Origin of the sequence: Chromobacterium piscinae, from assembly GCF_021129175.1 — a bacterium.
Taxonomy (GTDB): Bacteria; Pseudomonadota; Gammaproteobacteria; order Burkholderiales; family Chromobacteriaceae; genus Chromobacterium; species Chromobacterium piscinae.
In genome coordinates this window covers 1-57,671 of sequence record NZ_JAJOHV010000013.1, presented here as the reverse complement: position 1 = coordinate 57,671, position 57,671 = coordinate 1, and the positions used below count along the sequence as shown (strand labels likewise).

General features: G+C 54.6%; 51 protein-coding genes (1 of these 51 running past the window's edge). 38 read left to right on the top strand and 13 right to left on the bottom strand.

Going from position 1 to position 57,671, the window contains the following annotated elements; translation table 11 throughout:
- The 3 genes from LQR33_RS03565 to LQR33_RS03555 all read left to right on the top strand — a co-directional run.
- On the top strand, positions 1 to 703 hold the 3' portion of the coding sequence (locus LQR33_RS03565) for a GNVR domain-containing protein (protein WP_166440030.1). 260 nt of this gene lie to the left of the window's left edge; the window shows 703 of its 963 coding nt (coding positions 261-963); its start codon lies off the left edge, out of view; it ends in the stop codon at positions 701 to 703.
- Between the two features lie 174 nt (positions 704 to 877).
- Complete coding sequence (locus tag LQR33_RS03560) at positions 878 to 1,663, top strand: transporter substrate-binding domain-containing protein (RefSeq protein WP_231467643.1); 786 nt, start codon at positions 878 to 880, stop codon at positions 1,661 to 1,663.
- A 72-nt stretch (positions 1,664 to 1,735) separates the two neighbouring features.
- Positions 1,736 to 2,398, top strand: a complete 663-nt coding sequence (locus LQR33_RS03555) for an amino acid ABC transporter permease (RefSeq protein ID WP_231467641.1) — start codon at positions 1,736 to 1,738, stop codon at positions 2,396 to 2,398.
- A 53-nt stretch (positions 2,399 to 2,451) separates the two neighbouring features.
- Here LQR33_RS03555 and LQR33_RS03550 read toward each other — a convergent pair whose 3' ends face one another.
- Positions 2,452 to 4,215, bottom strand: a complete 1,764-nt coding sequence (locus tag LQR33_RS03550; RefSeq protein ID WP_166440027.1) for an AMP-dependent synthetase/ligase — start codon at positions 4,213 to 4,215, stop codon at positions 2,452 to 2,454.
- A 233-nt stretch (positions 4,216 to 4,448) separates the two neighbouring features.
- On the opposite strand from LQR33_RS03550, the gene LQR33_RS03545 reads away from it, so the two are divergent.
- Together LQR33_RS03545 and LQR33_RS03540 are read left to right on the top strand one after the other, a co-directional pair.
- Complete coding sequence (locus LQR33_RS03545) at positions 4,449 to 5,594, top strand: trans-sulfuration enzyme family protein (protein ID WP_166440026.1); 1,146 nt, start codon at positions 4,449 to 4,451, stop codon at positions 5,592 to 5,594.
- 57 nt (positions 5,595 to 5,651) lie between these two features.
- Entirely contained in the window at positions 5,652 to 6,707 is a 1,056-nt protein-coding gene (locus LQR33_RS03540) for an NAD(P)H-dependent flavin oxidoreductase (protein ID WP_231467639.1), read from the top strand.
- On the opposite strand, the gene LQR33_RS03535 is transcribed toward LQR33_RS03540, so the two are convergent.
- On the bottom strand, positions 6,704 to 7,639 hold the full coding sequence (locus tag LQR33_RS03535; protein WP_221665801.1) for an isoaspartyl peptidase/L-asparaginase family protein: 936 nt from the start codon (positions 7,637 to 7,639) through the stop codon (positions 6,704 to 6,706). The genes LQR33_RS03540 and LQR33_RS03535 overlap by 4 nt on opposite strands.
- 64 nt (positions 7,640 to 7,703) lie before the next feature.
- On the opposite strand from LQR33_RS03535, the gene LQR33_RS03530 reads away from it, so the two are divergent.
- Together LQR33_RS03530 and LQR33_RS03525 are read left to right on the top strand one after the other, a co-directional pair.
- On the top strand, positions 7,704 to 8,102 hold the full coding sequence (locus LQR33_RS03530) for an NUDIX domain-containing protein (protein WP_166440023.1): 399 nt from the start codon (positions 7,704 to 7,706) through the stop codon (positions 8,100 to 8,102).
- 34 nt (positions 8,103 to 8,136) lie between these two features.
- Positions 8,137 to 8,928, top strand: a complete 792-nt coding sequence (locus tag LQR33_RS03525) for a ferredoxin--NADP reductase (protein WP_221665802.1) — start codon at positions 8,137 to 8,139, stop codon at positions 8,926 to 8,928.
- 209 nt (positions 8,929 to 9,137) lie between these two features.
- Here the strand turns inward: LQR33_RS03525 and LQR33_RS03520 are convergent, their stop codons facing one another.
- Together LQR33_RS03520 and LQR33_RS03515 are read right to left on the bottom strand one after the other, a co-directional pair.
- Positions 9,138 to 9,752, bottom strand: coding sequence for a LysE family translocator (locus tag LQR33_RS03520; protein WP_231467637.1), 615 nt, complete (start codon positions 9,750 to 9,752; stop codon positions 9,138 to 9,140).
- Between the two features lie 117 nt (positions 9,753 to 9,869).
- Positions 9,870 to 10,424 carry a GNAT family N-acetyltransferase gene (locus LQR33_RS03515; RefSeq protein WP_166440020.1) on the bottom strand — a complete coding sequence of 185 codons (555 nt, stop codon included), beginning with the start codon at positions 10,422 to 10,424 and terminating at the stop codon, positions 9,870 to 9,872.
- Positions 10,425 to 10,555: 131 nt separating this feature from the next.
- On the opposite strand from LQR33_RS03515, the gene LQR33_RS03510 reads away from it, so the two are divergent.
- On the top strand, positions 10,556 to 11,185 hold the full coding sequence (locus tag LQR33_RS03510; RefSeq protein ID WP_166440019.1) for a LysE family translocator: 630 nt from the start codon (positions 10,556 to 10,558) through the stop codon (positions 11,183 to 11,185).
- Positions 11,186 to 11,315: 130 nt separating this feature from the next.
- Complete coding sequence (locus LQR33_RS03505) at positions 11,316 to 12,239, top strand: GGDEF domain-containing protein (protein ID WP_166440018.1); 924 nt, start codon at positions 11,316 to 11,318, stop codon at positions 12,237 to 12,239.
- Between the two features lie 62 nt (positions 12,240 to 12,301).
- Here the strand turns inward: LQR33_RS03505 and LQR33_RS03500 are convergent, their stop codons facing one another.
- Positions 12,302 to 14,560 (bottom strand): arginine/lysine/ornithine decarboxylase, encoded by a 2,259-nt coding sequence (locus LQR33_RS03500; protein WP_231467635.1) that lies wholly within the window; start codon positions 14,558 to 14,560, stop codon positions 12,302 to 12,304.
- A 483-nt stretch (positions 14,561 to 15,043) separates the two neighbouring features.
- A complete protein-coding gene (locus LQR33_RS03495; protein ID WP_231179316.1) occupies positions 15,044 to 16,561 on the bottom strand; it encodes a phospholipase D-like domain-containing protein in 1,518 nt (505 codons plus the stop codon).
- A 282-nt stretch (positions 16,562 to 16,843) separates the two neighbouring features.
- Between LQR33_RS03495 and gltB the strand changes: the two genes are divergently transcribed.
- From gltB to LQR33_RS03400, 19 genes are all read left to right on the top strand, one after another.
- Entirely contained in the window at positions 16,844 to 21,292 is a 4,449-nt protein-coding gene (gltB, locus tag LQR33_RS03490; RefSeq protein WP_231179318.1) for a glutamate synthase large subunit, read from the top strand.
- A gap of 66 nt (positions 21,293 to 21,358) precedes the next feature.
- Positions 21,359 to 22,792 (top strand): FAD-dependent oxidoreductase, encoded by a 1,434-nt coding sequence (locus tag LQR33_RS03485; protein WP_221665808.1) that lies wholly within the window; start codon positions 21,359 to 21,361, stop codon positions 22,790 to 22,792.
- 228 nt (positions 22,793 to 23,020) lie between these two features.
- Complete coding sequence (gene pseB, locus LQR33_RS03480) at positions 23,021 to 24,019, top strand: UDP-N-acetylglucosamine 4,6-dehydratase (inverting) (protein WP_166440013.1); 999 nt, start codon at positions 23,021 to 23,023, stop codon at positions 24,017 to 24,019.
- The gene (gene pseC / locus LQR33_RS03475; protein WP_221665809.1) at positions 24,020 to 25,180 is read left to right on the top strand and encodes a UDP-4-amino-4,6-dideoxy-N-acetyl-beta-L-altrosamine transaminase; all 1,161 of its coding nucleotides are present in this window, start codon (positions 24,020 to 24,022) and stop codon (positions 25,178 to 25,180) included.
- Positions 25,168 to 26,061: an aldo/keto reductase gene (locus LQR33_RS03470; protein WP_166440011.1), complete on the top strand. Its 894-nt coding sequence runs from the start codon at positions 25,168 to 25,170 to the stop codon at positions 26,059 to 26,061. Before pseC ends, LQR33_RS03470 begins: the two co-directional genes overlap by 13 nt.
- Complete coding sequence (locus LQR33_RS03465) at positions 26,058 to 26,840, top strand: cytidylyltransferase domain-containing protein (protein WP_221665811.1); 783 nt, start codon at positions 26,058 to 26,060, stop codon at positions 26,838 to 26,840. Before LQR33_RS03470 ends, LQR33_RS03465 begins: the two co-directional genes overlap by 4 nt.
- The gene (locus LQR33_RS03460) at positions 26,833 to 28,122 is read left to right on the top strand and encodes an aminotransferase class III-fold pyridoxal phosphate-dependent enzyme (protein ID WP_231467633.1); all 1,290 of its coding nucleotides are present in this window, start codon (positions 26,833 to 26,835) and stop codon (positions 28,120 to 28,122) included. The genes LQR33_RS03465 and LQR33_RS03460 overlap by 8 nt, the downstream gene beginning before the upstream one ends.
- Positions 28,122 to 29,066, top strand: coding sequence for a hypothetical protein (locus LQR33_RS03455; protein ID WP_231467631.1), 945 nt, complete (start codon positions 28,122 to 28,124; stop codon positions 29,064 to 29,066). The genes LQR33_RS03460 and LQR33_RS03455 overlap by 1 nt, the downstream gene beginning before the upstream one ends.
- A gap of 390 nt (positions 29,067 to 29,456) precedes the next feature.
- The gene (locus LQR33_RS03450; protein WP_231467630.1) at positions 29,457 to 30,155 is read left to right on the top strand and encodes a metallophosphoesterase family protein; all 699 of its coding nucleotides are present in this window, start codon (positions 29,457 to 29,459) and stop codon (positions 30,153 to 30,155) included.
- The gene (locus LQR33_RS03445; RefSeq protein ID WP_231467628.1) at positions 30,155 to 31,099 is read left to right on the top strand and encodes an ATP-grasp domain-containing protein; all 945 of its coding nucleotides are present in this window, start codon (positions 30,155 to 30,157) and stop codon (positions 31,097 to 31,099) included. The genes LQR33_RS03450 and LQR33_RS03445 overlap by 1 nt, the downstream gene beginning before the upstream one ends.
- The gene (gene pseI, locus LQR33_RS03440) at positions 31,089 to 32,108 is read left to right on the top strand and encodes a pseudaminic acid synthase (protein ID WP_231467626.1); all 1,020 of its coding nucleotides are present in this window, start codon (positions 31,089 to 31,091) and stop codon (positions 32,106 to 32,108) included. The genes LQR33_RS03445 and pseI overlap by 11 nt, the downstream gene beginning before the upstream one ends.
- Before the next feature lie 70 nt (positions 32,109 to 32,178).
- Positions 32,179 to 33,366, top strand: coding sequence for an MATE family efflux transporter (locus LQR33_RS03435; RefSeq protein WP_231467624.1), 1,188 nt, complete (start codon positions 32,179 to 32,181; stop codon positions 33,364 to 33,366).
- On the top strand, positions 33,359 to 34,495 hold the full coding sequence (locus tag LQR33_RS03430; RefSeq protein ID WP_231467622.1) for a hypothetical protein: 1,137 nt from the start codon (positions 33,359 to 33,361) through the stop codon (positions 34,493 to 34,495). Before LQR33_RS03435 ends, LQR33_RS03430 begins: the two co-directional genes overlap by 8 nt.
- 56 nt (positions 34,496 to 34,551) lie before the next feature.
- On the top strand, positions 34,552 to 35,640 hold the full coding sequence (locus tag LQR33_RS03425) for a hypothetical protein (protein WP_231467620.1): 1,089 nt from the start codon (positions 34,552 to 34,554) through the stop codon (positions 35,638 to 35,640).
- A 672-nt stretch (positions 35,641 to 36,312) separates the two neighbouring features.
- Complete coding sequence (locus tag LQR33_RS03420; RefSeq protein ID WP_221665619.1) at positions 36,313 to 37,227, top strand: glycosyltransferase; 915 nt, start codon at positions 36,313 to 36,315, stop codon at positions 37,225 to 37,227.
- Between the two features lie 7 nt (positions 37,228 to 37,234).
- On the top strand, positions 37,235 to 38,197 hold the full coding sequence (locus LQR33_RS03415; RefSeq protein ID WP_231467618.1) for an NAD-dependent epimerase/dehydratase family protein: 963 nt from the start codon (positions 37,235 to 37,237) through the stop codon (positions 38,195 to 38,197).
- Positions 38,198 to 38,199: 2 nt separating this feature from the next.
- The gene (locus LQR33_RS03410) at positions 38,200 to 39,387 is read left to right on the top strand and encodes a UDP-N-acetylglucosamine 4,6-dehydratase (protein WP_166439999.1); all 1,188 of its coding nucleotides are present in this window, start codon (positions 38,200 to 38,202) and stop codon (positions 39,385 to 39,387) included.
- 11 nt (positions 39,388 to 39,398) lie between these two features.
- A complete protein-coding gene (locus tag LQR33_RS03405; RefSeq protein ID WP_166439998.1) occupies positions 39,399 to 40,079 on the top strand; it encodes a sugar transferase in 681 nt (226 codons plus the stop codon).
- A 969-nt stretch (positions 40,080 to 41,048) separates the two neighbouring features.
- Positions 41,049 to 42,194, top strand: coding sequence for an MraY family glycosyltransferase (locus LQR33_RS03400; RefSeq protein ID WP_231467616.1), 1,146 nt, complete (start codon positions 41,049 to 41,051; stop codon positions 42,192 to 42,194).
- Positions 42,195 to 42,239: 45 nt separating this feature from the next.
- Here the strand turns inward: LQR33_RS03400 and LQR33_RS03395 are convergent.
- Positions 42,240 to 43,360, bottom strand: a protein-coding gene (locus LQR33_RS03395) for an IS3 family transposase (RefSeq protein WP_231467614.1) whose coding sequence is annotated in 2 segments (ribosomal slippage) — positions 42,240 to 43,102 and positions 43,102 to 43,360 — 1,122 coding nt in all. Because the reading frame shifts where the segments join, the coding sequence is not laid out codon by codon here.
- A gap of 404 nt (positions 43,361 to 43,764) precedes the next feature.
- On the opposite strand from LQR33_RS03395, the gene groES reads away from it, so the two are divergent.
- Together groES and groL are read left to right on the top strand one after the other, a co-directional pair.
- Entirely contained in the window at positions 43,765 to 44,052 is a 288-nt protein-coding gene (gene groES / locus LQR33_RS03390) for a co-chaperone GroES (RefSeq protein ID WP_021478511.1), read from the top strand.
- A gap of 49 nt (positions 44,053 to 44,101) precedes the next feature.
- Complete coding sequence (gene groL, locus LQR33_RS03385; protein ID WP_166439996.1) at positions 44,102 to 45,742, top strand: chaperonin GroEL; 1,641 nt, start codon at positions 44,102 to 44,104, stop codon at positions 45,740 to 45,742.
- 93 nt (positions 45,743 to 45,835) lie between these two features.
- Here the strand turns inward: groL and rfbC are convergent, their stop codons facing one another.
- From rfbC to rfbB, 4 genes are read right to left on the bottom strand one after another with little or no spacing between them, the layout of a single operon-like run.
- Positions 45,836 to 46,378, bottom strand: a complete 543-nt coding sequence (gene rfbC, locus LQR33_RS03380) for a dTDP-4-dehydrorhamnose 3,5-epimerase (RefSeq protein WP_166439995.1) — start codon at positions 46,376 to 46,378, stop codon at positions 45,836 to 45,838.
- A 24-nt stretch (positions 46,379 to 46,402) separates the two neighbouring features.
- Positions 46,403 to 47,275, bottom strand: a complete 873-nt coding sequence (gene rfbA, locus LQR33_RS03375; protein ID WP_231467612.1) for a glucose-1-phosphate thymidylyltransferase RfbA — start codon at positions 47,273 to 47,275, stop codon at positions 46,403 to 46,405.
- A 16-nt stretch (positions 47,276 to 47,291) separates the two neighbouring features.
- Positions 47,292 to 48,227 (bottom strand): dTDP-4-dehydrorhamnose reductase, encoded by a 936-nt coding sequence (rfbD, locus tag LQR33_RS03370; RefSeq protein ID WP_231467610.1) that lies wholly within the window; start codon positions 48,225 to 48,227, stop codon positions 47,292 to 47,294.
- The gene (rfbB, locus tag LQR33_RS03365) at positions 48,224 to 49,282 is read right to left on the bottom strand and encodes a dTDP-glucose 4,6-dehydratase (protein ID WP_231179351.1); all 1,059 of its coding nucleotides are present in this window, start codon (positions 49,280 to 49,282) and stop codon (positions 48,224 to 48,226) included. The genes rfbD and rfbB overlap by 4 nt, the downstream gene beginning before the upstream one ends.
- A 341-nt stretch (positions 49,283 to 49,623) precedes the next feature.
- Between rfbB and LQR33_RS03360 the strand changes: the two genes are divergently transcribed.
- The 6 genes from LQR33_RS03360 to LQR33_RS03335 all read left to right on the top strand — a co-directional run bounded on the left by LQR33_RS03360 (position 49,624) and on the right by LQR33_RS03335 (position 54,407).
- Positions 49,624 to 50,370, top strand: a complete 747-nt coding sequence (locus LQR33_RS03360) for a Nif3-like dinuclear metal center hexameric protein (protein WP_231467658.1) — start codon at positions 49,624 to 49,626, stop codon at positions 50,368 to 50,370.
- A gap of 114 nt (positions 50,371 to 50,484) precedes the next feature.
- Complete coding sequence (gene petA / locus LQR33_RS03355) at positions 50,485 to 51,069, top strand: ubiquinol-cytochrome c reductase iron-sulfur subunit (protein ID WP_021478504.1); 585 nt, start codon at positions 50,485 to 50,487, stop codon at positions 51,067 to 51,069.
- Positions 51,070 to 51,083: 14 nt separating this feature from the next.
- Entirely contained in the window at positions 51,084 to 52,427 is a 1,344-nt protein-coding gene (locus tag LQR33_RS03350; protein WP_166439991.1) for a cytochrome b, read from the top strand.
- 17 nt (positions 52,428 to 52,444) lie between these two features.
- Complete coding sequence (locus LQR33_RS03345; RefSeq protein ID WP_166439990.1) at positions 52,445 to 53,209, top strand: cytochrome c1; 765 nt, start codon at positions 52,445 to 52,447, stop codon at positions 53,207 to 53,209.
- A gap of 153 nt (positions 53,210 to 53,362) precedes the next feature.
- A complete protein-coding gene (locus tag LQR33_RS03340) occupies positions 53,363 to 53,965 on the top strand; it encodes a glutathione S-transferase N-terminal domain-containing protein (protein ID WP_021478501.1) in 603 nt (200 codons plus the stop codon).
- A gap of 10 nt (positions 53,966 to 53,975) precedes the next feature.
- On the top strand, positions 53,976 to 54,407 hold the full coding sequence (locus LQR33_RS03335; RefSeq protein WP_021478500.1) for a ClpXP protease specificity-enhancing factor: 432 nt from the start codon (positions 53,976 to 53,978) through the stop codon (positions 54,405 to 54,407).
- 117 nt (positions 54,408 to 54,524) lie between these two features.
- Here LQR33_RS03335 and LQR33_RS03330 read toward each other — a convergent pair whose 3' ends face one another.
- Complete coding sequence (locus tag LQR33_RS03330) at positions 54,525 to 55,835, bottom strand: ammonium transporter (protein ID WP_031296817.1); 1,311 nt, start codon at positions 55,833 to 55,835, stop codon at positions 54,525 to 54,527.
- Positions 55,836 to 55,862: 27 nt separating this feature from the next.
- Positions 55,863 to 56,201, bottom strand: a complete 339-nt coding sequence (gene glnK, locus LQR33_RS03325) for a P-II family nitrogen regulator (RefSeq protein ID WP_021478498.1) — start codon at positions 56,199 to 56,201, stop codon at positions 55,863 to 55,865.
- A 310-nt stretch (positions 56,202 to 56,511) separates the two neighbouring features.
- Here glnK and LQR33_RS03320 point away from each other — a divergent pair, with 310 nt between their 5' ends.
- Together LQR33_RS03320 and LQR33_RS03315 are read left to right on the top strand one after the other, a co-directional pair.
- Complete coding sequence (locus LQR33_RS03320) at positions 56,512 to 56,799, top strand: accessory factor UbiK family protein (protein ID WP_021478497.1); 288 nt, start codon at positions 56,512 to 56,514, stop codon at positions 56,797 to 56,799.
- A 5-nt stretch (positions 56,800 to 56,804) separates the two neighbouring features.
- The coding region (locus LQR33_RS03315) for a YifB family Mg chelatase-like AAA ATPase (protein WP_231467608.1) at positions 56,805 to 57,671 on the top strand (867 nt) is incomplete at its 3' end.

The window sequence follows — 57,671 nt, the reverse complement described above, 5'->3', positions numbered from 1 at the left end:
ACGCGAGGGCGTCCGTGAAACCAAGCTTGAACTGTTAAACACATACCTGAAGGTAAATGTAGTTAAGGATCTGTCTCTGGAAATTGTGGTACTGGATAGCGATCCGGAGATGGCTGCGAAGATTGCGAACTTTCTGGCGGAGGTCGCACGCAAGCAAATCGTGAATGCCCGCATCACGGACGAGGGGCGCAAGCTTTACGTGTTGCAAGGCCGCTTGGCAGCGTCCAAAGAGCAGTTGCAGTTGGCGGAAAAGGACGTGCGTGGTGACATTCAGAGTGGCCGGCTGAGATTGGATTCGATCGCTGTGCAGATGGTGAGCGGCTTTGCGAGTCTTGAGGGCATGCTGGCAGCCGGCGGCACTAGTAATCTGGATAGTGCATTAATGCAGATTAAGATGGAACTTGCGCAGGCGAGTGGCGAGTCGGTATCGCTATCGCCGGATCTGTTTACCGAAGTTCGGAATGTATATTATCACCGCGCTTTGTCTAAGGAGTTGGCGCGGCAGGTGCAGCAGGCTGACCTCATGGCGTCCCAGGATGTCCAGGTGTTGGTCGAGGCCACGCCGCCTTTGGAGAAATCCTCCCCGAAAAGAGGCATTATCGTGGCCCTGTCATTGTTGATCGGCTTGGTGTTGTCCATCTTGTTGGCCTTGCTGCAACAGCTACGCAGGGATGGCCGCTTTGATTCGAGCCTTGGCAAGTGATCCACTTGATTCAGAGATTTCAGCCTCGCCTATTTTGGCGGGGTTTTTTTTTGTACGCCAAAGCATGTCATTGGCTTTGGATGAAACGATAGGTGATCTTGTCGTAAATCATATCTTTCTGATATTCTAACGGTTATATTTTGTGGATTTTATATATAAAAAGGTTATATGTATATGAAGAAATGGGTGACGGTTCTGTTGCTTGCGGTTTTGGGTAGTCAAGCCTATGCGGCAGACCTGCTGGAGACGGTGAAGCAGCGCGGCATACTGAAGATCGCGCTGGAAGGCACTTACCCGCCGTTCAACTTCAAAGACGCGAAACAGCAGCTGACCGGTTTCGACGTTGAGATCGCCACCGAGATCGCGCGCCGGATGAAGGTGAAGCCGGAGTTCGCCACTGCGGAATGGAGCGGTTTGCTCGCAGGTCTGCAGAGCGGCAAGTTCGACATCGTCGTCAACCAGGTGGGCGTGACCGCTCAGCGCCAGGCGGTGTTCGATTTCAGCCAGCCTTACACCTACTCCAGCGCCCAGCTGATCGTGCGCAAGAACGAAAGCCGCGTCTTCAAGAACCTGGCCGACCTGAAGGGCAAGAAGCTTGGCGTCGGCCAGGGCAGCAACTACGCCGACATGGCCAAGGCCGCGGCCGGCGTGCAGGTGAAGACTTACCCCGGCGCGCCGGAATATTTGCAAGATCTGGCCACCGGCCGTCTGGACGCGGCGCTGAACGACAGCTTGCTGATCCCGTTCGCGATCAAGCAGGCCAAGCTGCCGCTGAAGGCCGGCGCGCCGGTGGGCGACGTGGCGACGATGGCGATCCCGTTCGCCAAGGGCAATCCGCAATTCAAGTCCGAGATCGACAAGGCCCTGGCCGGCATGAAGGCGGATGGCACCTTCCGGAAGATTTCCGTGAAGTGGTTTGGCATCGACGTGTCCAAGGCGCCTGCCGCGGCGAAGAAATAAGCCGGTTTGTGATAGCATGAACCGCACGCCCCTGCTTTAGCGGGGGCGTCGGTTTTTCAGGGAAGGGATGGAATGAGCGATTGGATGGCTCTGTTCGAGGCGGCGCTGCCGGTGCTGCTGCAGGGCGCGGCGCATACGCTGCTGTTCGCGCTGGTGGCGATGGTGCTGGGCCTGGCGCTGGGTTTCGCGGTGGCGATGGTGCGGGTGGCGAAGCTGCCGGTCTTATCGCAGCTGGCGACGTTCTATGTCAGCGCGATGCGGGGCACGCCCCTTCTGGTGCAGATTTTCGTCATCTATTACGGCTTGCCCGGCGTCGGCCTGGAGCTGGACCCGGTGCCGGCCGGCGTGCTGGCCCTGACGCTGAATGTGGCGGCCTATCTGTCGGAAAGCCTGCGCGGCGGCATCGCGGGAGTGGCCAAGGGGCAGTGGGACGCGGCTTTCTCGCTGGGTTTCACCTGGTGGCAGACGATGCGACATATCATCGCGCCGCAGGCGCTGCGTTTGTCGGTGCCCAGCTTGTCCAACAGTCTAATCTCGCTGATCAAGGATACTTCGCTGGTATCGGTGATCACTGTGACCGAGCTGATGCTGGCGACGAAAGAAGTGATCGCCCAGACCTTCCAGCCTTTACCGCTGTATCTGGCCGCGGCCGCCATCTATTGGGCGCTGAGCGCGCTGTTCGAGCGCTTGCAGCGCCATGTGGAGAACCGGCTCAATCTGGCGCATCAGCGCTGAGCCGTTGTTGGTTTCCGCCATATGAAAAAGCCCCGCGTCGCGGGGCTTTTCGTTTACGCCGGCTCCGGCATGCCGTACATGCCGTCTATCAATATGCGGCAGCGTTCGGTGATCACCTTGCGGCGCAGCTTCAAGGTGGGCGCCAGCTCGCCGGCGTCCACGCACCACGGCTTGTCCAGCAGCGAAAACTTCTTGATGTGCTCCCAGCTGCCGAAGTAACGGTTGAAGCGCTTGACCTCGCGGTCGATCAGCTCCACCACCTTGGGGTGGCGGCTCATCTCGCAGTCGGTGGTGTAGGAGATGCCGTGCTCGGCGCACCATTCCTTCAGCTTCTCGAACAGCGGCACGATCAGCGCGGCCGCGTATTTCTGGCCGTCGCCCACCACCATGATCTGGTCGATGAAGGCCGACTCCTTCAGCTTGTTCTCCAGCGCTTGCGGCGCGATGTACTTGCCGTTGCTGGTCTTGAACATTTCCTTCTTGCGGTCGGTGATGCGCAGGTAGCCGTTCTCCAGCACGCCGATGTCGCCGGTGTGCAGCCAGCCGTCGCGCAGCGCGTCCGAGGTCTGTTCCGGCTCCTTGTAGTAGCCGGACATCACGTTGTCGCCGCGCACTAGAATCTCGCCATCGTCGGCCAGGCGCACTTCCACGCCGGGCAGAGGCAGGCCGACGCTGCCGATGCGCACGCCGCGGGCGGTGAACGGATTGGCGGAGATCACCGGCGAGCTCTCGGTCATGCCGTAGCCCTCGGCCACGGCGATGCCGGCGGCCCAGAACATCCGCGCCAACCGCGGCTGCAGCGCGGCGGAGCCGACATTGATGGAGATCAGCTCGCCGCCCATCGCCGCGCGCCACTTGCTGTACACCAGCTTGTCGGCCAGCGCGTGCTGGATCGCGTCCAGCGGCGAGCGGCGGCGGTTGGGGTCGAAGCTTTCGGCGCGGGCCAGCGCCCATTGGTAGATGCGGCGCTTGGCGCCGGTCAGGTCGCGCGCCTTGCCCACCAACTTCTCGTGCACCTTCTCAAGCACGCGCGGCACGGAGCTGAAGGTGTGCGGCTTGACGTCGGCCAGCGCCGACGACAGGCATTCCACGCTGGCGAAATAGATGCCGGTGCCGCTGTACAGATAGTAGAACACGCCGGCGCGCTCGAAGATGTGCGACAGCGGCAGGAAGCTCAGCGCGCGGCAACTGCCCTGCGGCAGGCCGGTGAAGGCGGCGGTGGCCACCACGGTGCTCAGTACGTTGCGGTGGCTCAGCATCACGCCCTTGGAGCGGCCGGTGGTGCCGGAGGTGTAGATGATGGTGTAGACATCGTCGGCGCGCGCGGCGTCGCGCAGCGCGTCCAGCTCGGCCATCCGCTCCAGGCGCGCGCGCTCGGCGATCTCGCGCCAGGAAGGCACGCCGTCGATGTCGGCCAGGCCGTAAATCGGGCAGGACAGCTTGCCCAGCGCCTCGTGCAGTTTTCGCTGCAGCGCAGCACTGCCGGCGAAGGCCAGCTTGACCTCGGCATGCGTCAGGATATAGCGTGCATCATCAAGGGTGATGGTGGGATACAGCGGCACGCTGACCGCGCCGATTTGCTGCAGCGCGATATCCACCAGCACCCATTCGATGCTGTTGTCGGCGGCGATGGCCACCTTGTCGCCGCGCTGGATGCCCATTTCCATCAGGCCCAGGCTGACGCGGTTGACGGTGTCCCGGACCTCGGCCGTCGACAGTTGCCGCCAAGCCTTGCCGGACTTCGCCGCCAGGCAGTCTGGGCGGGGATGATTGGCGAGCTGGTGGGACAGGATGTCAAAAACGCGTTCTAGCTTCATGCAAACGATGGTTTTAATGCGAAACGCAGCAAAATAGCCCTATTGGCGGCCGCTGTAAAGTAAAAAACGGCGCTAGCTTGGCGAAAATCAGGACAATTTGCCGATATTTGCTCGCAATTGACCTGAAATTTTGGCATCGTGATGAAATGAGCATGGCAAATGCATGATTTGCAAGGAGTTAGGGTTTGATTGTCGGGCAATTTGGCCCAAGCTCATGATTTAGAAGGATTTTCGTGAAATTCGCTACCCGCGCCATCCATGTCGGCTACGACAACGCCGAGCACAACCGCTCGGTGATGCCGCCGCTGTACCAGACCTCGGCCTTCGCCTTCGACCACGTCGGCGAAGATTTGCGCTACGCCTACGCCCGCACCGGCAATCCGACCCGCAGCGCGCTGCAGGACTGCCTGGCCAGTCTGGAGGAGGCCAAGCACGGCCTGGCCTTCTCCAGCGGCATGGCTGCGATAGACGCGGTGCTGCGCGCCTGCCTGAAGCCCGGAGACGAAGTGATCGCGGTGGCCGACCTTTACGGCGGCGCTTACCGGCTGCTGACCCGGGTGATGGAGCCGGCCGGCATCAAGGTGAGTTTTGTCGACCTGTCCGATCCGGCGCGGCTGGAAGCGGCGATCACGCCGGCCACGCGGCTGCTGTGGCTGGAGTCGCCGACCAACCCCTTGCTGGGCATGGTCGACATCGCCGCGCTGTCCGCCATCGCGCGCCGCCACGGCGTGAAGGTGGCGGTGGACAATACCTTCGCCACTCCCTATCTGCAGCGGCCGCTGGCGCTGGGCGCGGACATCGTCGTGCATTCCGCCACCAAATATCTGGGCGGCCACTCCGACGTGCTGCTGGGCTTGGTGGCGGTCAGCGACGACAGGCTGCACCACGACATCCGCTTCCTGCAGAACGCCGCCGGCGCGGTGCCGGGGCCGCAGGACTGCTTCCTGACGCTGCGCGGCATCAAGACGCTGGCGCTGCGGATGGAGCGCCATTGCGACAGCGCCGAGAAGGTGGCGGCCTGGCTGCTGGAACAGCCGGCGGTGGCCAAGGTGTTCTATCCCGGCTTGCCAGAGCATCCGGGGCATGAGCTGGCGAAGCGGCAGATGAAGCGTTTCGGCGGCATCATCAGCATCCGCCTGAAGGACAACAGCCGCGAGGCGGCCAGCCGGGTCGCGCAGAAGCTGAAGCTGTTCGCGCTGGCGGAGTCGCTGGGCGGCGTGGAGTCGCTGGTCAACCACAGCTACACGATGTCTCACGGCGGCATGCCGGCCGAGCAGAAGGCGGCGCTGGGCATCGTGGAGGGCGGCCTACGGCTGTCGATAGGCATCGAGGATCTGGACGACATTCTGGAAGATTTGGCGCAGGCGCTGCGCGATTGATCGAACCGGGCGCGGGGCCCGGCTAGCTGGCAAGACCCTAGAACAAGGAGAATACGGATGTCTGCAGCGAAATGGCAGCAATTGCAACTGAAGTTGCCGGTGATACAGGCGCCGATGGCCGGCGGCGCGACCACGCCGCAACTGGCGGCGGCGGTGGGCGAGGCTGGGGGCTTGGGCTTTCTGGCCGGCGCGCTGCTGTCCCCGGCGCAGATCAGGGAGGAGGCCGGCAAGATCCGCGCCTTGAGCGACAAGCCGTTCGGGATCAATCTGTTCGTCCAGGGACGGCCGCAGCCGAACCAGGATGAGTTGGCGCTGGCGTTGGACCTGCTCAAGCCCTTGCACGCGGAACTAGGCTTGGATGCGCCGGCCGCGCCGGACAGCTTCTGCCAGCCTTTCGACGAACAGCTGGAAGCGGTGCTTGAGTTGAAGCCGGCGGTGGCCAGCTTCGCCTTCGACATCCTCGACGCGGCGCAGATGCGCGCGCTGGGCGACGCCGGCATTTTGGTGGTCGGCACCGCCACCAACCTGGCCGAAGGACTGGCCTGGGCCGCGCTGGGCGCGGACGCGGTGTGCGCGCAGGGGCGGGAGGCCGGCGGCCACCGCGGCACCTTCATCGGCGAGCAGCGGCAGTCGCTGCGGCCGATGCTGTCGCTGACCTATGAGTTGGCGCAGAATCTGCCGCTGCCGGTGATCGCCGCCGGCGGCATCATGCACGGCGGGGACATCGCGGCGGCGATGCGGCACGGCGCGGTCGCCTGCCAGTTGGGCACCGCTTTCCTGCGCTGCCCGGAGTCAGGCATCTCGCCGCTGTGGAAACAGGCGCTGGCGACGGCGAAGCCGGGCTCCACCCGGCTGACCCGGGCGTTTTCCGGCCGTTATGCGCGGGGCCTGGACAACCGCTATATGGAAGAGATGGCGCAATGGCAAGACAGGCTGCCCGCTTATCCGGTGATGAACGCTCTCACCGGCGCGATGCGCGCGGCCGCAGCCAAGGCTGGCCGCAGCGAGCTGATGTCGCTGTGGGCCGGCGAGGGCGTCGCCGACGCGCGCGAACTGCCGGCCGGCGAACTGATCGCCCAGTTGCAGGCGGAGTGGCAGGCCGCCTACCGCTAGTCTTCGCCGCGGTAGATAGCGACGGTGCGCAAGCCCGCGCCGTCTATCGACGCCCGGTACATCCCCTCGCAATTGAAGGGCAGCGCCACCTGGCCGTAGCGGTCGACGGCGACTACGCCGCCAGTGCCGCCCATGGTCAGCAACTGACCATAGACCAAGGCGTCGCAGGCCTGGGCCAGGCTTTCGTCCAGATGGCGGACCCGGGCCGAGATTTCATGTCCGGCTGCGGCGCGGACGAAGTATTCGCCGTGGCCGGTAGCTGACACCGCGCAATAGGCGTCGGCCCAGGTGCCGGCGCCGATCACCGGGGTGTCGCCGATGCGGCCCGGCCACTTGGCGGTGCGGCCGCCGGTGGAGGTGGCCGCCGCCAGCCGGCCTTGCGCGTCCAGCGCCACCGCGCCGACGGTGCCGTGCTTGCGGTCCTCGGAGATATCCTCGTCCGAGCCGCCGTTGGCAATCCTTTCCTTTTCCGCCAGCAGCGCTCGCCAGCGCTTGTCGGTGTGGAAGTATTCCGGCGGCCGCATCTCTAATCCTGCCCGGCGGGCGAAATCTTCCGCCGCCGCATACCCCAGCGTCACGTGGGGCGTGCGCTCCATCACCGCCCGCGCCAGCAGCACCGGGTTGCGCACGCCGGAAAGGCCGGCGACGCTGCCGGCGTCCTGGCGGCTGCCGTCCATCACGCCGGCCTCCATTTCCTGCTTGCCGTCCAGATTGAACACCGAGCCGCGGCCGGCATTGAACAGCGGATCGTCTTCCAGCGCGCAGACGGCCGCGCATACCGCGTCCAGCGCCGAGCCGCCGCCGCGCAGCACCGCGTGGCCGGCCTCAAGCGCCTGTTCCAGGCCGGCGCGGTAGGCGCGCTCCAGTTCGGCGTCCATGTCGCTGCGGCGCAGGGTGCCGGCGCCGCCGTGCAAGGCGAGGGCGATGGTCATGTGTCGATCTCCAGGGGGGCGAGTGGACTGTTAGCATGAGGCTTTTGATGGGAGTTCGCCAGAGATGCGCAACGACGACGGTGCGGCGACCAGCGTGCTGGTTTTGTTGATAGGCAAGGATGGTTACTGGTGGCAGCGGCGCGCGTGGGACGACGACAGTCATCCGGGTTGCTTGGACTTCGCCGCTGGCGGCGGCATTGAGCCGGGCGAGACGCCTTTGGCGGCAGCCGAGCGCGAGTTGGCGGAAGAGTTGGGCGTCTCCGGCCTGCCCTTGCGCGCTGTCGGCGTGATGAGGCTGGATGGCGAGCGCTGCGCGCTGTACCAGGCGCCGCTGCCCGAATCCTGGCGGCTGGGACCGGAGGTGGCGGAACTGCTGGCTATGCCGTTGCAAACACTGCGGGAGCAAGCCTTGCATCCGCAGCTGGCGGACTGGCTTGGCAAGGCGGGAGGGGCGGGCGCATAATAGTCGAGTAAATTACTCAACAATTGGAGTGAAGATGGACGCCGCGCTGGAAGCCGAGATTCAACAGAAATACACCGTTGAAACCATCACCGACATGAAGCGCTGGACCGACAAGCTGATCAGCTTCCGGCTGACGCGGCCGGATGGCTTCCGCTTCGCGGCCGGCCAGTTCGCCCGGCTGGGCCTGCCGCTGGAGAGCGGCGGCCAGGTTTGGCGCGCGTATTCGATGTGCTCGGCCGAGTATGACGAGTTTCTGGATTTCTATTCCATCGTGATGCCGGAAGGCCAGTTCAGCTCCCGCCTCGCCAAGCTGCAGCCGGGCGCGGAGGTGATGCTGGACAAGCGCGCGATGGGCTTTTTTCAGGCAGAGCGCCTGCCGGCAGGCCGCGATTTGTGGCTGATCGCCACCGGCACCGGCATCGCGCCATTCTTGTCCATTCTGAAGCAGCCTGGGGAGTGGCAGCGCTTCGAGCGCATCGTGCTGGCGCATTGCGTGCGCGAGACTGCGGAGCTGTCGTTCCAGGACGAGATCGCCGCCTTGCGCGACCATCCGCTGTGGCATGAACATGGCCACAAGCTGCAATACCTGCCGGTGGTGACGCGCGGCGCGCCGGAAGGCATGCTGAGCCAGCGCGTGCCGGCCCTGCTGGAAAACGGTGAGCTGGCGGCGCGGGCAGGGATCGAGATGTCGCCGGAGCACAGCCGTTTCATGTTGTGCGGCAACCCCAAGATGGTGGAAGACACGCACCGCCAACTGATGAAGATGGGCTACCGGATGACCCGGCAGAACGCGCCGGGCCATATCGTGCTGGAAAACGGCTGGTAAGCGCCTTGCGCCGCTGACAAAACCCCTGATGCTGCGTTGCGCCGACTTGCCGTACTGATTGTACTGTCTGCGTCGGCGCCTTGCCTCAGGCGCTTCGCTGGGTTTTGTCAGCGGCTTTTGTGAGCCGTCAATAACCCCTGACGCTGCGTTGCGCCGGCTTGTCGTACTGCTTGCACAGCCTGTGCCGGTCTGAGATTGGTCAGCCGCGCTTAACGATTGGAGGCGGCCAGCAGGCTGCCGAACACGAGGAAGCTGGCGCCGCTGGCCTTGTTGATCAGGTGGCCGCCGCGCTCGTTGTCCAGCCAACGCCGCAGCGAGTGCGCCAGCAAGGCGTAAGCGCTGTGGATCAGCACCAGCAGCGCGCTGTAGCTGCTGACCAGCAGCAGGAAGTCGCTGGTGTAATGGGCGCTGCCGGCGGCGATGAACTGCGGGAAGATGGCCAGGAAGAAAAAGATGGACTTGGGATTGCTCAACTGCAGCAGCATGCCGCCGGCGAATTGCCGCCAGGGTCCGGTCCGCTTGGCTTCCGGCGCGTGGAAACGGAAGGCCGGCGCGCGCAGCAGCTTGATGCCCAGGTAGAACAGATAGCAGGCGCCCAGCCACTTCAGCGCGGTGAACGCCAGCGCCGAGGTGGCCAGCAGCAGGCCCAGGCCGGTGGCGGACAGCGCGGCGACGATGAAGCTGCCGCCGGCGACGCCGAGTATGCCGGGCAGGCTGCCGCGGAGGCCGAAACGCAGCGCGTTGCCCAGCGAGTTGAGCACGCCGGGGCCGGGCGTCAGGATGGCGAGGCTGGCCATCAGCAGGAACAACAGATAGTGGTGCATCGGGTTTTTCCTTAAGAGCCGCCAACAAAAATCCTGATGCTGCGTTGTGCCGACTGGCCGTACTGTCTGCGTCGGCGCGCCCTGCCTCAGGCATAAAGCAGCATTTTGTTAGCCGCGCTAAGCCACGGCCAGCGCGCTTTCCTCGCGCAGCAGCGACAGATTGATCAGGTCCTGGTAGCGGCCCAGCCAGAATCCGGCCTGGCGGGCTCGGCCTTCCGTCTTGAAGTCCAGCCGTTCCAGCAGTTTCAGCGAAGCCTGGTTGTCCGGATGGACCTGGGCCTCGATCCGGTTCAGCTCCATATGTTCGAAGCCCCAGGCCAGCGCGGCGCGCAGCGCCTCGCTCATCAGGCCTTGCCCCTGCCGGCCGCGCGCCAACTCATAACCTAGCGTGCAGCAGCGCCAGCCTGGGTTCCATTTGAACAGGCCGATGCTGCCGATCAGGGGGCCGCCTTCGCGCGGAGCCAGTCCCCAGCGGACGCCGGGCGCGGGCAGGTTTCGCCAGCCGGCGAACTTCTCTACCATTTGCCGGGCTTGTTCCAGCGTGGCGAGTGGGTCGGTGCCGAACCAGCGCATCGCGTCGGCGTCGCCGTGGATGCCCAGCAGCGCCGGCGCGTCGTCCAGCGTGATTTCGCGCAGCGTCAGCCGCGGGGTATGCAGAGTGGGGAAGTCCATTCATTCTCCTGATCAGGACAAATAGATATACCCTAAACGCTGCGGCTCTTCAAACATGGGTGCGCAGCTGTTCGTGTCCGGATGATGCCGGTATGATGAATGCCTTCGTCACCGATAACGGAGCCCCGCGCATGCCCACTCTGTCCACCCTGCTGTTGTTCTCCCTCGCCTGTCTCGCGCTGGCCGCGACGCCCGGGCCGGACATGCTGCTGATCGCCAGCCGCAGCGCGGGACAGGGCTTGCGCGCCGGCTTCGCCACGCTGTTCGGCATCCAGATCGGCACCTATTGCCACGCCTTGCTGGCGGCGCTGGGCCTGGCACAGTTGTTCGTGCTGGTGCCGATGGCCTACGATGCGGTGCGCATCGCCGGCGCCGCCTATCTGCTGTATCTGGCCTGGACCACCTTGCGCAGCAAGAGCGTGCTGCGCGCGGCCGAGCCCGGCTCCGACGGCAAGCCATTGGCGCGCATCGCGCTGCAGGGGCTGACCACCAATCTGCTCAACCCCAAGATGGCGCTGTTCGTGCTGGCGCTGTTTCCGCAGTTCGTCGAGCCGCAGGCCGGCCCGGTTGCATTGCAGATCATGCTGCTGGCCACGGTGCTCAACGTGGTGGGCTTCGGTGTCAACGCGCTGGTGATCGTCGCTAGTGGCCGCATGGGCCGAGCGTTGGCGGGCGGCAAGGGCGGACGCTGGCCGCAATATCTGCTGGCGACGGTATTCGGCGGCTTGGCGCTGCGTCTGCTGGCGGCGGGGCAGAAATAAGCTGCGCTGATCCGGTCTGTGGCGCTTAATCCCATAGCCGGTTTTGCTCTACTATGGTTTATGACCGCCGTCCGCACAGGACGGCGGCGGGCCGATGGACATCGGCCCGGGTGCCGCCGGATGCCAGTGTATGAAGCCTGCCGAAGAAGACCAAGACATCGCCTCCCGCCTGATGTCGCTGCAACGGGATTGTCCGCTGCTGATCTCCCTGTTCGACGAACGCGATTGCCTGCGCTACGCCAACCCGGCTTTTTGCGCGGCGCTGGGCGTGGCGCCGGACGAGCGCGTCAGCTGGGAGCAGCTGATGCGGCGCAATTATCAAAAACGCCAGGGCACGCAGATCCAGACCCGGGATTTCGAGTCCTGGCTCGCGTCGGCGAAATCGCGGCGCGCTAAGTTGCCGTTCCGCGCGTTCGAGACTGATCTGGCCGACGGCCGCTGGATCTGGATGACCGAGACCACGCAGACGGGCGGCTGGATGCTGTGCGTCGGCAGCGAGATCACCGAGCTGCGCGTCGGCGAGCGCGAGCTCAGGCAGGCGCGCGACTTGGCGCAGCGTGCGGCGCTGACCGACCCTTTGACCGGCATCGGCAACCGCGGCCACATCCTGCAGCAGATGGACGGCCTGGTGGAGCAATACCATGGCGGCGCCTGCCAGGCCGCCGCGGTGGCCATCCTGGACCTGGACAATTTCAAACTGATCAACGACCTGAAAGGCCATCTGGCCGGCGACGCGGTGCTGCGCGATTTCGCGCATAGGCTGCAGCCCTTGCTGAAGCCGCATGACAGCTTGGGGCGGCTGGGCGGGGAGGAATTTCTGCTGCTGTTGCCTGGCAGCGGCCTGGAGCAGGCGGAAGCGTTGATACGGCTGATTCTGGCCGATGTGCAGTCGTCGCGGCCGCTGGCGGATGACCCGGCGTTTTCCTACACCTGTTCGATCGGAATGTCCTTGCTTCGCGCCGGCGACGATTTATCGGCACCGCTGGGCCGGGCCGACGAAGCCTTGTATCAAGCCAAGGCCGGCGGGCGCAATACCTGGCGCGTGCGGCTTTAAGTTGGGCGCGGCATGAAAAAAGGCGGGATCGCTCCCGCCTTTGTCGTTTCCGGCCCCGCGTCTTATTGCTTGACGCAGTCCACGCAGTAAACCTTGCGATCCTGTACGTCCACTGCCACCAGGCCGTGGACGTCGGTTTCGAAGCCCGGCAGCTCGCGGTTGAAGGCCTGGGCGAAGCGCAGGTAGTCGACGATGGTCTTGTTGAAGCGCTCGCCCGGGATCAGCAGAGGGATGCCCGGCGGGTAGGGAGTCAGCAGCACCGCGGTGACGCGGCCTTCCAGCTGGTCCACCGGCACTCGCTCGATCTCGCGGTGCGCCATCTTGGCGAAGGCGTCGGCCGGGCGCATCGCCGGCTCCATGTCGGACAGGTAGATGTCGGTGGTCAGGCGCGCCACGTCGTGCTTGGTATACAGGCCGTGGATGCGCTGGCACAGGTCCTGCAGGCCGACGCGCTCGTATTGCGGATGCTTGGCGACGAACTCCGGCATCACGCGCCACAGCGGCTGGTTTTTGTCGAAATCGTCCTTGAACTGCTGCAGCAGCGAGATCAGCGTGTTCCAGCGGCCCTTGGTGATGCCGATGGTGAACATGATGAAGAAGCTGTACAAGCCGGTTTTTTCCACCACCACGCCGTGTTCGGTCAGGTACTTGGTGACGATGGCAGCCGGGATGCCCATTTCCTCGAAGCTGCCGTCCACGTCCAGGCCGGGCGTCAGCACGGTGGCCTTGATCGGGTCCAGCATGTTGAAGCCGTCCTCGATGCCGGCGAAGCCGTGCCAGCGCTCGTCGGGGCGCAGCGTCCAGTCGGTCTGGTCGCAGATGCCGTCGTCGGACAGATCGTCCGGGCCCCATACGCTGAACCACCAGTCGCGGCCGTATTCCTCGTCGACCTTGCGCATCGCGCGGCGGAACTCCATCGCCTCGACCAGCGATTCCTCCACCAGCGACTGGCCGCCCGGCTGTTCCATCATCGCGGCGGCCACGTCGCAGCTGGCGATTATCGAATACTGCGGGCTGGTCGAGGTGTGCATCAGATAGGCCTCGTTGAACCAGGCGGTGTCCAGCTGGCGGTTCTGCGGGTCCTGCACCAGGATCTGCGAGGCCTGGCTGATGCCGGCCAAGAGCTTGTGGGTGGACTGGGTCGAGAAGATCAGGCTGTCCTCGCAGCGCGGACGGCCTTCGCCTATCGCGTGGAAGTCGCGGTAGAAGTCGTGGAAGCTGGCGTGCGGCAGCCAGGCTTCGTCGAAGTGCAGCGTGTCGACCTCGCCGTCGAGCAGGCCCTTGATCTCCTCGACGTTGTACAGGATGCCGTCGTAGGTGGACTGGGTCAGCGTCAGGATGCGCGGCTTGCGGTTCGGATGCTTCTCCAGCATTTCGCGCGCGAACGGGTTGGCCAGGATCTTGCGCTTGATGGTGTCCGGATGGAACTCGGATTTCGGGATCGGGCCGATGATGCCGTAGTGGTTGCGCGTAGGCATCAGGAACACCGGGATGGCCCCGGTCATGATGATGGCGTGCAGATTCGACTTATGGCAGTTGCGGTCCACCAGCACGATGTCGCCGGCGGCGACGCAGCTGTGCCAGACGATCTTGTTCGACGTGGACGTGCCGTTGGTGACGAAGAACAGGTGGTCGGCGTTGAAGATGCGGGCGGCGTTGCGCTCGGACGCCGCGACCGGGCCGGTGTGGTCCAGCAGCTGGCCCAGTTCGTCCACCGCGTTGCAGACGTCGGCGCGCAGCATGTTCTCGCCGAAGAACTGGTGGAACATCTGGCCCACCGGGCTCTTCAGGAAGGCCACGCCGCCGGAGTGGCCGGGGCAGTGCCAGGAGTAGGAGCCATCGTAGGCGTAGTCCACCAGCGCGCGGAAGAACGGCGGCGCCAGGTTGTCCAGGTAGCTCTTGGCCTCGCGGATGATGTGGCGGGCGACGAACTCCGGCGTGTCCTCGTGCATGTGGATGAAGCCGTGCAGCTCGCGCAGGATGTCGTTGGGGATGTGGCGCGCGGTGCGGGTCTCGCCGTACAGGTAGACCGGGATGTCCGGATTGCGGCGGCGGATCTCGGCGACGAAGCCGTACAGATTGCCCAGCGACTCTTGGGCCGAATCCACGGTCTGGAATTCCTCGTCGTCAATCGACAGGATGAAGCCGGCGGCGCGGCTTTGCTGCTGGGCGAAGGACGTGAGATCGCCGTAGCTGGTGTAGCCGATCACGCTCATGCCTTCCGCCTCCATGGCGGCGGCCAGTTCGCGGATGCCGGAGCCGCTGGTGTTTTCCGAGCGGAAATCCTCGTCGATGATCACGATGGGGAAGTGAAAACGCATACCTGAGTCCTTGTTGCTGTTAACTCGGACACTGCAGCGGAGCCGATGGCGTCACCGGACTTTGCCGCGGCAATGTCGCTAGGTGCGCGTGGGGCGCAGATCTGTACGCACGGGCAGAAGAACGGGTCTTCGCCGCCGCCCTGGAGGCTGGCCTTGAGGCGCGAAATAGTGGGCTGGGCCTTGCCTGGAGAGGGCGAGCCGCCGTGTCTGGACAACAGGCGGAGCGCCGCGCCTGGCGCGGAACAGCCGATCTAAAACAGGGTCGCTTTGCGCCGCGGTCCGTACCTGGCGACCATCGGTCGCTTCACGTCAGCCGGCCTGGAGAACATCCCAAGAAGCGCGCATTGTAGACCTTTTGCCTGTCATGTTGTTGTGCGTTGCGGTAGATGGCGTGAAAAAATCGCGCCTTGAACAATCGCCCGGGGCAAGAGGAGGGGGGCAACCCGGCCCACATGCCCTTCTGGGATGGTTAAAGAGCTGTTTTCATTGGCAGTCGGCAGGCGGATCCCGGGTGTCGTCGGAGGGGGGCTGAGCCAGGCGCAACTGTTGTTTTTTTCTCCGTTTTTCCAGATACAGGCCGGCGGCCTTGAATACCACCGCCAGGCCGCCGGCGGCCAGCAGCGCGACCAGCGGCGCGGCGGCCAGCCAGGGGAAGTAGGCGATGGCCAGCGCCAGCAGGCACAGGGCGACGCCGATGCTGAGAAAGGCAGGCGCCTCGCTGCTTTCCACCATCCGGCTGCCGCGCACCGCGGAGCCCAGCGCGTCGCCGATGCGCATCGCCTGCCGCGCCGCGGCGCTGGCGCTGCTGAGCGCCATTTCCTTGGGCGTGCCGCGCGGCCGCTTTTCCTGCTTGCCTACCGGCCGGGGCACCGGTTTGCGCCGTTCCTGGCGCAGCACGATCTCGGTGGACTGCTCCAGATCCTGCAGGAAGCGGTCGGCCAGCTCCCCGGCCAGGCCGGCGTCCTCCAGCGCGATGTCCAGCTCGCGGTTGACCAGCCAGCTCGACAGATTGAGGTTGGTGGAGCCGATGCGGGCCCAGCGGCCGTCGGCGACGGCCGTCTTGGCGTGGATCATCGGCCCGTTCCATTCGAACACTCGCACCCCGGCTTCCAGCAGCGGGCGGTACTGGGTGCGGGACACGGCGGCGATCCAGCGGATGTCGCTGGAGCGCGGCACCAGCAGGCGCACGTCGACGCCATCCCGGGCCGCCTGCTTCAGCGCGGACAGATAGAGGCTGGTGGCCATGAAATAGGCGTCGGTCAGCCACAAGGTGCGGCGGGCGAAACTGGCCACCAAGAGGTCCAGCCGCATCATCCGCGCGGTGGACGGCGTGGTGGCGATCAGCCGCGCGGCCGCCTCGCCGCAGGGCCGCGTATCGGCAGGAGCCAGCCAGCGCGCATCCAAGGGCTCGCCGCAGCTGGCCCAGCTGTCGGCGAAGGCGGCCAGCGCCGGCGCCAGCAAGGGGCCGCGCAGCGCCAGGCCGGTGTCGCGCCACGGCGCCAGAGCCTTGTCGGGCTGGCCTTGCCAGCTCTGGCTGACGCACAGGCCGGAGACGAACAGCTCCCGCCGGTCGACGATGATCATCTTGCGGTGGTTGCGTCCCAGCAGCGCGAACCCGGCGCTCAGGCTGGGCGGATGATAGGCGCGCACTTCGGCGCCCGCCTCCAGCAGCGGTTTGAAGAAGCTGGACAAGTGAGCGCGCCAGCTGCCCAGCCAATCATATAGCAGGCAAACTTGGATGCCTTTTTTTGCCTTATCTACAAGGATATCCCGTATTTTCAGTCCAAATTGGTCATTGGCGAAAATATACATTTCGATGAAGACGGAATCCTGGCTGGAAGCGATGGATTTTTCCCAAGCAGGGAAGTTCTCGGCGCTGTCGTACAGCAGGCTCACCTGATTGCCGCCCACCAGCGGCGCGCCGGCGGAGCGGGAAAGCGCCTGTTCCGCCAGCTGGCGGACGAATTGCAGAGTCTGTTGCGACTGCTCGTCTCGGTTCATGATTTTTCTGAATTTTGTCTGACAGAATACAAAATATTGCTGGAATGGCTGCTTTGTATCTAGTTTTTAATCAAAAACACTGTCGTTTTTTTGAAAATTTTTGTCTCAAAAACTCAAAAATAATGCAGTAATCGAGTAGTGGAATTACATATCAAAACAAGTCATTGCGCTTCAAATGATTGAAATCAAATGATTGTTGCGCTGCGCCAAACTGTCTTGCGGCTGGCGGGATCTTGCCCGTAGAATCGAACGCATCACTACAAAGTATAAATGGGCAGAGAAATGGACAGACAGAGCCGCCTGCAAGGCACATTGTATAAACCCGAGTTCGAACAGGACAGCTGCGGCTTCGGCCTGATCGCCCAGCTGGACGACAAGCCCAGCCACTGGCTGGTGGCCACCGCCATTTCCTCGTTGGCCAAGCTGACCCACCGCGGCGCGGTGGCGGCGGACGGCAAGTCGGGCGACGGTTGCGGCCTGCTGTTCAAGAAACCGGATGGGTTTCTGCGCGAAGTGGCCGGCGAAGCCGGCATCGCGTTGAAGTCAGTGTACGCCGCCGGCCTAGTGTTCCACCACTCTGACCGCGCGGTGGGCGAGCGCAGCCTGGCGCGCCTGCGCGAGCATCTGGAAGCGCAGCAACTGGAAGTGGCCGGCTTCCGCATCGTGCCGGTGGATCTGTCCGCCTGCGGCGAGACCGCGTTGGCGTCCTTGCCGGCCATCTCCCAGGTGTTCGTGAACTGTCCGTTCGGCATGGACGAGCTGGCCTTCCAGCGCCGGCTGTACATGGGCCGCCGCCAGGCGGAAAAGGCCTGTCGCGACGACGATCCCTGTTTCTATCTGCCCACGCTGTCGCCGCATACCATCTCCTATAAAGGCCTGGTGACGCCGGATAATCTGCCGCGTTTCTTCCTGGACTTGGCCGATCCGCGCTTCGAATCCAGCCTGGCGGTGTTTCACCAGCGCTTTTCCACCAACACCTGGCCGCAGTGGAAGCTGGCTCAGCCCTTCCGTTTCCTCGCCCACAACGGCGAAATCAACACGGTGCAGGGCAACCGCAACTGGGCGCGCGCGCGCGAGCGCATCATGGCCTCGCCGCATCTCGACATGGACGCGGTCCGTCCCATCGTCCAGACCGACGGCTCGGACTCGATGAGCCTGGACAATATGTTAGAAGGCCTGCTGATGGGCGGCATTCCGCTGTTCCGCGCGCTGCGCCTGCTGGTGCCGCCGGCCTGGCAGAACGTGGACAGCACCGACAAGGACTTGCGCGCCTTCTACGAATTCAACTCGATGCATATGGAGCCGTGGGACGGCCCGGCCGGCATCGTGCTGACCGACGGCCGCTACGCCGCCTGCATGTTGGACCGCAACGGCCTGCGCCCGGCGCGCTGGGTGCTGACCCGCGACAACATCCTGACCATCGCTTCGGAAGTGGGCGTATGGGATTACCGCGCCCAGGACGTAGTGAGGAAGGGTCGCGTCAAGCCCGGCCAGTTGTTCGGCGCCGATCTGCTGAACGGCGAATTGCTGATGCCGGAAGACATCGACGCGCAATTGAAGAGCGCCAAGCCGTACCGGCAGTGGATCAAGGACAGCGCCAAGTACCTGGAGCTGTCGATCGAGGACGACGCCGGCGTCGAGCCCTTGTCCAAGGATGAGCTGGCGCGGCTGCAGAAGCTGTTTAACCTCAGCCGCGAGGAGCGCGACCAGATCCTGCGCGTGCTGGCGGCCGACGGCCAGGAGGCGGTGGGCTCGATGGGCGACGACACGCCGATGGCGGTGCTGAGCCAAAAGGTGCGCGCGCCGTTCGACTACCTGCGCCAGCAGTTCGCCCAGGTGACCAACCCGCCGATCGATCCGATCCGCGAGGCGGTGGTGATGTCGCTGAATACGGTGTTCGGCCCGGAACGCAATATGTTCGAGGAGAGCGCCGAGCACGCCAAGCGCCTGGAGGTGCGCAGCCCAGTACTGAGCCACGAGAAGTTCACCCGCGTCACCACCCGGCCGGAGCCCTATCTGAAGGCCACCAATTTCGATCTATGCTACGACCCGGACGAGACCACGCTCAGCGAGGCGATTTCCTGTCTGGCCCGCCACGTGGTGGAGGCCGTGGAGGAGGGCACCGTAGTGGTGGTGCTGTCCGACCGCCATGCTACCGGCGAGCGGCTGCCCATCCACGCGCTGTTCGCCACCGGCGCCGTGCATCACGCGCTGATCGACGCCGGCCTGCGCTGCAAGACCAATATCGTGGTGGAGACCGCCGCCGTGCGCGACGCCCACCAGATGGCCTGCGTGATCGGCTACGGCGCCACCGCCGTCTATCCCTATCTGGCCTACCAGACCATTCTGGAACTGGTGAGCAACGGCGATGTGAAGCTGAAAGCCAACGAGGCGCTGCAGCACTACCGCAAGGGCATCAACAAGGGCCTGCTGAAAGTGCTGTCCAAGATGGGCATCTCCACCATCGCTTCCTATCGCGGCGCGCAGTTGTTCGAAGCGGTGGGAATTCACGAGGAGGTGGTGGAGCTGTGTCTGAAAGGCACGGTGTCGCGCGTGTCCGGCGCCAATTTCGCCGATTTCGAGGCCGATCAGAAACAGCTGGCCAGGCTGGCGTTCAACCCGATGCGCGGGCTGAACCAAGGCGGTTTGCTGAAATACGTGCATGGCGAGGAATACCATGCCTATAACCCGGACGTGGTGATGCAACTGCAAAAGGCGGTGCAGAACGGCGATTACACCGCCTATCTGCAATATGCCGAGACGGTGAACACCCGTCCGGTGGCAATGCTGCGCGACCTGATGCAACTGAAGCTGGCCGGCGAGCCGATTCCGCTGGACGAGGTGGAGCCGGTGGAGGCCATCGTCAAGCGCTTTGATTCGGCCGGCATGTCGTTGGGTGCGTTGAGTCCGGAGGCGCATGAGGCGCTGGCGATCGCGATGAACCGCCTGGGCGGGCGCTCCAATTCCGGCGAGGGCGGCGAGGACCCGGCGCGCTACGGCACCGAGAAGATGTCCAAGATCAAGCAGGTGGCGTCCGGCCGCTTCGGCGTCACCCCGCACTACCTAGTCAACGCCGAAGTGCTGCAGATCAAGGTGGCCCAAGGCGCAAAGCCGGGCGAGGGCGGCCAGCTGCCCGGCGACAAAGTGTCCGGCCTGATCGCGCGGCTGCGCCACGCCAAGGAAGGCGTCAGCCTGATCTCGCCGCCGCCGCACCACGACATCTATTCCATTGAGGACCTAGCGCAGCTGATTTTCGATCTGAAGCAGGTGAATCCATCGGCGCTGGTGTCGGTGAAACTGGTGGCCGAACCCGGCGTCGGCACTGTCGCCGCCGGTGTGGCCAAGGCCTACGCCGACCTGATCACCATTTCCGGTTACGACGGCGGCACCGGCGCCTCGCCGCTGACTTCGGTTAAATACGCCGGCTCGCCATGGGAGCTGGGCCTGTCCGAGGCGCAGCAGGTATTGCGGGCCAATGGCCTGCGCGGCCGGGTGCGGGTGCAGACCGACGGCGGTCTGAAAACCGGCCTCGACGTGGTCAAGGCTGCCATCCTTGGCGCGGAGAGCTTCGGCTTCGGCACCGGGCCGATGGTGGCGCTGGGTTGCAAATACCTGCGTATCTGCCATTTGAACAACTGCGCCACCGGTGTGGCGACGCAGGAAGTCAAACTGCGCTCAAAGTACTTCACAGGCCTGCCGGACATGGTGGTCAATTACTTCCTGTTCATCGCCCGAGAAACGCGGGAATGGATGGCCAAGCTGGGCGTGCGCAGCATGGAAGAGCTGATCGGCCGCATGGACCTGATGGACGTATTGGCAGGAGAGAGCGAGCGTCAGGGCCGTCTCGATCTGGCGCCGCTATTGTCGCAAGGTACGGTGTTGGATAGCGAGCCGCGGTTCTGTGTTTCGGACAGCAACCCGTCCTTTGACAAGGGCGAGTTGGCCGAGCAGATCCTGCAAGACGCGCTGCCGGCCATCCACAACAAGCAGATGCTGGAGCTGGCCTATTCGATCGAGAACACCCACCGCTCCATCGGCGCGCGCTTGTCCGGCGAGATCGCCCGCGTCCACGGCGCGGCTGGGCTGCCGTTTGGCTGCCTGAAGGTCAAGTTCAGCGGCAGCGCCGGCCAGAGCTTCGGCGTGTGGAACGCCTCCGGTCTGCACCTGGAGCTGGAAGGCGACGCCAACGACTATGTTGGCAAGGGCATGGCTGGCGGCCGCGTCACCATCTATCCGCCCAAAGACGCCGGCTACAAGGCGAGCGAATCCATCATCATTGGCAACACCTGCTTGTATGGCGCCACCGGCGGCCAACTGTTCGCCGCCGGCATTGCCGGCGAGCGCTTCGGTGTGCGCAACTCCGGCGCCTTGGCGGTGATCGAGGGCGCGGGCGACCACTGCTGCGAATATATGACCGGCGGCACCGTCGTTGTGCTGGGCGAGACCGGCTACAACTTCGGCGCGGGCATGACCGGCGGGTTCGCCTTCGTCTACGACCCGGCGGAGAAGTTTGCCTACCGCTACAACAATGAGCTGATCGACATCCACCTGATCAACGGCGAGGCGATGGGCATGTACCGCGCCTACCTGCTGGAGAAGATAGCCAAGCACGTGGAACTGACCGGCTCGGAAACCGGCCGCGCGATGCTGCAGAACTTCGACGATTACGTCGATTACTTCTGGCTGGTGAAGCCCAAGGCCGCCAAGCTGGAAAGCCTGCTCAAAGACTAAGCGCTGGCAGCCATCCAAATACAGGGCGGCGCGCGGCGCCGCCCCACCCTAGCGGGAGAGAACGCAATGTCCGATGTATTCCAGTTCATGAAGCTGTCGCGCAACCCCGGCGACAAGATCGACGCCTCGGTCCGCAAGATCGAATTCAAGGAAATCTACCAGCCGCTGCACGAGGTGGACGCCGCCGAGCAGGCCGGCCGTTGCTTGTCCTGCGGCAACCCGTACTGCGAGTGGGAGTGCCCGGTGCATAACTACATCCCCAACTGGCTGAAACTGGTGGAGGAAGGGCGCCTGTTCGAAGCGGCGGAGTTGTCGCATCAGACCAACAGCCTGCCGGAAATCTGCGGCCGAGTTTGTCCGCAGGATAGGCTCTGTGAAGGTGCCTGTACGTTGAACCAGGGCGGCTTTGGCGCCGTTTCTATCGGCAGCATTGAAAAGTACATTACTGATGAGGCGTTCAAGGCGGGTTGGCGGCCAGACATGTCCAAGGTAGTGTGGACGGATAAAACGGTGGGGGTGATCGGCGCTGGCCCGGCAGGTTTGGCTTGTGCCGATGTGCTGGCGCGCAACGGGGTCAAGGCGGTGGTGTATGACCGATATGAGGAAATCGGAGGTTTGCTGACTTTCGGTATCCCGGAGTTCAAGCTAGAAAAGGATGTTGTGCGTCGTCGTCGCGACATCTTAGAAGGCATGGGCGTAGAGTTTGTGCTGAGCACTGAAGTGGGCAAAGACGTTTCGATGGAAGTATTGCTAAAAAGGCACAATGCGATCTTCATGGCGTTGGGAGCCTATAAGGCCATGAAAGGCGGCTTCCCAGGCGAGGACAGCCCTGGTGTGCTTGAAGCTTTGCCCTATCTGGTTAACAATGTTCGCCAGTCTATGGGTACTCTACCTAAAGAAGAAACTCCGATCTCGATGAAGGGTAAGCGAGTGCTAGTGTTGGGTGGCGGTGATACGGCGATGGACTGTAATCGTACAGCGATTCGCCAGGGAGCCAAACGCGTGATTTGTGCCTACCGCCGCGATGAGTCCAATATGCCTGGTTCGAGACGTGAAGTGGATAATGCGAAGGAGGAGGGTGTCGAATTCTTGTGGAATCGGCAACCAATAACAATAGAGCCAATGATAGGTGGAACGTTGGCTGTAAAACTTGCAGAGACTCGCTTAGGAGCGCCTGATGCCAAGGGGCGTAGAAATGCGGAAGTGGTCCCTGCAAGTGAAGACATTATCGAATGCGACAATGTGATCATAGCCTTCGGCTTTAAGGCGGAACCGGCTAGTTGGTTTGATGATCATGGAATTTCAATTCCAAGCCATGGGCGTACATTATCCCCTGAATGCAGCAAGTCCCCATATTTAACAGATAACCCTAAGATTTTTGCCGGCGGTGACATGGTGCGAGGGGCGGATTTGGTTGTACGGGCAGTTTTTGATGGGCGTCAGGCTGCTGAGCAGATTTTGTTATATTTGAAAGTCCCTGGATTTAAAAACACGCGTTAGTTATGCTTTCATGGCGCTCTCTAATGAGACGAATATAGGGAGTAATTCTAAATAAAAGGCTATAGTGAGACGGCTTTGATTATTTTTCTTACGCGGTGATCTTGCAAGATAGTTTTCTTAGTGAAATGGTCAGTATTTATTTTGCAGGTGGCTTGATGCTAAAGGCTGATAAAGACATCAATGCCTGTAAGTTAAGTCAAAATTAAATTCAATTGTAGAGATAATTATATGCTTGCTAACTCTAGTATTCTAGTAACTGGCGGTACTGGTTCTTTTGGGAATACTTTCATCCCGATGACATTGCAGAAATATAATCCGAGAAGAATAGTTATATTTTCTCGCGACGAAATGAAGCAATGGGAGATGGCCAAGAGTTTCAAGAATGATCCCCGTGTACGTTTCTTTATCGGCGATGTCCGTGATAAGGATAGATTGTATCGTGCATTGGATGGTGTTGATTATGTGGTTCACGCAGCGGCTACAAAAATTGTCCCTACTGCGGAATATAATCCCTTTGAGTGCATTAAAACAAATATCAATGGCGCGATGAATTTGATTGATGCTTGCATTGATAAGGGAGTGAAGCGAGTAGTTGCCTTGTCTACCGATAAAGCTAGTAGTCCTGCAAATTTATATGGTGCTACAAAACTAGCGTCAGATAAGCTTTTTGTAGCAGGGAACTCATATTCTGGTGCCCATGACACTCGTTTTGCTGTTGTCCGGTATGGGAATGTAATGGGTTCGCGTGGTTCAGTAATTCCATTTTTCCTGTCAGTTAAGGATAGTGGTCAATTGCCAATTACTGATCCTCGTATGACGCGTTTCATGATCACTCTTGAGCAAGGCGTTGAATTGGTATGGCATGCATTTGAAGATATGATTGGCGGGGAAATTTACGTTAAGAAGATCCCGTCTATGAAAATTACTGATATTGCACAAGCTGTTTCTCGTGAGGCTGAGCATAACATCGTTGGTATTCGTCCAGGTGAGAAGCTGCATGAGCAAATGATTGGAGTGGAAGATGCTTATTATACCTACGAGTATCCTGAGCACTTTAAAATCCTTCCCAATATAAATGGTTGGGAAAGTGATGCTCAGCGGATAAAAAATGGCAAGAGAGTCCCTGAAGGATTTATTTATGCGAGTGATAATAATAAGGAATGGATGAGTGTAGAGGAGCTTCAACAGTGGATTGAAGCCAATAAGCTCAAAGTTGGAAAACTCTAAATGAAATTTATTCCTTATGGCCGCCAGGACATAGATCAAATCGATGAGCAAACTGTCTTGGATACACTGCGCTCAGACTTTTTGACACAAGGTCCAAAAGTTGCTGAATTTGAACAGGCCCTATGTAATTATACTGGGGCGCGTTATTGTGTCGCAGTCGCAAGTGGTACTGCAGCTCTTCATCTAGCGGTTGCAGCATTAGAATTGCCTGAGGGTAGTGAAGGAATTACCAGTACGAATACGTTTACGGCTTCCGCTAATAGCATGGTTTATTGTGGAGTAAAGCCAGTTTTTGCTGATATAGATTCACGTAGCTATAATATTGATCCACGTTCGATCCTAGAACATATTACAGCACAGACGCGTCTTGTCACTGCCGTGCATTTCGCAGGTCAAACTGCAAATATGGCGGCTATTGCTAGCTTGGCACAAGAACACGGGCTTAGAGTAATTGAGGATGCTGCACATGCTATCGGTTCAAATTACCCTGATGGTAGTAAGGTTGGTAATTGTAAATATTCAGACCTGACAATCTTCTCCTTCCATCCGGTTAAAACGATGACGACCGGTGAAGGAGGAGCTGTGATGACGAATGATGCTGATCTTTACCAACGGATGCTGCTTCTACGTTCTCATGGCATCAGTAAAGATCCCTCCAGAATGAGTCGAAATCCAGGTCCTTGGTACTACGAAATGCAGGCGCTCGGATGGCATTATCGTCTCACGGACATGCAAGCTGCACTTGGGCTCAGCCAGTTATCGAAGATCGAGAGTTTCAAAGCGCGTCGGCGAGAAATCGTGGCTAATTACAATGCGGTGTTTGGGCAAAACCCGCTAATCACGATCCCACATGAAGAAATGGCGGCAAGCTCCTGCTTCCATCTATATGTGTTGAAGCTCAATTTTGAGCAGTTGGGTAAAAGCCGCGTAGATGTTATGCAGCAACTTGTAGAATGCGGTATTGGTAGTCAGGTCCACTATATCCCAGTACATACTCAGCCATGGTATCAGGATAATTTTAGTACCAGACAAGGTGATTGTCCTATCGCTGAAGAGTACTATCAATCATGTCTGTCTTTGCCACTTTATTCATCAATGAGTGATGATGATCAACGACGTGTCATTTCCGCTGTGAATGAGATTGTGAAATGCCCCAGCTAGCACTAGGCACTGTCCAGTTTGGTCTGCCTTATGGTGTAACTAATACACAAGGCCAGGTTAGTGAAGAGGATGGGCGAGCAGTTTTGCATCGGGCTAGTCAATATGGCATATCAATGCTGGATACTGCAGCCGCTTATGGACAGTCGGAAGAGGTGTTGAGCAAGTTAAAAGCTGAGCATGATTTTCAGATTGTTAGCAAAACGCTACCTTTACTAGGTAAAACTAATACACTTACTGAAATGATGGGGGCGATAGAGCGCAGTTTGCAACTGCTATCGGTAAAGCGAGCTCTTTATGGCATGCTGATCCATCATCCCGATGATTTACTCGGTCCTACTGGAAAAGTTGCCTATGCGGCCTTGCAGAAAATGCAAGATGCGGGGCGAATCCAGAAGATAGGCGTATCGATCTACACTGGAGAAGAGATCGAGGCGAGCATTCAGCAATACAGAATCGATATCATCCAGTTGCCACATAATGTTCTCGACCAACGGTTACGCAAATCAGGGCACTTAAATAAGCTGCGTGACAGCGGTGTGGAGATTTGTGTGCGGTCCGCATTTTTACAAGGCCTGCTGTTACAAAATATGGAACAGCTACCATCATATCTACATCAATTGACATCTCCTCTAACAGCTTTTTTTAACCGAGCTCGAGAGTTAGAATGCTCGCCATTAACTTTGGCGCTTGGCTATTTGCGTCAGCAGGAAACAATAGACCATATTCTGGTTGGTGTTCTCAATGTTAAGCAACTTGATGAGATCTGGCAAGCTTGGCGCTGTGCCGCCAACTTGCCAGATGGGTGCGCAAATGACTTAGGGATCGATGATGATCTGCTCTTAAATCCTGCCCGATGGGCACAACTGGAAGCAGGGACATGAAGATACTGACGTTGTTACAGGCTCGCACAAGCTCGACACGTTTGCCTGGAAAAGTTCTCAAAGATTTATTGGGTCAGCCTATGATCCTTCATCAAATACAAAGAGTACAACGAGCACGGGCAATCGGTACTTTATGCTTAGTAACAAGCACAGATACGAGTGATGATCTCTTGGTAGAAACGGTTGGTCAGGCTGATGTCATGGTATTCCGCGGTAGCTTGGACGACGTGTTGGATCGTTTTTATCAGGCAGCATCTCTCCATGCCCCTGATGTAGTAGTGCGGCTCACGGGGGATTGCCCGCTCATAGATCCACAAATTATTGATCAGGCTCTAGAAAGATTTCAGCAGGAGGGTTGTGATTACCTTAGTAATAGCAATCCGGCAACATATCCAGATGGAATGGATGTTGAAGTGTTCAGCTTTCACGCATTAGAGAAAGCTTGGGAGTGTGCAACATTACCATCTGAACGAGAACATGTTACCGCTTATATTTATAAGCATCCGGAACAGTTTAAGCTGAGTAACCTTATCAATGATATTGATTTGTCTTCAATACGATTGACAGTTGATGAGGTCGAAGATTTTCATTTAGTGGAAAAAATATACGGCGAACTACTCCCTAAGAATCCGGAATTTTTATTAACAGATGTTTTGAAATTGCTGCAGCAAAATCCGCAATGGGTGAGTTTGAACCAGAGTATTTCTCGCAATGCAGGCTATCAAAGATCAATTTTGCAAGACGCCTTAATAAATAATAGGGTTCAAGAAAATGAGTAAACGTTATAATCTTTCTGAGCAATACTTGGATCGTGCCCTGAAAAGCATCCCTCTTGGTTCGCAGACTTTCAGCAAAAGTCGTACGCAGTATCCATTTGGAGTGTCCCCTTATTTTATTGAAAAAGGCGATGGTTGCTATGTATGGGATGTTGATGGTCATCGCTACCTTGACATGATAGGAAGTCTTGCAGCGTTAACTTTGGGTCATAATGACCGATATGTTACAGAAGCAGTTACTCGTCAGCTCCAAGATGGGGTTATTTTTTCCTTACCGCATCCATTGGAGTTCAAAGTAGCAGAAAAGCTTATCTCACTGGTTCCTTGCGCTGAGAGAGTGCGTTTTGGCAAGAATGGCTCAGATGCAACTGCTGGTGCAATCCGTGTATCACGTGCTTTTACAGGGCGTGATCATGTAGCTGTTTGTGGCTACCACGGATGGCAAGATTGGTATATTGGTTCTACTGCTCGCTACTTGGGAGTTCCACAAGCAACGCGTGACCTTACCCATACCTTTATGTATAACGATCTGGAAAGTCTTAAAAAGATATTTGAGAATTTTCCAGATCAAATCGCGGCAGTTATTCTCGAACCGATGAATGTTTCAGAACCCGCGCCTGGCTTTTTAGAAGGTGTGAAAGAGCTAGCACATTCCTATGGCGCGGTGTTGATTTTTGATGAAACCATTACGGGCTTTCGCTATGCAAATGGTGGTGCTCAAGAGTTGTTCGGGGTTAAACCAGATTTGGCCACATTTGGTAAAGGACTGGCCAATGGCTACCCAGTATCTGCGGTAGCTGGTCGTGCTGATATTATGCAACTGATGGAAGAGATTTTTTTCTCATTTACATTCGGGGGCGAAACACTTTCCTTGGCAGCTTCCTTGGCTACTATGGAAAAACTAGAATCAGAACCTGTTCTTGAAACCATCGCAAGACAAGGGGGCAAAATATTATCCTATTTGGGAGATAAAATTAGCCAATTGAAAGCTGAGGATGTTTTCACAACGGCAGGACATCCAAGCTGGAGTTTTTTGATTATTAAAGATGTGGCACCATACACTAGCTGGGAAATAAAAACACTATTTATGCAAGAAATGCTGTCACGTGGAGTATTGACGATTGGCACCCACAATATGATGTACGCACATGATGATCAGGCCTTAGATCTATTATTCTCAGCCTATGATGAAGTTTTACCCCTATTGGTTAATGCGATTCGTAGCAATACCTTGAGGGAGCAGTTGCGCTGTGAGTCACTTCAACCATTATTTAAAGTGCGTTGATGTTGCCATTACACATCTTTACTGAGGGTGGCTTGAGTCAAGGGCTAGGTCACTTAACCCGTTGCCTAGCCTATGCACATGCTTGGCGTGAATTAGGGCGCAATGTTTGTTGGTGGGTTGATGGTGATAAGTATGCCAGTAACTTGCTATTGGAGGAATCCGTCACATGGGGAAAGTGGCAGGAGCAGTGCACCGCGCCAAATATAAATGCTTTTGGGTTGGTTGACAGTTATTCTGCATCATCGTTCGTCTTAGATATAATCGTGAAGAGTCATAGTAAGGTTATTTTCCTAGACGATACATTTCGGATTCAATATCCTAAAGGTTATGTGGTACATGCAACAGAATGTGATGATGTTCCTGAGGTTGTAAAAGGTGATTCTACTTGGCTAATTGGAAAGGAATGGCAGGCACTTAGACCTGCTTTTTGGCGCAATTTCCCTGCGAAAAATATTTCATTTTACGTAAAAAATATATTTATTATGATAGGTGGAACTGATCATTTGAATTTGACAGAGAAAGTTTGTAATGAATTAAAGGCGGCTCACCCATCTAGCATGTTGCATATTGTTTCTAATAAGAAACTTCATTTAGAAAATGCACGCTTTTATAATTCACTAACTGATTACGAAATATGTGATCTGATGATGATGTGTGATTTTTCTATCACCTCTGCAAGTCAATGTATTTTTGAGCTTGCCAAAGTAGGTATGCCTGGAATTATTTTAGCAACGGCGCAAAATCAAGACCAACAATTACAAGTATGGTCCGAAAATGGTTCATTTCTCTCTGCTGGTTGTTGGTATGAAACGGCGGCTAACGAAAAATTGAGAGAATGTATAAATAATATTTCTAGTTTTGATGTGAGACAGTACATGTCGACCATATCAAGAATGGAGATGTCCGGAGTTTCCAAACCCAAAGCTCTTGAGTTGCTTTGTTAGTATGCGAATACTATGACCATTTCTTGTGTTTTTGTTTTTTCAATTCGCTAACTGGTAAGTTTATTAGATAAGTGAAGCATTTTCTAGTGTCAGATTTTGGACGTGGTAATCGTATTGTTAGTAGCAATGCTGATTGCCATCTCGGTGTAATTGTAAAAACTTTTGATAAAACGATAAACAGTACTGCTACTTAATAATTGTTGTTGAATAGCAATAAGAATTAGTAAGAGAGTATTTGATAAAAAGCTGTAGCTATTGAGTCTACTGTTATTAAAGGAACACTTATGTTCTTGGATTGTGCGTGTAGTACGAAATAAATTTCATACGCTTTTGAGGTTGAAATGGAAAATATAAAACTTATCGATACCGTAGTTAAGATCATAAAATAAAATGCTAGTAGCCATAATTAGCGATATTCATTCCAACTATGACGCATTAAAATCAACTCTAGCAGATGCTGAGATGCTTGGCGTGGAGTTGTATATATTCTGTGGTGACATGTTGGGATACTATTATATGCCCAATGAATGTATAGAGTCCCTAAAAAAGAATAATTATATTGCTATAAGAGGGAATCATGATCAAATATTTATTGATTCGCTTGTAGATAATAAAGGTAGTGATGAGTATAGAAAAAAGTATGGCAGTAGTTTGGATATTACGAAGTCAGTTATTACTGAAGAAAATCTTGAATGGATAATAAGTTTGCCAGGGCATGCAAATGTCACTTTGGATGGTTTCAGAATCGGAATTTTCCATGGTTCGCATAACTCTATTGATGAATATCTGTATCGTGATGTGGTAATTGAAAGACATGATGACATTAAGAAATTAGATTTTGATCTTATTTGTTTTGGCCACACGCACCACCCATTTCATATTAAGATCGAAGATAAGATAATTTTAAACCCAGGCTCTGTAGGGCAGCCGAGAAATAGACAGCCGGGTGCTCATTGGGCGTTGCTAGATACAATGACACATGAAATTAACTTAATGATCTCTAGTTATGATAGTTCACATCTTATTAGTGAATGTTTGAAAAGAGACCCCAAAATTAGTTATTTGCATGAAGTATTGGTGAGGATATAATGAGAATACTTATAACAGGAATCGGTAGTGATATTGCACAGGCAACTGCACGAGTAATACGCGATGAATTCCCTAATGCTGTTATTATAGGGGCTGATATCCATAATATGCACGCAGGCCATTTCTTTTGTGACGAAATGCTCCTCTCCTGCCGAGCCGACTCAGTAAATTTTATTGGTTGGCTAAAAGAAGCCATAGTTACAAAAAAAATTGATATTTATATTCCTCTATCTGAGGCTGAGTTACGCGCTTTGTCTGTTCTGGGCGAATTACCTAGTGTTGTTTCCGATGCAATTATCTGGGCTGGGAATTTTTGCGCAACAAAATGTCTTGATAAATTAAAAACCTTTCAATTTTTAGAATTGAATGGTGTTCATATTCCATGGACAAAAGAACCCAGTCATCTTTCCGAAATAAAATTCCCATGCATATTTAAGATGCGTGAAAGTGCAGGTTCCAAAAATATTTTTATATGCAAAAATGAAAAAGAAGCTGTTTTCTTAAATGATTTATATGGGGAAAATGCAATTTTTCAAGAGCTTCTTTCGCCCTCAATAAATGAAATAACTTGTCCAGTTTATTTAGATAAAGATAATGTCGTTCATGTATTGCAATTGCAAAGAAAATTATCAGGTGGACTTACTGGTTGGTGTAAGACTGTAAATTACGAGGAAGTAAGAGAGCTATGCAAGAAAGTTGTTCATCTATTAAAACCAGAATGTCCTATTAACATTCAATTGATTTTAACAGATCAAGGACCTCGCATATTTGAAATTAATCCGCGAATATCATCGACAGCCTTAATACGCGATAAGATGGGCTTCCAAGACGTGCGATGGATGATAAATGCAAAAATCGGAAAGCCACAAACTATAGATAGTAATGTGGAACTAGGCATTATTGGCTACAAATTAACTGATGCGGAAATTCGCCATGAAAAATAATTCAACTTTCATCATAGCAGAGTTATCTGCCAATCACGGAAATAGTCTTGAGCTTGCCTTGCAAACGGTAAAGGCTGCAAAAGACTCTGGCGCAGACGCAATAAAAATTCAAACTTTTACGCCCGACACCATCACATTAAATTGTGATAATGACTACTTTCAGATTAAGCAAGGTACACTATGGGATGGAACAACGCTTTACAAGCTGTATGAACAAGGATATACACCTTGGGACTGGCATGATGCGATTAAAAAAGAGGCAGAAAAACAAGGCCTAATTTTCTTCTCAACTCCTTTTGATCATACAGCAGTTGATTTTCTTGAGACGCTTGATGTACCAATTTATAAAATTGCGTCTTTTGAAATAACGGATATTCCGCTAATTGAATATGCGGCGAGTAAAGCAAAGCCGATGATAATATCTACTGGTATTGCATCGATTGCTGACATACAGGGGGCAATTAATGCATGTCATGGGGTAGGCAATTATGACATTACTCTGTTGAAATGTACCTCATCTTATCCGGCCCCAGTTGAAGAGGCAAATCTTCGAACTATTCCCAATATGGCGGAGACGTTTGGTGTTAAGGTCGGGTTATCAGATCATACAATGGGTCACTCTGTTGCGCTAGCGGCAGTTGCACTTGGGGCTAGTGTCATTGAAAAACATTTTATTCTTGACAGATCAATCGGAGGTCCCGATGCGTCATTTTCTATGACGCCTGAAGAGTTTAAAGAAATGGTTAAGAATATTCGAGAAGTCGAGCTAGCGTTAGGCCGGATATCTTATGATTTGACAGATAAGATGATTGCGAGCAGAAAATTTTCTCGTTCTCTTTTTATTACAAAAGATGTAAAAGAGGGTGAAATTTTCACTCATGAAAACATTAAATCTATTCGACCTGGTGATGGGATTAGCCCAAAACATCTTCACAAAATACTGGGTAAAAGAGCCAATGGCGATTATAAGCTTGGCACCCCTTTTTCATGGTCGTGTGTGAAAGAGTAGCTGGGTTGTGACATTAGAAAAAATCAATAATACGTTATTGAGGCTAGGGTCATTAGGAATAAAATACCTAATGACCTATTATTTAGCGTTTGTATTGCAAGCGGATCAATATGGAGAATTTACATTAACGCAAGCAGCTTTTAGCTTTTCATTATATGCCGCAGGGCTAGATTTTTATTTATTTTCCAATAGATATATTTTAAAAAATATAAAGAGCCAAGCCAAAGCGTCGGCAGCAATATTTTCACAGTTCTTTGTTAATGCCATTGGGGTAATTGTTATATCAGTTCCTTTTTATATTTACATGAAAGGATCTGGCTTTGACTTTATCATTATACTTGTTTTACTTGGCTCTATCTTGACTGACTGCTTAGCTCAGGAAATAACACGAATTCTCGAGATTATTGGGGCGCAAAGACGAGTATCTATAGTTAACGCAATTAGGTTTGGAGTCGGCTCTTTATTTCTAATTGTAATAGTGCAATATAACATTACGAATAATGCTGATTTCTCAGCCGTACTGAGCATAATGTATTTATCGCTTATGACGACATCTTTCTTGGCTTTTTTATATGGCTTAAAATCTGTAAATAATCATGTTGACATTGTTTTTTCATTTCCAAAATTTTACCTAATTAAGTCTGGTATAGGAAATATACCGAAATATATTATTGGTACTCTTTCTTATAGGGGGCTCTTTTCGTTCGATAAGTTTATTATTGGAGCTTTTTGCACCAAAACCTCCCTTTCTTGGTATGGATTTATATGCTTGACATTGTCTGGCATTCAATTGGTTCAGGATACTATTATTTCGGCATATTTATACCCTAAGATCATGAGGTACGGAATTCAGCACAAGCATGCGGAAATGTATTGTGAGTCACGAAGAATGGCTAATATGAATGCCGCATCAGGTGTTTTGTTGGGGGCTGCTGCGGTTATTTTTTTTTATTTTTTAGAAAATAGAATGCTCGTTGCGAAGCTCGCGATAGAGAATCTCGAAGTAGCGATTATTTTAATCATTTGCTACACTCTCAATGCAACATCCATGCCATATCATTATGTTCTTTATGCCAAAAATAAATTATCTACAATATCGGTGGTGCATGTTTGCTCTTTGATTGTTTTTATAATGTTATGCTCAATTCACATAATATATGCGATCACTCCCTTCTCAATATCTATTTGTTTGCTGCTATCCTTTTTCGTGTTGTTTGTTTTACGATTAAAGCTTGCTAGAATGGCCTGCCATGATTAGTCATGAGTTTTTGACAAGATACATGAGGAAAAGAACGCTACAGGGCACCCCCGCTTTTTTTTCAGCTGTTAAAAAGGCCTATCTTTTAAAATCGCTTTTTTTATTACCATTTATTTTTCTGCCAGATATAAAAAAAACAAAAAGGGTGGCCTTTGTTATTGGCCCACATGCACTCAAACAAATTTCTCCAAATGATCGTCATAACCTATGCATTATTGGCGGGCCTGTAGAGTACTTTCTGGCGCGGAAATACGGCGCAGCATTTATAAATGCAAGTTTATTCTACATTGCCTTATCTATTACATTATTTACTTTTTTAAGAATAAATAAAGTTACTGAGTTTTTTTTGAAAGGCCTTTTAAAACGTGCTAACGCAATGAGTAGTGGCACAGGAGTACTTATTCATCATAGTGATGCACTTCCCTATGGGAGGTTGCTGAATGATTTTTTCCAGAAAAATAAATTCACAACAATTTGCTTTCAGCATGGCTATTTTGATGGTTCTATCTTTGAGACGGATGGATTTTATTCGGATTTTAATATTGCTATCGATATTAAACAGAAAGAAATTCTGAAAGAAGCAATAGGTAATAATAGCCAATTTTCAGTGATTAGTGATCTCTCTATTTCGCATAAAATTTATTGTGCTAGAAGGAGAGAAAAACGTTGTATTTTACTAGGAGAGGGATGGAAGTCTCATAATATTAAAATACATAACAACTATATTAAATTTATAAGAAAAATACGGGGTGAACTGATACAAACAAATCGCTTGATACGATATCGCCCACATCCATCAGAAAAGCTTGATTTGATGCTTCTTTTAAAGATGTTTCCGGTAACTTTGAATGGCCGTGGAGAAGGAATTAATTGTCAAGATATTTATATTGGAGCATCCTCCTCGCTTTTGGCCGAAGCTGCTCAACTTGGAGCCACAGTCATCTCGATAAAAGGATTAGTGCCTACGCATTCTATTAAAAATTCTTCGATCATGTATGTTAGTCAGGAAGATTTTATCATTAGATATAAAGAAATAATTGATGTACCTCATAAACCCTGTTTGGGGCATGATCATGAATTTGTTTCCATTGAAAAATTAGTACTCCTTTTGCAGAATAATAAATTATGAGTAAATTAAGTTATTGGTGTTTTTTGCTAATTGTGTGCTTACCTAGAATACCAGTAATGGAGTCTGGGGTTTCTGAATCTGTGATTCGTGTCGACACGTTACTTTCTATTATTTTGGGTTTTGTATTATTTCTTGATATTTTCCGAAAGAGGAAGTTTTTCCTACTGTTTTTATTGATTAGTGTAATTTTTGTATTTTTTTCGACGGGGAATTATAGTTTCCCGGCATTTCTATATATCTTCATGATAATGTCTCTACTTTATCCTTTCCATTTCTTACGCTCAGCCAAAATGAGTGATGTAAAGATCTTATTCGCAGCCATAAATATTATGGCTATTGGAAATATTTTAGCCGCGCTGGCTTCTCGCGTTCTTGATCAATCGCTTTGTGTTAATTCTGGCCCATCCTTAGAGCAGGTTAATTGCATTATAGGAAGTTATGGGTTCTCCTCCCAACCATATGTATTCGCAACAATAATAGCAACATCACTAATAATTTATTTATTATTTAATGATAAAATTTCATACGTGACATTGCTTATTTATTTTGTTGGCCTTGGTATTTCTGATTCTAGATCCATTGCATTTTTATTGACTATTTCTGCGTTATATTTGCTACTGAAAAGATCAGGCATTAAATTTTTCGTCATAACTTTACTTGCATTGGCAGGTATGTTTTTAGTTGGCGGGAAAATGTCTGTGGCTTATACGGCGAGTTTAGGCGCTAGTGACCCATCCTGGTTGATGCGTGCTGAAAATATTAATAACTACATTCAATGGTTGGATATTACAAAGTTAATACTAGGTGGTGGTTTTCTTTCTTTTTTGCAGTTTTCTTATCAATATGGATCACCTGGGCCTTTAGATATGTTGTATTTCAGAGTGCTTTCTGAAATTGGTGTGTTGGGTTTTTTCTTATGTTGCTGTATATTTTTTGTACAGACCTCCAAATCGATAGGAAGTCAGGATGTGATTTTTGCGGTGACGAGTGCTGTGGCAAAGAAGGGTTTTTATATTTTTATTTTTTCTTTATTGGCAATAGGTTTTTTCCACGAAGTACTACTTGTTCCGAAGGCGGGACATATGATTTTTCTTTGCGTCGCTGCATTAAGTGCGCGTATGCATCAAGATAAATATACTGGCTGAGTGGGAGTTATGATAAGCGTGATTCTTTGCACAATTAAGAAATAACACATGCGATTGAAATAATTCAGAAAATTATCATTTCCTGAGGCTTTGATCAGTATTGGAGAGATGCTCAATTTCCTGAGAAGACGATTTTAAGATAAATATCTAGATTAACACTCATTCCAGAATGCCTAGAGCATGGCAGTTGACTGCTTGTTAGTGCGACACTGTGATGCTAGGCGTCGAGGTAATGGTAATAGTTCCGGAAAATAGCCATCTGTGATGTAATAGTGATAGGCATACTGATTTTAGGAGCGTATTTGTCTTTCATCGTATCAAATTCTTAAGCAGAGATTACTTATTGATAGGAATGCGCGAATCTTTGAGTTCTGCGATGGCGTGATTTGTTTAGGATTATTATCAGCTACCACAGAGTGTATAGGTTGCTGTATAGTCGGTAATCACGATGAATGGTGATTACTGGTAAAGAAGAACAATTCCAATTTAATATAATATCTTGCCAATTAGCTAATAGTATAAAGCTCTCTAGTAAGAAGGCTGGCTATTAATAATGATATTTATTTGCGCATGTTAATCTCAAATATTTCCATATAGAATTAAATTAGACCTATACACAATAAAATAACTCTTCCGGGAACACTAATTAACATAAGTAGCATCGGTGTGAATATGAAACCAAACTGTACAATCCTCCTTGCGACTTACAATGGATCGAGCTGGTTAAGGCCACAATTAGATAGTATTTTGTCGCAAAGAAATGTAAATATAAGTATTGCTATTAGTGATGATAGCTCGGATGACAAGACATGTACGATTCTTGCTGAGTATGAAAAAAAACATAGCGATAAAATAAATGTACTTTCTGGAAATACAACCAGAATGGGAAGTGCCTGTAAAAATTTTTTAAGATTGATTAGAGATGCAGATGTAGGTAATTCAGAATATATTGGATTTTCAGACCAAGATGATGTTTGGCACCTAAATAAAATTGAAAATTCGATTAGTTCACTTAAAGATAATTCAGCGCAGGGCTACTCCAGCTGTGTCATGGCGTTTTGGCCGGATGGGAAAGAAAAATTTGTAAATAAATCGCAAAAACAAAAAAAATTAGATTTCTTTTTTGCCTCTCCTGGTCCAGGTTGTACGTTTGTTTTAGAGAGGCAAGTCTATGATGAGTTGAAAGCCTGGGTGATTGAAAAGCAGGCAGATCTAAAAGATGTTTGGTTTCATGACTGGCTGATATATGCATTTGTTCGTTCGCATGGACATAAATGGGTAGTAGATCCGGTTGATAGCATGAGATATCGACAGCACTATAGCAATGAAATTGGCGTTAATTTAGGCATTAAAGCTATTTTACGCCGCTTTCGTTTCATTAGTGATGGTAGATATATTGAAGAAGCTGCTAGAATGTCAAGCCTTTTCCCCACGAAAGACGGCCTTGAATATAGATTAAAGCGGATGAATCTTGCAGATAGAATTTATTTGACATTGCATTCTTATAGTTACAGGCGAAGATTTCAGGATGTTTTATTTTTATGCGTAATTTTTTTATTTGCGTGTAAATTAAAAAAAAATCAGTGAGGATTTGATGTCAAAAGTACTTATAACCGGTTCTGACGGTTTTGTCGGCTCTGCCTTGACGAGTGCTTTATTAAATAGTGATTACAAAATTGTAATGGCATCGAGGACGAATGAGCGAAACTCTAGTGCTATTGCCGTCGGTGATATCAACTCAACCACAGACTGGGCTGTTGCGTTGAGGAATTGTTCGACTGTTATTCATTTGGCAGGACGCGCTCATGTATTAAATGAAAGAAGCCAGAATCCTTTAGAAAGCTTTCGTGAAATTAATTCAAGAGGAACTATTAATTTAGCGAGGCAGGCGGCAAAGCAGGGTGTCAAAAGATTTGTTTTTATCAGCTCGATAGGTGTAAATGGAAATATAACTACAGAAAAAGCCTTTACTAGTTCTTCTGAACCTAATCCGCATTCGCCATATGCTATATCAAAATTTGAAGCGGAAAATGGAATAGTGGAAATATGTGAATATAGTGGCATGGAGTTCGTAATCATACGACCGCCATTGATTTATGGTGCGAATGCACCTGGGAACTTTGGGAAGCTAGTTGATTGGATTCAACGTGGAGTACCACTGCCATTTGCATCGATTAAAGATAATCTTAGAAGTTTAGTTTCTATAGAGAATCTTATAGACCTGATCGAAATCGTTGTTTCACATCCATCTGCAGCTAATCAAACGTTCCTGATCAGTGATGGAGTAGACATATCCACCGTTGGCCTCTTGACCGAGATAGGAGTAGCCTTAAACCGTCCTGCTAGATTATTTTCAGTACACCCTAAAATCTTGAGACGAGCTGCTCAGTTAGTGGGTATGGATTCAGCGGCAACAAGCTTACTCGATAGCTTGCAAGTAGACATATCAAATACTTGTAAATTATTAAATTGGAAGCCTAAAGTAAGTGTTGCAGGCGGATTGAAAAATGCTTTTTTATCTCCCGAGCAGAGATTATTCAATAGTTATAAAGGGTAAAAATGAATATTCTTTCTTTAATTGGAAGGGACTCTGGCTTCTTTGAGTCAGATATCAATGCATACAATGAGCATTTGATAGAGCTAATAAAAGGATCACGCTTTCTAGTCATTGGTGGTGCGGGCACTATTGGGCAGGCTGTAACGCGAGAGATATTCAAGCGAGAACCCGCGGCTTTACATGTAGTTGACTTGAGTGAAAATAATATGGTTGAGTTGGTGCGAGATATTCGTAGTACCCTCGGCTATATAACTGGTGATTTTAAAACATTTGCTATAGATTGTGGTAGTAGAGAGTTTGAGGCGTTAGTTGATACCGAAGGGCCATACGATTATATTTTTAATTTATCCGCATTAAAGCATGTGCGTGGAGAAAAAGACCCCTTTACCTTAATGCGCATGGTTGATGTAAATATATTTAATACGGTTAAGACTTTACGAGTTGCTAAGTCCAAGGAAACCAAAAAATATTTTTGTGTGTCAACAGATAAGGCAACAAACCCTGTAAATATGATGGGGGCTAGTAAACGTATTATGGAAATGTTCTTGATGAAAGAGAGTTTAGAACAACCTATTTCCATGGCGCGCTTTGCAAATGTAGCTTTTTCTGATGGTTCCTTATTGCACGGCTTTAATCAGCGATTTGCGAAAAAACAGCCTATTACAGCACCATATGATGTTAAGCGCTATTTTGTTACGCCCCAAGAGTCTGGTGAGCTTTGTTTAATGTCGGGACTACTAGGTGAGAATCGGGATATATTTTTCCCAAAAATGAGCGATAAATTGCATTTAATTACCTTTTCGGAAATAGCGAAGCGATATTTGAATGATTTAGGATATGAGGCTTTCGAGTGTGCAAGTGAAGATGAAGCTAGAAATCATTCTCAAGAATTGATCTCTGATAAGAAATGGCCTTGTTATTTCTTTAAGAGTGATACGACTGGAGAGAAAGATTTTGAGGAATTCTTTACTAATAAAGAAGTCTTGAACCTTGATAAATTCAGCGATATTGGTGTTATTAAAAATTCAGCTGAATTTAACGCGGATCAGTTGCACGAATTTACCCTCGGGATAGAGAATCTACGGAGGCAAGCAAGCTGGTCTAAAAGTGATCTATTGAAGCTTTTTTTTGATCTAATACCTGATTTTATGCATAAAGAAACAGGTAAATATCTTGATCAGCGAATGTAAGGGGGTTGGCTATGCAGCGTTTTTTTGATGTTCTCTTTTCAGGCTTGGCTTTATTGATACTTTCCCCTTTACTGGTGCCAATCGCTTTCCTGCTGAAGTTTACAGGAGAAGGTGAGATTTTCTTCATGCAAGAGCGGCTTGGAGAAAATGGTAAGAAATTTAAGCTTTATAAATTTGCGACAATGCTAAAAAATAGCCCTACTTTAGGTACTGGAACTGTCACTGTAAAAAATGATTCTCGTATACTTCCTGTGGGTCGTTTTTTAAGGAAAACAAAAATCAACGAGCTACCCCAATTACTGAATATTTTTTTCGGAGATATGAGTGTAATTGGACCGCGCCCATTGACCGTGCAAACATTTGGTGCTTATGCGCCAGAGGTGCAAGAGGTCGTTAGACAAGTAAAACCTGGTCTTTCTGGTGTTGGTTCTATTATTTTCCGTGGCGAGGAGGATATGTTGGCTGATAGTAAAGATCAGCTGGAGTTCTATAAAAATGTGATTGCTCCTTACAAAGGTGAACTTGAAAAGTGGTACGTTTTCAATTGCTCATTATCTAACTATTTTAAAGCCATTTTCATTACTATTATTGTAGTATTGTTTCCGGGTAGTTCATGTGCTTGGCAGGCATTTAAAGGACTGCCAATACCACCTGAGGAGCTTAAGGAGCTTCTAAATTTCCCTAGGGCATAACTTATTTTAGTACGGTTTCCCCGGTTGTCTTGTAAATAATATGTGCCAAGCTTTAGCACAGTTGGAATTCATGACTAAATAGCGGATGCGTAGCAATATAGAAATATATGACTTTGCATGCACGAGTGGATTTGCATATTCTTTGATGAAAGAAAGAGCTCTCTCAGCTTTTTTAATTCGTGTGCGTAAGCAATAGGGTAATCTTAATGTGACTTGTACTGTTGGGCTTCATCAGACACAGGAAATTATTTTTACATTGGCTGGGGGGCTATATAGAGCTACGCGGTTTTGTGTATTTCTATGTTCTATTCGTTGGTAGGGGCATATAGCGAGAGTGAGTGGCTGAAATGGTTGAGTTGTAATGTGTATGTCAGTCTTATCGTTGAAAATACGCACTATAAAATTAGATTTTTAATCATTTAATAATATATTCACTACCAAGTGATACATGGCTTGTTTGCGATATGTCATGGTGTGCGGCTATATGTTTTCTAGCTGCAGATTAATATTGAGTATGACTCATTTAATTGAAGGTATCGCAAAATTTTACAGTGCTAATAATTTCAAAGATGGCAATTGTAGGGAGGTTGTAATAAGCATGCTGAAAAGTCGACATTTGAATTGAATGGTTAAAGAATTTTCTGCCTAAGAGTAAATTGACATTCTTGAAAATATGCAATATCTCAATTTTGTTTTTATTTGTTGTAGGTTTTCAGGGTGATGCATAATGAAGTAAGGTGTAGCTTAATAATTCAGTGCACTGATTATTGTATTCTGAAAGCTTGTCGCATATAAATAAATGGAGTCACAGGCTAGTCGGGTGGGGGGGGCTTTATAGCAAGAGTGGGTATGCAGCGGCTATTATCACCTTGGTTGTGCTTTTATGTTGAGTGTGTCAACCTTTAGTAGTTGGGGGGATTTTGACAAGCTGTGGAAGAACGGAATTTCTAATTTAAAAACATATTTTCCTTGTCATTCTTCAAGGTGATTAATTATATGCTACTAATTTTGCTCTCCTCGACTTTTTTCTCGCTTATTATTGGCGCAGGCTTAATTCGCTATTCGCATCTGCACGTACATTTTTCTGCGGATCATGACCTATGTGGTGTGCAGAAGTTTCATGCGACTCCAGTCCCGAGAGTGGGCGGGGTGCCGATTATGTCTGGGTTGGTCGCAGGTTTTGGCATGCTGTTTTATCTTACGCAATCTTGGATGCCGATTTTTTTATTATTGTCATCGATACCTGCTTTTGGTGCTGGCCTGATTGAGGATATGACCAAGAAAGTTGGTCCAGGGCCTCGATTATTGGCTACCTTTTTTGCAGCACTGCTTGCTTATTTTACTATTAATGCCGGGTTGTCTCGTTTGGACATCTTTGGTGTAGATCAGTTGCTCAGCCATTGGTGGCTATTGTCTCTAATGTTGACTGTCATCGCCGTTGGCGGCGTTGCTCATGCGGTAAATATAATTGATGGATATAACGGCTTGTCTGGTGTGGTTGCAGTTTTTATATTTTTAGCTATTGCATATGTCTCTTTTAAGATGCAAGATATTGAATTGGTAGGCATCTGTTTTGCGATGATTGGTGCTGTTGTTGGATTGCTCTTTTGGAATTTCCCCCGGGGATTGATTTTCGCAGGTGATGGCGGAGCCTATTTGGTTGGATTCATGATTGCGGAAGTGTCAGTTCTTTTAGTTCAACGGCATGCTGAAGTTTCTCCTTGGTTTCCTTTGCTATGTGTGATCTACCCTGTTTTTGAAACGACTTTTTCAATATATAGGCGCAAATTCCTGCAAAATCGTGCTATTGGATATCCAGATGCATTGCATTTGCATCAGATTATTTATAAGAGGGTTGTGTTGTGGATGGTTGGATCTAAAGAGATTAGTCATCGTACTCAGCGAAATAGTTTGACATCCCCTTATTTGTGGGCTTTGTCTTCATTTTCGGTTGTTCCTGCAATGTTGTTTTGGAACAAAACACCTTGGTTGATTGGTTTTGTCCTCATATTTATGTTCACCTATGTTAGATTGTATCGTATGATTATTCGTTTCCGCACGCCGCGCTGGATGTTATTGCGGAAGTCGTGTCGTATAGGTGCTAGTTCTAAGTGAGCGTGGATGTGCTTCTATCCTCGACTAATTCGACGTCCCCCACTTTCAGTAGCAGAGAGCTTTAGAGTCCGGGCTTAATTTACCTGATTTCTCTGCGAGTGATTCGGCATAGGCAGCTGGCGTCAAACCACCCAGTGCTTTCTTGGGCCTTTCGTTGTTGTATTCCCTACGCCAGGCTTCGATGACGACCTGGGCATGGCGCAGGCTGGTGAACCAGTGTTCGTTCAGGCACTCATCCCGGAAGCGCCCGTTAAATGATTCGATGTAAGCGTTCTGATTCGGCTTGCCTGGCTCGATCAGAAAGAGCTGCACCCCACGGGCGTGTGCCCAGGTCAACATCGCTCGGCTGCAGAATTCCTTGCCGTTATCGGTCCGGATGGCTTTGGGCAAGCCACGTGTCTGCGCCAGCTGGTCGAGGACGCGGGTCAGATGCAGACCTCCCATCGCACGTTCCGGAACAATGGCGACTGCCTCATGCGTGGCATCATCGACTACCGTCAGATTCTTGATGCCCCGCCCCTCTGCCGTTCGGTCGAACACAAAGTCCATCGACCAGACCTGATTGGCGGCCAAAGGACGGGCCAGTGGGTGACGGTCGGCCACAGGGATTTTCTTGCGCTTGCGCCGGCGAATTTGCAGACCGGCCTCAGCATAGAGCCGATCCACCCGCTTGTGATTGACCACCATGCCGCTCTGCCACAGTTTCAAATAGATCATGCCGGCGCCGTAGCGTCGGTACCGTTGCGCAAGCGCGATGATCCTCGCTTTCAAGGCGGCATTGCGGTCGGTGGCGGGCTGATAGCGGAATGAACTGGGACTCATGCCGGCCAGGCGCAGCGATTTGCGCTCGCTGAGTCCTTTGCCCACCAGATGGCGCACCAGCTCCCGCCGTGACGGTGCGCTCACCACTTTTTTCTCAGGGCTTCTTTGGCAATCTCGTTCTCGAGCATGGTCTCGGCCAGGAGTTTTTTCAGGCGCGCATTCTCTGTCTCCAGCTCCTTGAGACGCTTGGCCTCCGAGACATTCATTCCGCCGAATTTGTTGCGCCAGAGGTAATAGCTGGCTTCCGAGAAGGCGTGCTTGCGGCACAGTTCGGCAATGGGCATTCCCGCGTCCGCTTCGCGCAGGAAGCCGATGATCTGTTCTTCGGTGAATCGTTTCTTCATATCCAATCTCCGTGTGTGGTTGATTGGACTCTAAAGTCACGTGCTACTCAATACCGGGGGGGCGTCGGGAGGAGGTCAGTTGATTGGACTCCAAAGTCGCGTGCTACTCAATACCGGGGGAACGTCGGCTGCTTGGCGAGCATGCTCGTTACTTCTTAAGTACATCTGAGCGGGGCTGGTCAGCCTCATCAGCTAGCTGTCGCTCAGACCGATCATCACTAGGGCGGGCAGTCCGGTTGTCGCTGGCTGCTTGGGCACTTCTGCATTTTTGAGGTTGTAGACTCTTGAAAACTAGCGACCTCGTCCCTATCATTGGCACTCGAAATGGTTGAGTGCTAAACCTTGACCGTACCCAAACCAAACTGATGTTCAACGCTCAACAGCCAATGTAACAGGAGAGATCCATGGCAATTCGCCCTCTGCACGACCGTGTTGTTATCAAGCGCCTCGAGGCTGAAGAAAAGACCGCTTCCGGCATCGTTCTGCCCGGCGCGGCGGCTGAGAAGCCGGACATGGGCCAAGTGCTCGCAGTAGGCAACGGCAAGATTCTGGAAAACGGCGAGCGTCGCTCCTTGGAGCTGAAGGTGGGCGACAAGGTTATCTTCGGCAAGTATTCCGGCCAGACCGTCAAGGTGGATGGCGACGAAGTCCTCGTGATGCGCGAGGAAGATGTAATGGGCATCGTCGAGTAATCCGACCCTTATACCTGTACTTCATAAACAGATTTTGGAGATTTCGAGAATGGCAGCTAAAGACGTAAAGTTTGGTGAATCGGCTCGCAGCAAGATGGTGACTGGCGTTAACATCCTGGCCGATGCAGTCAAAGTGACCTTGGGTCCGAAAGGCCGCAATGTGGTGCTGGACCGCTCCTTCGGCGCGCCGACCATCACCAAGGACGGCGTGTCCGTCGCCAAGGAAATCGAGCTGAAGGACAAGTTCGAAAACATGGGCGCGCAGATGGTGAAGGAAGTGGCCTCCAAGACTTCCGACGTGGCCGGCGACGGCACCACCACCGCCACCGTTCTGGCCCAGGCCATCGTGCAGGAAGGCATGAAGTACGTCGCCGCCGGCATGAACCCGATGGATCTGAAGCGCGGCATCGACAAAGCCGTGGTGTCGCTGGTTGGCGAGATCGCCAAGATCGCGAAGCCGTGCGCGACTTCCAAGGAAATCGCCCAGGTGGGTTCCATTTCCGCCAACTCCGACTCTGACATTGGCGAAATCATCGCCAATGCGATGGAAAAAGTGGGCAAGGAAGGCGTGATCACGGTTGAGGACGGCAAGAGCCTGAACAACGAGCTGGACGTCGTCGAAGGCATGCAGTTCGACCGCGGCTACCTGTCCCCGTACTTCATCAACAACCAGGACAAGCAGATCGCTGCGCTGGACAACCCGTTCATCCTGCTGTTCGACAAGAAGATCTCCAACATCCGCGACCTGCTGCCGGTGCTTGAGCAAGTGGCCAAGTCCGGCCGCCCGCTGCTGATCATCGCCGAAGACGTGGAAGGCGAAGCGCTGGCCACGCTGGTGGTGAACACCATCCGCGGCATTCTGAAGGTTGTGGCTGTCAAGGCTCCGGGCTTCGGCGACCGCCGCAAGGCCATGCTGACCGATATCGCCGTGCTGACCGGCGGTGAAGTGATCGCCGAAGAAGTGGGCCTGACCCTGGAAAAGGCAAGCCTGGACCAGCTGGGTCAAGCCAAGCGCGTTGAAGTGGGCAAGGAAAACACCACCATCATCGACGGCGCCGGCGAAGCCTCCACCATCCAGACGCGCGTGGGCGAGATCCGCAAGCAGATCGAAGAAGCCACTTCCGATTACGACCGCGAGAAGCTGCAAGAGCGCGTGGCCAAGCTGGCTGGCGGCGTTGCCGTGATCAAGGTCGGCGCCGCCACCGAAGTGGAAATGAAAGAGAAGAAGGCCCGCGTCGAAGACGCGCTGCACGCCACCCGCGCCGCGGTTGAAGAAGGCGTTGTGCCTGGCGGCGGCGTAGCCCTGCTGCGCGCCCGCGCGACTCTGGAAAGCCTGAAGACCGACAACGTCGATCAGGAAGCCGGCGTGAAGATCGTGCTGCGCGCGATCGAAGCCCCGCTGCGCCAGATCGTCAAGAACGCAGGCGACGAGCCGTCGGTCGTGGTGAACAAGGTGCTGGAAGGCAAGGGCAACTTCGGTTACAACGCCGCTAGCGGCGAATACGGCGATATGCTGGAAATGGGCGTGCTGGATCCGGCCAAGGTGACCCGCTCCGCTCTGCAGCACGCCGCTTCCGTAGCTGGCCTGATGTTGACCACCGACTGCATGATCGCCGAGCTGCCGGAAGACAAGCCTGCCGCTGGCATGCCTGACATGGGCGGCATGGGCGGCATGGGCGGCATGATGTAAATCGAGTCTTCAGACGGGCCTGGTTTAAGGCCCTCTGAAACGGAACAGCCCCTCAGGCGAAAGCCTGCGGGGCTGTTTGTTTATGGGGCGGGGTTAACGCTTTAGCGAGGCGAGCGACGCGCCGGTCTGGTCCTTGACCGACAGCGTGGGCATGCCGCTCAGCGGCCAGGCGATGGCCAAGTCCGGATCATCCCAGGCTAGGCTGCGTTCGAGTTCCGGATGCCAATAGTCGGTGGTCTTGTATAGAAATTCGACATCGTCGCTCAGCGTAAGGAAGCCGTGGGCGAAACCGGAAGGTATCCACAGCTGGCGCTTGTTGGAGGCGCTCAACTCCACACCTACCCACTTGCCGTACGATGGAGAGCCGGGGCGGATGTCGACGGCGACGTCGAACACGGCGCCGGAGACGACACGCACAAGCTTGCCCTGCGGGTGCGGGTCCAGTTGGTAATGCAGGCCGCGCAAGACGTTTTTGCCGGAGCGGCTGTGGTTGTCCTGCACGAAGGCAACCGCATGGCCGATGGCTTGCTCGAAGCGTTGGTGGTTGAAGCTCTCGAAGAAAAAGCCGCGCTCATCGCCAAATACCTTGGGTTCAAGGATTTTGACTTCAGGGATGTCGGTTTCGATTACGTTCATTGTGCTCAATCTGCTTTGTTTGGATTAGTTCGCAATCATTGTGAGCAAATAGCGGCCATAGCCGGTTTTCTGCAGCGGCTGAGCCAACCGGAGCACCTGCGTTTCATCGATCCAGCCGTTGCGGAAGGCGATTTCCTCCGGGCAAGCCACTTTTTGGCCCTGGCGGCTCTCTATTGTGGCGATGAACTGTCCCGCCTCCATCAGCGACTCATGGGTGCCGGTATCCAGCCAGGCGTAGCCGCGGCCCATGGTTTGCACATTTAGCTGCTGTTGTTGCAGGTAGATATTGTTGATGTCGGTAATTTCCAGTTCGCCGCGAGGGGAGGGTTTGATGCTTTTCGCGATTTCCACGACTTGCGAGTCATAGAAATACAGGCCGGTCACCGCATAGTGCGATTTGGCTTTGGCGGGTTTCTCCTCGATGGAAAGAGCGCGGCCTTGCTGGTCGAACTCCACTACGCCGTAGCGCTCGGGGTCGCTGACCCGATAGGCGAAGACGGTTGCCCCCTCGCTCTGGATGTTGGCTGCCTGCAGCAGATTGGAAAACTCGTGGCCGTAGAAGATGTTGTCGCCAAGCACCAGCGACGACGGGTTGCCATTGATGAATGTCTCGCCGATAAGGAAGGCCTGGGCCAGGCCATCAGGGCTCGGCTGGACCGCGTATTGCAGATTGATGCCCCATTGGCTGCCATCGCCTAGCAGCTGCTGGAAGCGAGGTGTGTCCTGTGGCGTGGAGATGATCAGAATGTCCTGGATGCCCGACAGCATCAGCGTGGTCAGCGGATAATAGATCATCGGCTTGTCGTAGATCGGCAGCAGTTGCTTGCTGACGGCGATGGTGGCCGGATACAACCTGGTGCCGGAGCCTCCGGCGAGAATGATGCCTTTTCGTTTCATTGTCGGTTTCCTGTGGTCATTCCCGAGGCGGTCGGCCGCTGTTGGCGGCGGTGCTGAGCAATTGGGCCAGCACTTGATCTACGCCGCTTTTCCATTCGGGCAGAACGATGCCGAAAGTATCTTGCAGCTTGTCGCAGCATAGCCTGGAGTTGGCAGGGCGTTTGGCTGGCAAAGGGTACTCGCTGCTGGGAATGCCCTGGATGTTTGTGGGATCGATTTTAAGCGCCAGGCCGTATTCGGCGGCGCGCTGGAGCAGGTAGACGGCATAGCCGTGCCAGCTGGTTTCGCCGCAGGGAGCCAAGTGGTAGGTCCCGAACGCGAAGCTGGCTGGCGTTGCCAAGTAGCGGCGGATCAGCTCGGCGCTGACGTCGGCGATCAGGGCGGCGGATGCCGGCGCGCCGATCTGGTCGTTGACGACCTTGAGCGCATCCCGTTCCTGTCCCAGTTTCAGCATGGTCTTCAAGAAGTTTGCGCCATGGGCGCCGAAGACCCAGCTGGTGCGGAGTATCAGGTGATGCGGGGCGGCGAGCCGGATGGCTTCCTCACCCGCCAGCTTGCTGCGCCCATACGCGGATTGAGGCGCAGTGGTGTCCTCTTCCCGCCAGGGGCGTTCGCCGTCGCCATTGAATACGTAGTCGGTGGAGTAGTGCACCAGCAACACGCCGTGGCGGGCGGCCCAACGCGCCATGACGCCGACGGCGCCAGCGTTGACGGCGTTTGCCGTCATCTCGTCGCTTTCGGCTTTGTCCACCGCGGTATAGGCGGCTGGATTGACGATGATGTCTGGCTGAAGGCGATCCAATGCCTGTTCGATGCGCTCTTCGCTCTGGGCCAGGTCCAGCTCCTGCCTGTCGGTGGCGATCAGTTCACCCAGCGGCGCCAGCGAGCGTTGCAATTCATGGCCGACCTGGCCATTTTTCCCGGTTATCAATATGCGATGCATGGTGCTCATCCGTAGTGCTTGTCGAGCCAATCCCGATAGCTGCCGTTGCTGACATGTTCTATCCAGTCCGAATTGTTCAAATACCATTCGACGGTTTTGCGGATGCCGCTGTCGAATGTTTCTGCGGGTTTCCAGCCCAATTCCCGTTCCAGCTTGCGCGCGTCGATCGCGTAGCGGCGGTCGTGGCCGGGGCGGTCTGCGACGAACTGGATCTGCTCGCGATAGGCTTGGCCATCCTCGCGGGGCTTCAGCTGATCCAGGATGCCGCAGATGGCGCTAACCACTTCGAGATTGGTTTTCTCGTTCCAGCCGCCGACATTGTAGGTTTCGCCGGGTTTGCCGGCTTCCAGGACGCGGCGGATCGCGCTGCAATGGTCTTTGACGTACAGCCAGTCTCGGACTTGCCGCCCGTCGCCGTAAATGGGCAGCGGCTTACCGGCCAGCGCGTTCAGGATGACCAACGGGATCAGTTTCTCGGGGAAGTGGTAGGGCCCGTAGTTGTTGCTGCAATTGGTGGTCAGAACCGGCAAGCCGTAAGTGTGATGCCAGGCCCGCACCAGATGGTCGGACGCCGCTTTGGAGGCGGAGTAGGGGCTGTTCGGCTCGTAGCGCTTGGTTTCGGCGAAGGCCGGATCTTCAGGCTGCAGCGTGCCGTATACCTCGTCGGTGGACACATGGAGGAAACGGAAGGCCTCGCGCTCTCCGGCTTCCAGCCCGTTCCAGTATTCACGCGCGCATTCCAGAAGATTAAAGGTGCCGACGATATTGGTCTGAATGAAATCGCCTGGGCCGTGTATCGAGCGGTCTACATGGCTTTCCGCGGCGAAATTGACGATGGCCCGCGGGCGATGGTCGCGCAGCAGCTTGGCCACCAGCTCCCGGTCGCCGATGTCGCCATGCGTGAAAACATGGCTGGGTTTGGTTCTGACCGTGCGCAGGGTTTCCAGATTGCCGGCGTAAGTCAGAGCATCCAGATTGACAACGGTCTCCTCGCGGCCGGCCAGCCAGTCGAGAACGAAGTTGCCGCCGATGAAGCCGGCGCCGCCGGTAACGAGAATGGTCATTGAAGCTTCCTGTATGATCGGTTTCGTTACCCGTGACGGCTTGCGAAACCTGGCGTCCGGCTTCGCACGGCGCTGCGCGAGCGATAAGCGGATGCCGGCAAGTTTTAAAAATAGCATTGGGCCGAATGCCGCCTGTTTGGACCCGGACTGGAGTATTCGGCGGGAGCGAGGCCGAGCGAAGCTGGTTCAGGCATGCCTAGCGCAAGTCCAGAGATTCAGGGATTTTATCGACTTTGAAAACATCCGGCAAAAATAGAGCGGTTTTTACGATGTGTAACGCCGGGTGAGGCGACCATGATGACAAAGTCGCATTGATAATCGATATTGAGGGAATGGAAATCATGAAGATAAGTGATGTGCAGAATATCCTGGATACCTGCCTTGAGCCGTGGCGCTACAAAGATTACGCGCCCAATGGCCTACAGGTGGAGGGGCGCGGCGAGATCAGGAAGATAGTGACCGGGGTCACAGCGTCGCAGGCCTTGATCGATGCTGCGGCGAAAAGAGGGGCGGACGCGATCCTGGTGCACCACGGTTATTTCTGGAAAGGCGAGGACGCGCGCATCTGCGGCATGAAGAAGCAGCGTATCCGCGCCTTGCTGCAGCACGATATCAGTCTGCTGGCTTATCACCTGCCGTTGGACGGGCATCTGGAACTGGGCAACAACGCGCAGCTGGGCAGGGCGCTGGGGCTGGAGCCGACGGGGCAGGCCGGCGAGCAGAACCTGCTCTGGCATGGCGAGTGGGCGGGTGGCGGCGATGCCGCAGCCTTCGCCGAGCATGTGACCGGGGCGCTGGGGCGGCAGGCGCAGCTGCTGGGGCGGCAGGACAAGCCGGTACGCCGAGTGGCTTGGTGCACCGGCGGGGCGCAGGGTTTTTTCGCCGACGCGATCGCGCTCGGGGTTGACGTTTTCATCACCGGCGAAGCATCGGAACAGAATTACCACATGGCGATGGAAAGCGATGTGGCATTCGTCGCCGCTGGACATCATGCCACGGAACGCTTTGGCATCAAGGCACTAGGCGAGCATTTGGCGCAAGTCTCTGGCATAAATGTCGAATTTATTGACGTTTATAACCCTGTTTAAGCAAGTTGCTGGCGTCTCGCTCAATTTATTTGCATAGAAGCTTCAAGTCCCTACTAGTAATCGGGTAAAATCCAGCGGTTTAGGGCTCGATTTCCACGATTGAGGATGACTGTAATGAGTGAACAGCAAGTCGATACGGGGCGCCGTCGTTTTCTGACGATCGCTTCCAGCGCTGTTGGGGGTGTTGCGGTAGTCGGCGCGGCCACGCCATTTTTCATGAGCTTTTTCCCGTCCGAGAGGGCCAAGGCGGCCGGCGCGCCGGTCGAGGTCGACATTGGCAAGATCGAAGCCGGCCAGAAGATCAACGTCGAATGGCGCGGCAAGCCGGTGTGGGTGCTCAGCCGCACGCCCGAGCAGATCAAGAACCTGCCCAAAAACGATCCCAAGCTGGTCGATCCGAAATCCGAAGTCGATCAACAGCCCAAGTACTGCCAGAACGAAAACCGTTCGATCAAGCCGCAATTCCTGGTGGCTGTGGGCATCTGCACCCACCTGGGCTGTTCGCCGACCTTCCGGCCCGACCTGGCCCCCGCCGACCTGGGGCCGGAGTGGCTGGGAGGCTTCTACTGCCCCTGCCATGGTTCCAAGTTCGATCTGGCCGCCCGCGTGTTCAAAGGGGTGCCGGCGCCCAAGAACCTGGAAATCCCCCCGCACAAGTATCTGTCCGATAGCCGCCTGCTGATTGGCGACGACAAATAAGCTGAGGGCGAAAAATGAGCAAAGCGCAAAAATTGCTTAACTGGGTGGACGAGCGTTTCCCGCTGACCGCCCTGTGGGAAAGTCAATGGGGCAAGTACGTCGCGCCCAAGAACTTCAACTTCTGGTACTTCTTCGGTTCGCTGGCCATGCTGGTGCTGGTGCTGCAGATTGTCACCGGCATCTTCCTGACCATGAACTACAAGCCGGATGGCACGCTGAACGCCGCCGGCGTCCCGGTCGCCTTCGCCTCGGTCGAGTACATCATGCGCGACGTGGCCGGCGGCTGGATCATCCGCTACATGCACTCCACCGGCGCGTCGATGTTCTTCGTCGTGGTGTATCTGCACATGTTCCGCGGCCTGATCTACGGCTCATACAAGCAGCCGCGCGAACTGGTGTGGGTGTTCGGCACGCTGATCTTCCTGTGCCTGATGGCCGAAGCCTTCATGGGTTACCTGCTGCCTTGGGGTCAGATGTCGTTCTGGGGCGCCCAGGTGATCGTCAACTTGTTCGGCTCCATCCCGGTGATCGGCCCCGACTTGTCGCTGTGGATACGCGGAGACTTCGTGGTGTCCGACGCCACGCTGAACCGCTTCTTCGCGCTGCACGTGATCGCCGTGCCGCTGGTGCTGCTGGCATTGGTGGCGGCCCACTTGATGGCCCTGCACGAAGTGGGTTCCAACAACCCGGACGGCGTGGAGATCAAGAAGCAGCCCAAGGATCCGAATACCGGCCTGTACCTGGACGGCATCTATTCCCACCCTTACTACACGATCAAGGACATCCTCGGCGTCGTGGTGTTCATGGTGGTGTTCTCGGTGATCGTGTTCTTCCTGCCGGAAATGGGCGGCTACTTCCTCGAGCACCCGAACTTTGACCAGGCCGATCCGTTGAAGACCCCGCCGCACATCGCGCCGGTATGGTACTTCACCCCGTTCTACGCGATCCTGCGCGCCGTGCCGTCGTTCGCCGGCACTCAGGTGTGGGGCGTGCTGGCGATGGGCGCGGCCGTGGTGCTGATCGCCTTCCTGCCGTGGCTGGACCGCTCGCCGATCAAGTCCATCCGTTATCGCGGTCCCAAGTTCAAGATCGCGCTGATCCTGTTCATCGCCGCGTTCATCGGCCTGGGCATTCTGGGCGCGATGCCGCCGACCGAAGTGCGCACGCTGATCTCGCAGATCTTCTCGGTGATCTACTTCGCCTTCTTCCTGGGCATGCCGTTCTACACCAAGAACGACGTGGGCAGCGTCCCGGTGCCGGAGCGGGTGACCGATACCAACGCCAAGCGCCAGATCCAGTTTGTGGCCATGGTGGCGCTGACCGTGTTCCTGGCCGCGCTGTTCGCCATGAACGTGTAAGCAAGGGGATAAGGAAAATGAAAAACAAGATCCGTCACCTGATCGCCGCCGCGGCGCTGGCGCTGCCTGTCGCGATGCCGGCCTTCGCCAACGAGGGCGGGCCCAAACTCGACAAGGCGAACATCGACATCCAGGATACCGAGAGCCTGCAGCGCGGCGCGCAGATCTTCGCCAACTACTGCCTGTCCTGCCACTCGGCCAGCATGATGCGCTACAACCGGCTGGAGGACATCGGCCTGACCGAGGAGCAGATCAAGGCCGACCTGATGCCGGAGGGCGCCAAGATCGGCGACCAGATGAACATCGCGATGAACAAGCAGGACGCCAAGACCTGGTTCGGCGCGACGCCGCCGGACCTGTCGCTGATCGCCCGCTCCCGCGGCGCGGACTATCTGTACAGCTATCTGCGCGGCTTCTATCGCGATCCGTCCCGTCCGACCGGCTGGAACAACCTGGTGTTCGACAAGGTGGGCATGCCGCACATCTTCTGGGAATGGCAGGGCGAGCAAGAGCTGAAAACGGCGAAGAACGCCGAAGGGCAGGAGGAGCACAAGCTCGAACTGGTCAAGGCGGGCACGTTGACCAAGCTGGAGAACGGCAAGGCCAATACCGCCGAGTTCGACCGCCGCATGCGCGACCTGACCAACTTCCTGGTCTATATGGGCGAGCCGGCCGCGGTGAAACGCCAGCAGATCGGCTACGTGGTGGTGATGTTCCTCGGCCTGCTGCTGTTCCCGCTGGTGTATCTGTTGAAGAAGGAATACTGGCGCGACGTGCACTAAAGCCGTCGGACGAGTTGAAAAAGGCGGAAGAGATTCCGCCTTTTTTCTTTTTACAATCATGATGTTGTGTTGAAAGACTGGAATGTGGCCACTGGAAAGTGCTAGAATGCGCGCTGCACTCATTTTTTAAGTTAGTCAAGGATTTTCTCCGCCATGATGACCCTCTACTCCGGAATCACCTGCCCGTTCAGTCAGCGCTGCCGTATCGTGCTCTTCGAAAAAGGGATGGATTTCGAAATCATCGATGTGGATATCCATAACAAGCCGGAAGATCTGGCTGTGATGAACCCGTACAACGAAGTGCCGGTTCTGGTGGAGCGCGACCTGATCCTGCATGAGTCGAACATCATCAATGAATACATCGACGAGCGTTTCCCGCACCCGCAACTGATGCCGGCCGATCCGGTGATGCGCGCCCGCGCCCGCCTGTTCCTGCATCGTTTCGAGAACGAGCTGTTCATTCACGTGAAAACGCTGGAAGCCGGCGCCACCGGCAAAGAAGCGACCAAGGCGCGCGAAGCGATCCGCGACGGCCTGACCACCATCGCGCCGATCTTCTCCAAGCAGAAATTCATGCTGGGCGACGATTTCTCGATGATCGACGTGGCCATCGCCCCGCTGATGTGGCGTCTGGAGCACTACAATATCGACCTGGGCAAGAGCTCCGCCCCCATCCTCAAGTACGCCGAGCGCATCTTCCAGCGCCAGTCCTTCATCGATTCGCTGACCCCGTCCGAAAAGGCGATGCGCAAGTAAAGGAGACGCGATGAGCTCCAGCACCAAGCCGTACATGCTGCGCGCGCTGCACCAATGGTGCGGCGACAATGGCTACACCCCGTACATCGTGGTGTGGGTGAACAGCCGCACCGACGTGCCGCTCGAGTACGTGAAGAACAACGAGATCGTGCTGAACATCGCCGATACCGCAACCAAGAACCTGCGCATCGACAATGAGTGGGTCTCGTTTTCCGCCCGCTTCGGCGGCGTATCGCGCGACATCTGGGTGCCCATCGGCAACGTGATGTCCATCTTCGCCCGGGAGACCGGCGAAGGCATGGGCTTCGAGGTGGAGCCGATGAGCGAGGAGGCGGCCAGCCTGAAGCCGGTCAGCGCCGAAGAGGACGCGCCGGATTCCGGCGGCGACGATCCGTCGCCGAACCGCCCAAGCGGGCGTCCCAGCCTGCGCATCGTCAAGTAAGCTTGTCGCATCGATCAAAACCGGCCTCTGGCCGGTTTTTCATTTTTGAGTGACGAAAAAAAAACGGGGCCGAAGCCCCGCCAAGTCCCTTACACAACAATCTTCGATTCTGGCGGCTTATTCCACGCGCTCGCCGTGCAGCACCAGGTCCAGGCCCTCGCGCTCTTCGTCCTCGGCGACGCGCAGCCCCAGCACGATGTCCACCAGTTTCAGCAGGATGAAGGTGACGATGCCGCAGTAGGCGATGGTCACGCCGACGCCGAGCGCCTGGGTGGCCAGGCTGCCATCGGCGCCGCCGATGTCCTTGACCGCGAACACGCCGGTCAGCAGCGCGCCCAGGATGCCGCCCACGCCGTGCACGCCGAAAGCGTCCAGCGAGTCGTCATAGCCCAGCATGTGCTTGAGTCCGGTGGCGCCCCAGAAGCACACCGCGCCGGCGGCGAGGCCGATGATCAGCGCGCCCTTGACGTCGACGAAGCCGGCGGCCGGAGTGATGGCCACCAGGCCGGCCACGGCGCCGGAGGCGATGCCCAGCACCGACGGCTTCTTCTTGGTCGCCCACTCTGCGAACATCCAGGCCAGCGCCGCCATCGCGGTGGCGACCTGGGTGGTGACCATCGCCATGCCGGCGCGGCCGTCGGCGGCGCCCGCCGAGCCGGCGTTGAAGCCGAACCAGCCTACCCACAGCATCGACGCGCCCACCAGAGTCAGCACCAGGTTGTGCGGCGGCATCGCCTCGCGGCCGAAACCCACGCGCTTGCCCAGCACCAGCGCGGTCACCAGACCGGCCACGCCGGCGTTGATGTGCACCACGGTGCCGCCAGCGAAGTCCAGCACGCCCTTGTCGCCCATCCATCCGCCCGGCGCCCATACCCAGTGCGCCACCGGCACATAGACCAGCAATGACCACAGCGCCATGAAGGCCAGCATCGCCGAAAACTTCATCCGCTCGGCGAAGGCGCCAGTGATCAAGGCCGGGGTGATGATGGCGAAGGTCATCTGGAAGGTCATGAACACCGATTCCGGAATGGTGCCGGCCAGCGGGTGCACGGCCAGCTTGCCGGCATCCTTCATGTACACCATGCCATCCAGCATGAAGCGGGACAGATCGCCGATATACGGCGTGCCCACGGTGAAGGCCAGGCTGTAGCCGACCACGGCCCACAATACGGTTACCAGCGCGGTGATGGCGAAACTCTGCATCAGCGTGGCCAGCACGTTCTTCTTACGGACCATGCCGCCGTAGAACAGCGCCAGGCCGGGGATGGTCATGAACAGCACCAGGGCGGTGGAGGTCAGCATCCAGGCAGTGTCGCCGGAGTTGATCACCTTGGCGGCGACCACCGCCGGACCGGCCGGCGCGTCGGCCAGCGCGGGTAGCGAGAGGGCAGCGAGCCCGGAAGCCATTGCAGCGAGTATCTTTTTCATTATGGTTTCCCCAGTTTCACAAAGCGGTCAGACCGCGTCGGCGCCGGTTTCGCCGGTGCGGATGCGGATCACCTGCTCCAGGTCGTAGACGAAGATCTTGCCGTCGCCGATCTTGCCGGTGCGGGCGGACTTCTCGATGGCTTCCACCACCTGGTCCAGCAGCGCGTCGTCGATGGCGATTTCCAGCTTCACCTTGGGCAGGAAGTCGACGACGTATTCTGCGCCGCGATACAGCTCGGTATGGCCTTTCTGGCGGCCGAAGCCCTTGACCTCGGAAACGGTGACGCCTTGTACGCCGATGGCGGACAGCGCTTCGCGGACTTCGTCAAGCTTGAACGGCTTGATCACTGCGGTAACGAGTTTCATGGCGGCTCCTTCTCGGACGATTGACAGATGGTTCTGCTGCGGATGGTTATGCAGGAATCGTGCCAGCCCGCGGTGGGCGTTCTCTGAATTGTGATGCACTGCAAAAAAGGCCGCGCTGTCCGTTTTGGCACTTTCCTTGTGCGCCGGGGCTGCTTATGCTGCACAGTTTTGGTGCATCGCTGCGCCGCAGCATGGCCTGGATGAATGCTGGAGACAGGCTGACATGTCCTTGCGGGCAGGAAATGCGGGAGCGCGAGGGCGCTTTTTGCTACACTCGGCTGAAGATCAAGACACTGCGGGAGCCGCTACCATGTTGAGCCAGAAACTGTTTGAAGAAATCAGCGCCAAGATCAGCGAGACCATCGCCGCCAGCCCGGCCAAGGACATTGAGAAGAACGTCCGCGCGATGATGGCTTCCACGTTCTCCAAGATGGATCTGGTCACCCGCGAGGAATTCGACGTGCAGCAGGCGGTGCTGGCGCGCACGCGGGAAAAGCTGGCCGCGCTGGAGTCGCGCCTGGCCAGGCTGGAGAACCAAGTGTTCCCGGATGAGGCCGCGGCTAAAGCGGAAGAACAGTCCGAACTCGGCCACTCCTGAGCGCCATGACGCTGGCGGTGGTGGCGAGCAGGGCGCTGTCCGGGCTTGACGCGCCGGAGGTTGCCGTCGAGGTCCACCTCGCCAACGGCCTGCCCGCGTTCAATATCGTCGGCCTGCCCGACACCGAGGTGAAGGAAAGCCGGGACCGCGTCCGCGCCGCCATCCTTACCTCGGGGTTCGAATTTCCCGCCCGCAAGATCACCGTCAATCTGGCGCCTGCAGACCTGCCCAAGGACTCCGGCCGCTTCGACCTCCCCATCGCCATCGGCATCCTGCTGGCTTCCGGCCAAGTGAAGAACGACGATATCGCCCATTATGAGTTCGCCGGCGAGTTGGCGCTCAGCGGCGCGGTGCGTCCGGTGCGCGGCGCGTTGGCGATGGCCTGCCAGTGCCATGCAGCGGGCCGGGCCTTCGTGTTGCCTGCCGACAGCGCGGCGGAAGCCGCTGTGGTTGGCGGCGCAGCCATTTACGCGGTGGCGTCTTTGCCTCAGGCCTGCGCCTTCTTGAACGGTTTGCAGCCGCTGGAGCCGTTTGCCGGCGTGTTGGGCGGAGAGTGGCCGAACTATCCCGATCTCGGCGATGTCAAAGGCCAGTCCATCGCGCGCGGCGCGCTGGAGATTGCCGCGGCCGGCGGGCACAGTCTGCTGTTGATGGGGCCGCCCGGCACCGGCAAGTCCATGCTGGCGGCCAGGCTGCCGGGTCTGCTGCCGCCCTTGTCCGAGCGGGAGGCGCTGGAGAGCGCGGCGGTGCAATCGCTGGGATCCCAGGGCTTCCAGCCGGGGCGCTGGCGGGTGCGGCCGTATCGCTCTCCCCATCACACCGCCTCGGCGGTGGCGCTGGTCGGCGGCGGCTGTAAGTTCTACAAATATTTG

Bases quoted from the DNA above. Each gene is read 5' to 3' on its own strand.
- LQR33_RS03560 (WP_231467643.1), top strand. From the start codon at position 878: ATGAAGAAATGGGTGACGGTTCTGTTGCTTGCGGTTTTGGGTAGTCAA.
- LQR33_RS03555 (WP_231467641.1), top strand. From the start codon at position 1,736: ATGAGCGATTGGATGGCTCTGTTCGAGGCGGCGCTGCCGGTGCTGCTG.
- LQR33_RS03550 (WP_166440027.1), bottom strand. From the start codon at position 4,215: ATGAAGCTAGAACGCGTTTTTGACATCCTGTCCCACCAGCTCGCCAAT.
- LQR33_RS03540 (WP_231467639.1), top strand. From the start codon at position 5,652: ATGTCTGCAGCGAAATGGCAGCAATTGCAACTGAAGTTGCCGGTGATA.
- LQR33_RS03535 (WP_221665801.1), bottom strand. From the start codon at position 7,639: ATGACCATCGCCCTCGCCTTGCACGGCGGCGCCGGCACCCTGCGCCGC.
- LQR33_RS03530 (WP_166440023.1), top strand. From the start codon at position 7,704: ATGCGCAACGACGACGGTGCGGCGACCAGCGTGCTGGTTTTGTTGATA.
- LQR33_RS03525 (WP_221665802.1), top strand. From the start codon at position 8,137: ATGGACGCCGCGCTGGAAGCCGAGATTCAACAGAAATACACCGTTGAA.
- LQR33_RS03520 (WP_231467637.1), bottom strand. From the start codon at position 9,752: ATGCACCACTATCTGTTGTTCCTGCTGATGGCCAGCCTCGCCATCCTG.
- LQR33_RS03515 (WP_166440020.1), bottom strand. From the start codon at position 10,424: ATGGACTTCCCCACTCTGCATACCCCGCGGCTGACGCTGCGCGAAATC.
- LQR33_RS03510 (WP_166440019.1), top strand. From the start codon at position 10,556: ATGCCCACTCTGTCCACCCTGCTGTTGTTCTCCCTCGCCTGTCTCGCG.
- LQR33_RS03505 (WP_166440018.1), top strand. From the start codon at position 11,316: ATGAAGCCTGCCGAAGAAGACCAAGACATCGCCTCCCGCCTGATGTCG.
- LQR33_RS03500 (WP_231467635.1), bottom strand. From the start codon at position 14,560: ATGCGTTTTCACTTCCCCATCGTGATCATCGACGAGGATTTCCGCTCG.
- LQR33_RS03495 (WP_231179316.1), bottom strand. From the start codon at position 16,561: ATGAACCGAGACGAGCAGTCGCAACAGACTCTGCAATTCGTCCGCCAG.
- gltB (WP_231179318.1), top strand. From the start codon at position 16,844: ATGGACAGACAGAGCCGCCTGCAAGGCACATTGTATAAACCCGAGTTC.
- LQR33_RS03485 (WP_221665808.1), top strand. From the start codon at position 21,359: ATGTCCGATGTATTCCAGTTCATGAAGCTGTCGCGCAACCCCGGCGAC.
- pseB (WP_166440013.1), top strand. From the start codon at position 23,021: ATGCTTGCTAACTCTAGTATTCTAGTAACTGGCGGTACTGGTTCTTTT.
- pseC (WP_221665809.1), top strand. From the start codon at position 24,020: ATGAAATTTATTCCTTATGGCCGCCAGGACATAGATCAAATCGATGAG.
- LQR33_RS03470 (WP_166440011.1), top strand. From the start codon at position 25,168: ATGCCCCAGCTAGCACTAGGCACTGTCCAGTTTGGTCTGCCTTATGGT.
- LQR33_RS03465 (WP_221665811.1), top strand. From the start codon at position 26,058: ATGAAGATACTGACGTTGTTACAGGCTCGCACAAGCTCGACACGTTTG.
- LQR33_RS03460 (WP_231467633.1), top strand. From the start codon at position 26,833: ATGAGTAAACGTTATAATCTTTCTGAGCAATACTTGGATCGTGCCCTG.
- LQR33_RS03455 (WP_231467631.1), top strand. From the start codon at position 28,122: ATGTTGCCATTACACATCTTTACTGAGGGTGGCTTGAGTCAAGGGCTA.
- LQR33_RS03450 (WP_231467630.1), top strand. From the start codon at position 29,457: ATGCTAGTAGCCATAATTAGCGATATTCATTCCAACTATGACGCATTA.
- LQR33_RS03445 (WP_231467628.1), top strand. From the start codon at position 30,155: ATGAGAATACTTATAACAGGAATCGGTAGTGATATTGCACAGGCAACT.
- pseI (WP_231467626.1), top strand. From the start codon at position 31,089: ATGAAAAATAATTCAACTTTCATCATAGCAGAGTTATCTGCCAATCAC.
- LQR33_RS03435 (WP_231467624.1), top strand. From the start codon at position 32,179: ATGACCTATTATTTAGCGTTTGTATTGCAAGCGGATCAATATGGAGAA.
- LQR33_RS03430 (WP_231467622.1), top strand. From the start codon at position 33,359: ATGATTAGTCATGAGTTTTTGACAAGATACATGAGGAAAAGAACGCTA.
- LQR33_RS03425 (WP_231467620.1), top strand. From the start codon at position 34,552: ATGGAGTCTGGGGTTTCTGAATCTGTGATTCGTGTCGACACGTTACTT.
- LQR33_RS03420 (WP_221665619.1), top strand. From the start codon at position 36,313: ATGAAACCAAACTGTACAATCCTCCTTGCGACTTACAATGGATCGAGC.
- LQR33_RS03415 (WP_231467618.1), top strand. From the start codon at position 37,235: ATGTCAAAAGTACTTATAACCGGTTCTGACGGTTTTGTCGGCTCTGCC.
- LQR33_RS03410 (WP_166439999.1), top strand. From the start codon at position 38,200: ATGAATATTCTTTCTTTAATTGGAAGGGACTCTGGCTTCTTTGAGTCA.
- LQR33_RS03405 (WP_166439998.1), top strand. From the start codon at position 39,399: ATGCAGCGTTTTTTTGATGTTCTCTTTTCAGGCTTGGCTTTATTGATA.
- groES (WP_021478511.1), top strand. From the start codon at position 43,765: ATGGCAATTCGCCCTCTGCACGACCGTGTTGTTATCAAGCGCCTCGAG.
- groL (WP_166439996.1), top strand. From the start codon at position 44,102: ATGGCAGCTAAAGACGTAAAGTTTGGTGAATCGGCTCGCAGCAAGATG.
- rfbC (WP_166439995.1), bottom strand. From the start codon at position 46,378: ATGAACGTAATCGAAACCGACATCCCTGAAGTCAAAATCCTTGAACCC.
- rfbA (WP_231467612.1), bottom strand. From the start codon at position 47,275: ATGAAACGAAAAGGCATCATTCTCGCCGGAGGCTCCGGCACCAGGTTG.
- rfbD (WP_231467610.1), bottom strand. From the start codon at position 48,227: ATGAGCACCATGCATCGCATATTGATAACCGGGAAAAATGGCCAGGTC.
- rfbB (WP_231179351.1), bottom strand. From the start codon at position 49,282: ATGACCATTCTCGTTACCGGCGGCGCCGGCTTCATCGGCGGCAACTTC.
- LQR33_RS03360 (WP_231467658.1), top strand. From the start codon at position 49,624: ATGAAGATAAGTGATGTGCAGAATATCCTGGATACCTGCCTTGAGCCG.
- petA (WP_021478504.1), top strand. From the start codon at position 50,485: ATGAGTGAACAGCAAGTCGATACGGGGCGCCGTCGTTTTCTGACGATC.
- LQR33_RS03350 (WP_166439991.1), top strand. From the start codon at position 51,084: ATGAGCAAAGCGCAAAAATTGCTTAACTGGGTGGACGAGCGTTTCCCG.
- LQR33_RS03345 (WP_166439990.1), top strand. From the start codon at position 52,445: ATGAAAAACAAGATCCGTCACCTGATCGCCGCCGCGGCGCTGGCGCTG.
- LQR33_RS03340 (WP_021478501.1), top strand. From the start codon at position 53,363: ATGATGACCCTCTACTCCGGAATCACCTGCCCGTTCAGTCAGCGCTGC.
- LQR33_RS03335 (WP_021478500.1), top strand. From the start codon at position 53,976: ATGAGCTCCAGCACCAAGCCGTACATGCTGCGCGCGCTGCACCAATGG.
- LQR33_RS03330 (WP_031296817.1), bottom strand. From the start codon at position 55,835: ATGAAAAAGATACTCGCTGCAATGGCTTCCGGGCTCGCTGCCCTCTCG.
- glnK (WP_021478498.1), bottom strand. From the start codon at position 56,201: ATGAAACTCGTTACCGCAGTGATCAAGCCGTTCAAGCTTGACGAAGTC.
- LQR33_RS03320 (WP_021478497.1), top strand. From the start codon at position 56,512: ATGTTGAGCCAGAAACTGTTTGAAGAAATCAGCGCCAAGATCAGCGAG.